Annotated in this window: 34 protein-coding genes and 1 pseudogene (2 of these 35 running past the window's edge); 19 read left to right on the top strand and 16 right to left on the bottom strand. The window is 63.9% G+C overall.

Annotated features, from left to right (window positions below):
- Positions 1-243 carry the 3' end of an acyltransferase gene (locus SLQ30_RS04865; protein WP_319448827.1) on the top strand. The gene continues 897 nt to the left of window position 1, outside the view, so the window shows 243 of its 1,140 coding nt (coding positions 898-1,140); the start codon falls outside the window, past its left edge; the stop codon is at positions 241-243.
- Between the two features lie 103 nt (positions 244-346).
- Positions 347-1,987 carry a GMC family oxidoreductase gene (locus tag SLQ30_RS04870; RefSeq protein ID WP_319448826.1) on the top strand — a complete coding sequence of 547 codons (1,641 nt, stop codon included), beginning with the start codon at positions 347-349 and terminating at the stop codon, positions 1,985-1,987.
- Positions 1,988-2,028: 41 nt separating this feature from the next.
- Here SLQ30_RS04870 and SLQ30_RS04875 read toward each other — a convergent pair whose 3' ends face one another.
- The 3 genes from SLQ30_RS04875 to SLQ30_RS04885 form a co-directional block, all read right to left on the bottom strand.
- Positions 2,029-3,219: an acyltransferase gene (locus tag SLQ30_RS04875; protein WP_319448970.1), complete on the bottom strand. Its 1,191-nt coding sequence runs from the start codon at positions 3,217-3,219 to the stop codon at positions 2,029-2,031.
- A 109-nt stretch (positions 3,220-3,328) separates the two neighbouring features.
- Positions 3,329-5,542: an acyltransferase family protein gene (locus SLQ30_RS04880; RefSeq protein ID WP_319448825.1), complete on the bottom strand. Its 2,214-nt coding sequence runs from the start codon at positions 5,540-5,542 to the stop codon at positions 3,329-3,331.
- A 273-nt stretch (positions 5,543-5,815) separates the two neighbouring features.
- A complete protein-coding gene (locus tag SLQ30_RS04885; RefSeq protein WP_319448824.1) occupies positions 5,816-6,814 on the bottom strand; it encodes a Gfo/Idh/MocA family oxidoreductase in 999 nt (332 codons plus the stop codon).
- Positions 6,815-7,277: 463 nt separating this feature from the next.
- Between SLQ30_RS04885 and SLQ30_RS04890 the strand changes: the two genes are divergently transcribed.
- A complete protein-coding gene (locus SLQ30_RS04890) occupies positions 7,278-7,610 on the top strand; it encodes a hemophore-related protein (protein ID WP_319448823.1) in 333 nt (110 codons plus the stop codon).
- 120 nt (positions 7,611-7,730) lie between these two features.
- Here the strand turns inward: SLQ30_RS04890 and SLQ30_RS04895 are convergent, their stop codons facing one another.
- Both SLQ30_RS04895 and SLQ30_RS04900 read right to left on the bottom strand, forming a co-directional pair.
- The gene (locus SLQ30_RS04895) at positions 7,731-8,504 is read right to left on the bottom strand and encodes a phthiotriol/phenolphthiotriol dimycocerosates methyltransferase (protein ID WP_319448822.1); all 774 of its coding nucleotides are present in this window, start codon (positions 8,502-8,504) and stop codon (positions 7,731-7,733) included.
- 407 nt (positions 8,505-8,911) lie between these two features.
- Positions 8,912-9,760, bottom strand: a complete 849-nt coding sequence (locus SLQ30_RS04900) for a class I SAM-dependent methyltransferase (protein ID WP_319448821.1) — start codon at positions 9,758-9,760, stop codon at positions 8,912-8,914.
- A gap of 354 nt (positions 9,761-10,114) precedes the next feature.
- Here SLQ30_RS04900 and SLQ30_RS04905 point away from each other — a divergent pair, with 354 nt between their 5' ends.
- On the top strand, positions 10,115-11,395 hold the full coding sequence (locus SLQ30_RS04905) for a glycosyltransferase (RefSeq protein WP_319448820.1): 1,281 nt from the start codon (positions 10,115-10,117) through the stop codon (positions 11,393-11,395).
- Positions 11,392-12,654 carry a glycosyltransferase gene (locus tag SLQ30_RS04910; RefSeq protein WP_319448819.1) on the top strand — a complete coding sequence of 421 codons (1,263 nt, stop codon included), beginning with the start codon at positions 11,392-11,394 and terminating at the stop codon, positions 12,652-12,654. The genes SLQ30_RS04905 and SLQ30_RS04910 overlap by 4 nt, the downstream gene beginning before the upstream one ends.
- A 22-nt stretch (positions 12,655-12,676) precedes the next feature.
- On the opposite strand, the gene SLQ30_RS04915 is transcribed toward SLQ30_RS04910, so the two are convergent.
- Entirely contained in the window at positions 12,677-13,747 is a 1,071-nt protein-coding gene (locus SLQ30_RS04915; protein WP_319448969.1) for an NAD-dependent epimerase/dehydratase family protein, read from the bottom strand.
- Positions 13,748-14,299: 552 nt separating this feature from the next.
- Between SLQ30_RS04915 and SLQ30_RS04920 the strand changes: the two genes are divergently transcribed.
- From SLQ30_RS04920 to SLQ30_RS04930, 3 genes are all read left to right on the top strand, one after another.
- Positions 14,300-14,524 carry an MbtH family protein gene (locus tag SLQ30_RS04920; protein WP_319448818.1) on the top strand — a complete coding sequence of 75 codons (225 nt, stop codon included), beginning with the start codon at positions 14,300-14,302 and terminating at the stop codon, positions 14,522-14,524.
- 72 nt (positions 14,525-14,596) lie between these two features.
- The gene (locus SLQ30_RS04925; protein ID WP_319448968.1) at positions 14,597-28,585 is read left to right on the top strand and encodes a non-ribosomal peptide synthetase; all 13,989 of its coding nucleotides are present in this window, start codon (positions 14,597-14,599) and stop codon (positions 28,583-28,585) included.
- 146 nt (positions 28,586-28,731) lie between these two features.
- A complete protein-coding gene (locus SLQ30_RS04930; protein ID WP_319448817.1) occupies positions 28,732-29,523 on the top strand; it encodes a GAP family protein in 792 nt (263 codons plus the stop codon).
- 17 nt (positions 29,524-29,540) lie between these two features.
- Here the strand turns inward: SLQ30_RS04930 and pks2 are convergent, their stop codons facing one another.
- Positions 29,541-35,882 carry a sulfolipid-1 biosynthesis phthioceranic/hydroxyphthioceranic acid synthase gene (gene pks2 / locus SLQ30_RS04935; RefSeq protein WP_319448816.1) on the bottom strand — a complete coding sequence of 2,114 codons (6,342 nt, stop codon included), beginning with the start codon at positions 35,880-35,882 and terminating at the stop codon, positions 29,541-29,543.
- Between the two features lie 405 nt (positions 35,883-36,287).
- Between pks2 and SLQ30_RS04940 the strand changes: the two genes are divergently transcribed.
- Complete coding sequence (locus SLQ30_RS04940) at positions 36,288-38,027, top strand: AMP-binding protein (RefSeq protein WP_319448815.1); 1,740 nt, start codon at positions 36,288-36,290, stop codon at positions 38,025-38,027.
- On the opposite strand, the gene SLQ30_RS04945 is transcribed toward SLQ30_RS04940, so the two are convergent.
- Entirely contained in the window at positions 38,024-39,382 is a 1,359-nt protein-coding gene (locus SLQ30_RS04945) for an MFS transporter (protein ID WP_319448814.1), read from the bottom strand. The genes SLQ30_RS04940 and SLQ30_RS04945 overlap by 4 nt on opposite strands.
- Positions 39,383-39,445: 63 nt before the next feature.
- Here SLQ30_RS04945 and SLQ30_RS04950 point away from each other — a divergent pair, with 63 nt between their 5' ends.
- From SLQ30_RS04950 to SLQ30_RS04965, 4 genes are all read left to right on the top strand, one after another.
- Positions 39,446-40,315 (top strand): LysR family transcriptional regulator, encoded by an 870-nt coding sequence (locus SLQ30_RS04950; protein WP_319448813.1) that lies wholly within the window; start codon positions 39,446-39,448, stop codon positions 40,313-40,315.
- A gap of 89 nt (positions 40,316-40,404) precedes the next feature.
- Positions 40,405-41,625 (top strand): MFS transporter, encoded by a 1,221-nt coding sequence (locus SLQ30_RS04955; protein ID WP_319448812.1) that lies wholly within the window; start codon positions 40,405-40,407, stop codon positions 41,623-41,625.
- A 265-nt stretch (positions 41,626-41,890) separates the two neighbouring features.
- On the top strand, positions 41,891-43,306 hold the full coding sequence (locus SLQ30_RS04960; protein WP_319448811.1) for a hypothetical protein: 1,416 nt from the start codon (positions 41,891-41,893) through the stop codon (positions 43,304-43,306).
- Positions 43,307-43,387: 81 nt separating this feature from the next.
- Positions 43,388-44,227 (top strand): SDR family oxidoreductase, encoded by an 840-nt coding sequence (locus SLQ30_RS04965; RefSeq protein ID WP_319448810.1) that lies wholly within the window; start codon positions 43,388-43,390, stop codon positions 44,225-44,227.
- A gap of 11 nt (positions 44,228-44,238) precedes the next feature.
- On the opposite strand, the gene SLQ30_RS04970 is transcribed toward SLQ30_RS04965, so the two are convergent.
- Positions 44,239-44,514 (bottom strand): YdeI/OmpD-associated family protein, encoded by a 276-nt coding sequence (locus tag SLQ30_RS04970; protein WP_319448809.1) that lies wholly within the window; start codon positions 44,512-44,514, stop codon positions 44,239-44,241.
- Positions 44,515-44,572: 58 nt separating this feature from the next.
- Here SLQ30_RS04970 and SLQ30_RS04975 point away from each other — a divergent pair, with 58 nt between their 5' ends.
- Entirely contained in the window at positions 44,573-45,943 is a 1,371-nt protein-coding gene (locus tag SLQ30_RS04975) for an MFS transporter (RefSeq protein ID WP_319448808.1), read from the top strand.
- Between the two features lie 300 nt (positions 45,944-46,243).
- The gene (locus tag SLQ30_RS04980) at positions 46,244-47,380 is read left to right on the top strand and encodes a cellulase family glycosylhydrolase (protein ID WP_319448807.1); all 1,137 of its coding nucleotides are present in this window, start codon (positions 46,244-46,246) and stop codon (positions 47,378-47,380) included.
- A 10-nt stretch (positions 47,381-47,390) separates the two neighbouring features.
- Here SLQ30_RS04980 and SLQ30_RS04985 read toward each other — a convergent pair whose 3' ends face one another.
- Positions 47,391-47,819: a hypothetical protein gene (locus SLQ30_RS04985; RefSeq protein ID WP_319448806.1), complete on the bottom strand. Its 429-nt coding sequence runs from the start codon at positions 47,817-47,819 to the stop codon at positions 47,391-47,393.
- Positions 47,820-47,911: 92 nt separating this feature from the next.
- A complete protein-coding gene (locus SLQ30_RS04990; protein ID WP_319448805.1) occupies positions 47,912-48,199 on the bottom strand; it encodes a YiaA/YiaB family inner membrane protein in 288 nt (95 codons plus the stop codon).
- A gap of 165 nt (positions 48,200-48,364) precedes the next feature.
- On the opposite strand from SLQ30_RS04990, the gene SLQ30_RS04995 reads away from it, so the two are divergent.
- Positions 48,365-49,195 (top strand): LLM class F420-dependent oxidoreductase, encoded by an 831-nt coding sequence (locus SLQ30_RS04995; protein ID WP_319448804.1) that lies wholly within the window; start codon positions 48,365-48,367, stop codon positions 49,193-49,195.
- On the opposite strand, the gene SLQ30_RS05000 is transcribed toward SLQ30_RS04995, so the two are convergent.
- The gene (locus tag SLQ30_RS05000) at positions 49,179-50,942 is read right to left on the bottom strand and encodes a BCCT family transporter (RefSeq protein ID WP_319448803.1); all 1,764 of its coding nucleotides are present in this window, start codon (positions 50,940-50,942) and stop codon (positions 49,179-49,181) included. The genes SLQ30_RS04995 and SLQ30_RS05000 overlap by 17 nt on opposite strands.
- A 514-nt stretch (positions 50,943-51,456) precedes the next feature.
- On the opposite strand from SLQ30_RS05000, the pseudogene SLQ30_RS05005 reads away from it, so the two are divergent.
- Both SLQ30_RS05005 and SLQ30_RS05010 read left to right on the top strand, forming a co-directional pair.
- A pseudogene (locus tag SLQ30_RS05005) lies at positions 51,457-52,209 on the top strand (L,D-transpeptidase); the annotation flags it as partial.
- A gap of 53 nt (positions 52,210-52,262) precedes the next feature.
- The gene (locus SLQ30_RS05010; protein ID WP_319448802.1) at positions 52,263-52,910 is read left to right on the top strand and encodes a TetR/AcrR family transcriptional regulator; all 648 of its coding nucleotides are present in this window, start codon (positions 52,263-52,265) and stop codon (positions 52,908-52,910) included.
- Positions 52,911-52,988: 78 nt separating this feature from the next.
- Here the strand turns inward: SLQ30_RS05010 and SLQ30_RS05015 are convergent, their stop codons facing one another.
- From SLQ30_RS05015 to SLQ30_RS05025, 3 genes are all read right to left on the bottom strand, one after another.
- Positions 52,989-53,225 carry a hypothetical protein gene (locus SLQ30_RS05015; protein ID WP_319447659.1) on the bottom strand — a complete coding sequence of 79 codons (237 nt, stop codon included), beginning with the start codon at positions 53,223-53,225 and terminating at the stop codon, positions 52,989-52,991.
- A 266-nt stretch (positions 53,226-53,491) separates the two neighbouring features.
- On the bottom strand, positions 53,492-55,354 hold the full coding sequence (locus SLQ30_RS05020; RefSeq protein WP_319447658.1) for a S9 family peptidase: 1,863 nt from the start codon (positions 55,352-55,354) through the stop codon (positions 53,492-53,494).
- Positions 55,355-55,449: 95 nt separating this feature from the next.
- The gene (locus tag SLQ30_RS05025) at positions 55,450-56,070 is read right to left on the bottom strand and encodes a TetR/AcrR family transcriptional regulator (RefSeq protein ID WP_319447685.1); all 621 of its coding nucleotides are present in this window, start codon (positions 56,068-56,070) and stop codon (positions 55,450-55,452) included.
- A 93-nt stretch (positions 56,071-56,163) separates the two neighbouring features.
- Here SLQ30_RS05025 and SLQ30_RS05030 point away from each other — a divergent pair, with 93 nt between their 5' ends.
- A complete protein-coding gene (locus tag SLQ30_RS05030) occupies positions 56,164-57,462 on the top strand; it encodes an aspartate aminotransferase family protein (protein ID WP_319447657.1) in 1,299 nt (432 codons plus the stop codon).
- A gap of 3 nt (positions 57,463-57,465) precedes the next feature.
- On the opposite strand, the gene SLQ30_RS05035 is transcribed toward SLQ30_RS05030, so the two are convergent.
- A protein-coding gene (locus SLQ30_RS05035) for an MFS transporter (RefSeq protein WP_319447656.1) crosses the window boundary here: on the bottom strand, positions 57,466-57,671 show its final stretch. The gene runs 1,051 nt beyond the window's last position; only the last 206 of its 1,257 coding nucleotides appear in the window; the start codon falls outside the window, past its right edge — the gene reads right to left on this strand; its stop codon occupies positions 57,466-57,468.

The following is a 57,671-nucleotide window of genomic DNA, read 5'->3' on the forward strand; positions in this document are numbered from 1 at the left end:
TACGGGATGTATATCTACGCTTACCCACTTCAAACGTTGCTGATCATGAGTGGGCTGCTGCATCCGCTCGGGCTTTCGGTCGTTGCTGCGCTCGTGACGCTGCCGGTGGCTGCACTCAGTTGGTTCTTCGTTGAGAAGCCCGCGATGTCGCTGAAATCCCGCTTCGGGCGGCGGAGTGAACCTCCGGAAGGTGGAAATCAGTCAGCCCACAACCGAGGCGTGGAACTGGATCCTACGAAGTGATCACGCACGATCGCCCCGCAACCTGTGAGCGGCCACGGATGATAAATACGGGACTTGCCATAATCGGTAAGTATTTGGCGTGCATTCTTTGAGGAGTTTCAATTTGGCGGAAGGCCAAGTGAGCGTGCGAGATGCGGAGCGCGTTGTCTGGGACGTTGTCGTGATCGGTACCGGTATGGGCGGCGGGATGCTGGGCTATTCGCTGGCCCGGTCGGGCCGCAAGGTGCTCTTCGTCGAGAAGGGGCGATCGACACTGCCTGGAACGCCGGGGACCATTCGTTCGTCGATGCCCGAGGTGGCCGAGGCGCGGGCGGGTCGTTCCACAGCAACGTACTACGACGCTTTGGCCCGGGCCGGGCGCTCAACCGACGAGGTCGAAGACATCAGCGGGCGCTTCTCGCGGCGATTCGTGCCGTTCCTCGGCAGCGGCACGGGAGGCTCATCGGCCATCTACGGCATGGTATGCGAGCGATTCTTCGTTCAGGATTTCACGCCCCGGCAGAACTTCCGGAATCCCGGCGATTCCACCGTGCCAGAATCTTGGCCGGTCACCTACGATCAGCTGCGGCCCTGGTATGCCGCCGCTGAGAAGCTGCTACGGGTTCGTGGCCAGCCGGATCCGCTGCGCCCGGAGGCTGTTGAAGTCGGACTGCCTGGGGCGCCGCCCTTTTCAGCAGACAACCAACCGCTGGTCGATTACCTGTCTGGCCGCGGACTCCATCCCTACCACCTGCCGATGGCGTGTGATTACACCGCTGGTTGTGCAACCTGCCAGGGCTACCTGTGCCAGGAGTCGTGCAAGAACGATGCCGCCCGCAATTGCGTGCTGCCGGCCGTTTCCGAGCACGGCGCCCACCTGCTGACCGAAACTCGAGCCGTGCGCTTGGAAGCCGACCGCACGGAGGTTCAGCGAGTGATCTGCGAAAGCCCCTCCGGCACGATGAGTTTGAAGGCCAAGGTAGTGGTGCTGGCCGCCGGCGCGTTGGCCACTCCGGCCCTGTTGCTCAATTCACGTTCTGCCGACTGGCCGCGCGGATTGGCCAACGATTCGGACTGGGTGGGCCGCAACCTGATGCGTCACCTGATCGACTTGATCGAAGTCTGGCCAGAACCTGGGTGCAAGATCACGGCAGAGAACAAGGAGATCGGCCTCAGCGACTTCTATTTCTTGGACGGCCAAAAGTACGGAACGGTACAGTCTTTCGGGTCGATGCCTCCCTTGGAGGTGCTGACCAGCAAGCCCGGCTGGGGCCCGAAGGCGCTGCACCTGATGAGCCCGGTGCTGCGCCGCGTCTACGAGCGGTACCTCAACGGCGGACTGGTGCTTGCACCGATCATGGAAGATCTGCCTTACCTGGACAACCGCGTCCTGCCGTCAGGTCGACCAGGGTTGGAGGGCCGTCAACGGGTGCGAATTCGGTACCGACTTCACCCCAACGAGGTCGAACGCCGTGCGGTCTTCCTGCGGCAGCTGAAAGAGGTCTTGAAGCCTTTTCGGAAGCTCAACCTGCGAGGCGCAGAAAACAACGAGGCCCTAGCTCACGTCTGCGGAACCTGCCGCTTCGGTACCAACCCCAAGACGAGCGTGCTTGATCCACAAAACCGGGCGCACCACGTGGACAACCTCTACGTGGTGGATGCGTCGTTCTTCCCTTCCAGCGCTGGGTTGAATCCGAGTCTGACAGTAGCGGCCAATGCCTTGAGGGTGGCTGCGCACGTGAACGAGTCGCACTTTGCGACGTGAGCGCATTGGTTTGTGAGCCCTTCTCGGCTTCGAGTGACGAGTCAATCGGCACGACGCTCGGCGGCATCGCGATGACCTTCAACGGGTAGTGGCGGGCCGACCCCGAAACCGTCAACTCTGGGTGGCGCATCTTGACCAGGGGATGCCTTGCGTTTCAGGCGTGACCTGAGCGACAACGCAGGCTTCTCGACGACGAACCAGCTCAACGCGGCTAGCGGCAGGGTAGCAATGGTTGCAATGAGCGCGAATAGAAGCGGATTGAGAATGCCAAGCCCGCAAATGATGAGCAATTGCTGCACCGGAAAGGCGTAGATGTACACGCCATAGGACAGGTCCGTCCGCAATCTCAACCGCTTGTTGTGGATGAGGGCACCGGACACGATGATGGCGTACGCGAGCGGAATGGCGCCAATTAGTCGGTAATCCGGCAGCAGCGCTGCCGCTAGGACGACACCGATGCTGACCGCCACTATCGACCACCGGGCGGGAATCACGTTGCGGAACTGATACAGCAGCGCCCCAGCAAGAAACACGACAGCGAAGCGAGCTGCGACCACGCCGACGAGCGTGAGGGCCGTGGCACCGTCGACGACATGATGCTGAGTGGCGGCGCCTGCATCTACGTCGAATGCCCTTTTCGGTGGGAGTATCGCCGCGCAGATCAGCGCCAGCATCATCACGGCGACAATGGGCCAACGGCGTTTGAGGAGCCCGAATACGCCAAGACCAAAAATCGCGATATAGCAGAGCACCTCCCACAGAAGGGTCCATAGCGAACCATCCCATCCGTGTGGCCAAGGAACCCCGTTCGGAGTTCCGGCGATATCCGGCTGGAGCCACGCCACCGCGCTGTTTTTCAGGACATACAGTATCGGCGCAGTGGAGCGCAGAAGGTTCGTGGCCGAGCCGCCCTGGATCGCGACACCAATTGGGGCGATGACAAACGCGGTGATGATAAGGCAGGACCACAATCCGGGAAGTATTCGAAGGCACCGAGCGACGAAATAGTCACGGGCGCGAGGATTGTTGAGCCAACTCGACGTAATGAGAAAGCCCGACATTGCGAAGAACCCGTCAACCCAGACGTCAGCGAGCAGCTGGTGAACGGGCAGGTATGAAACTTCGCGTCCAGTGAGTGGGAATGTGTGAGAGAAAATCACGCCAATCGCCAGCGTGATGCGCCACGCGTTCAACGCGTTGTTTCGTGAATCGAGTACCTGACCGAGATTCATGAAACCCCGTTCGCGTTCGCCCACCGTGGCAAGCAAATGCGATTAGCAATTCCAACCCGGATCGATGTAGGGAAGTATTTGGCAAGTGAGCCGCGTCTGATTGGGCCTTTCATGCAACCGCGAGCGTTCGGTTGGCTACCGCTTCCATGACCGGCCCCAGTTGACGTGAGTATTCGAATGTCAAGTGAGACCAGTCAAAGTGGACCAACGTGTTGCCTACGACGACTGGACACCGATCAGCGGTGCAGAACAGATCGGTGACGTCGACGTAGTGCCCGCCAGCGGCTTTGGTTGCGGCGGACTCGGCGGCGATGCCAGAGGCGTTCACCGCCAGGGAACGTGGTTGCGCGCAGGCCGTCGCATCGTCGAGGTGGCTGGACACGCAAATCGGCACCGATTCGTGCGGATCCGGGACGGGCCCTAGCACCAGTACGGTCGCCCCGGTCGCGCGCAGGTCGTGCACCAGACGGGTCAGGCTGTCGATCCAGGCTGGGGAGTACGAGGTGAAACCGGGCACGATCCCACCGTGCCCGGCGACGTACCCGCGCCACATGCTCACCACTATCAGCCTCGGGTGCTCAGCGCGGAGCCGGGCGACAATCTGATTCCGCCATTGCTCGCACTGTGACACCAGGCGACGAACGGCGTTGGGGTCGCGCAGATCTAACAACGGACAGGCGGTTTTGGTGAGCGTTTCCAGTCGCCAGCGCTGCTGTTCTGCAACATGCTCGAACGCGGGATTCCACATCGCCGCGTGGGAGTCTCCCACCAGCGCCACCGTCGTTGCCGAGGCGGTGTCGCCTGTCGCGCACTCTGGCTGCCCCCCTTGAGTGCCCGCGCGCATACACCCGCCGAGAAACAGCGAGGTGAGTTCGCTTGCTGCATCGGAAAGTGATGGTTCGAGGTTTGACGGTACGGGTGCAGGCAGCGTGGCTGCCGAGACTGCGGCCTGCACTTGCTCAAACGCTTGCTGAACCGCCGCGTCGTCCGCGTTGATGCTTGGTTGTGCAGGGTGGCGGATTCCACTGAGGGCCAGTGGCGCAACCGGCGCACCGCGGCCAACCGGAACAGAAGTGACTGCCAGCAACATCACGCACACACCGACAGCGACCGCCGTGACGCCGCCGCCAAGCGCCAGACTCGCCCTGGCAGACCGGCGAATTGGCGCGGCAAATCGCAGCGGGTTCTCGATCAGACGTAGCGTCAGCACTGCCAGCACGAAAGAGCCCAATACCACCGTCAGCCTGGCGACTAAGCCAAGTGGATGGCCCAAGATCAGCGGTGCGAAGAGCAGAAGCGGCCAGTGCCACAGATACCACGAGTACGACACGCGGCCGATGGCCTGCAGCGGCGGTAAGGCCAGGAGGCGACCGCCTCCCCCAGAAGGCGAGGCGCAGCCGGCGCCGATCACCAGCACCGCGCCGAGCGTTGGCAGAAGTGCGGCGGCGCCTGGGTAAAGCGTGTTCGTGCTCAGTAGCGTGCAGGCCATCGCGATGACAACCAACCCTGCCCATCCCACGATTGCGGCCGAAAGTGCGGGCAGTCGGCGCCAATGGTTGGCCGTGAGCGCTATCAAACCGCCGGCGGCCAGCTGCCACGCCCGCGTGGGCAGCGAGAAGAACGCTATGGACGGTACGACGTACGTGATCGCCAAAGAGAGGGCGAACGACACGGCCACAACCAACGTTAGGACAACCACGTAGGGGCGCACCGACGAGGTGGCCTGGGCTCTGGTGCGCCGCCGCAGGCGCCGGATCACCCAAGCAATGCCAAGAATCATCGCCGGCCAGACCAGGTAGAACTGCTCCTCGACCCCCAAAGACCAGTAGTGCTCGTATGGTGACGGCGGCATTACCGGCGCCATGTAGTCGACACCCTGCAAGAGGAACCAGTAGTTGCTGACATATAGCGCGCTGGCGATGCCATCCTCGAAGACGCTGCGGACTTGCAGCAACGATGGCAACAGCAATGCCGAGGCAATTGCGATGACGATGCCTACCGTGGCTGACGCCGGTAGCAGCCGTCGTGCCCGTGCTCCGTAGAAGCTGCGCAGACGGACGCTGCCGGTCGTATTCGCTTCGCGCCAGAGCAGCCCGGTGATGAGGAAGCCCGAGATGACGAAGAACAAGTCCACGCCGACGAACCCGCCACCCACGCCTGGTATAGCCGCATGGAATAGCACAACTGCCAATACCGCGACGGCGCGCAGCCCTTCAATGTCTGGACGAAATTCAGGCTTCGCGAAGCGCCGATCCTGCAATCCCTTGGAGGGGCTAATGCTGCCAGCCTGGTGCAAAACCACTACCTCATAACGGTGGTTCATTGTCGAATACGGGCATTGTCACATACATCGGGCCTAATGGAACGGGCGTTTAGCGAATCATGCTGCAAGCACGCCGGACGTGCTGGACCCGGACCGTGGCAACTTCCGGAACGCATCCACGGTTGGCACGAATCCGACATGTTTCCGCGAATTTTCATTCGAATAAATCGCAGTTAACGAACGTCGGTAATCCCTCATCAATGACAGTGAAGCCGTTGAAGCTGATGACCACGCTGCTACTTCAGCGAATGGGATCAAGGGTAGGCAAAGAGTTCACGTCGGCTTGCGGAGCGGCAAGCCGGCCCCACGATAGACCGCGTCGATGACAGTCATGTTTTCGACCGAGTCTTCGGGCGGCGTCTTCACGGGCTCGCCACGCAGGACCGACGCGGCGAATGCGTCGAGTTGGTACGCGTAGGAAGCGCGCCGCGGGAAGCGCAGCACGCGATGGCCGTTGGACGATCGCACTGAGAGTCGATGGAAGAGTTGAGGTGTCACCGGATTTAGCACGCGTAGCTCGCCGCGGTCGCCAATCACCTTCGCGTTCATTTGCAGTAGCTTCGAAGACCACATCGAGCAGCGGATACGGCCTGTGTGCCCGTCTGCAAACCGCAACTCGGCCGTCATCGCTCGATCTATGTCGGGACTGCGTAACTTCGCCTGTGCGGAAACGACTTCCGGGGTAGAGCCGCCGAAAGTGCGGGCCATGTGGACCACGTAGGACCCGGCATCCATTGTCGCGCCACCAGCGAGGGAGTAGTCGTAGCGGATGTCAGAGAACTTTGGCAGCGGGAAGCACAGCGACGCCTCTATCCGCTCCAGCTGGCCCAGCTCCCCTGACGCCAGAATCTCTTCAATCGCCAGAGTCAGCGGGTGGTAGCGGTAATGGAATGCCTCCATCACAACCCGGTCGGACGTTGCGGCCAGTTCGGCAATCTCGGAAGCCTCGGCAGCGTTGGCCGTGAACGGCTTTTCACACAGCACATGCTTTCCCGCTTTGAGCGCAGCTCGTATCCACTTGCCGTGCAAGCCGTTCGGCAAGGGGATGTACACCGCGTCCACGTCTGGATTCTCAATCAGCGACTGGTAATCATCGTGCACCTGGGCGACCCCGTGTTTGGCGGCGAAGGCCCGAGCACGGGTTCCATCGCGTGCCGCCACCGCAGTGAGGACCACGTCATCATTGGTTTGGGCTGGCTTGACGATTGCCAGTGGTGCAATGCGGGCCGCGCCCAAAATACCGATCCGTACTTTCGGCCAGCGTTCGGACACGACACGAACGTACCAAATTGGTCGACGGTTCTCCGACCGGATTAGCAATGTGGAAGACGAACGGACGACGAATCCTCGCGGCGGAAATTTTGCTTTCGGCAAAACCTCGCCTATTCACGGGTGACGACGGCGATCGACCACTCGTCGGGACGACCAACACGCGCCGCTTCAATTGTCGACTGCGTTGAGGTGGGAAGCGAACACATGCGACAAGTGGATCGACGGGCGGTCGGCAAATACCATCCGCCGCAATAGATTCGAGATCGCAGCGGACTATGGCGAGACTGGGCCACGACGCAGCATCCGCTTACTCAGTGCAATTTGTCGCATCACACGTCAATATTTTCAGAGCGCACCGTTGGCCGGGTTCCGCCGAATCTGAAAGCACGAGCATGGTTGACCGGAGCGTTTAGAGTGAAACCGTCGGGGAGGAGCAATCGTGCCAAGAGGGAGGGTCCAAATCATGAGCAAACGGTCTTTGATCAGACTGACTGTCGCGGTGGGGGGTTTCGGATTGTCGTTGGCCACCGGGGTCGGGATCGCGTCGGCAGACCCGATAGTGGATTCAACGTGCACCTACACGCAATTCGTGTCGGCGCTCAACGCGCAGAATCCGCTAGCCGCAGCGGCGTTCAACGCCTCGCCTGAGACGCAGTCCGGGTTGCGCCAGTTCTTGGCCGCGCCGAAAAGTCAACGTGTCGAGATGGCCCAACAGATACGGAACCAGCCAGCGAGCCAGCCGTATGTTCCCGTCATCGAGCAAGCCTTCGGCGCCTGCAACAACTACCCAGGCTAGGCAACACCGGGCCCTTCCCGTTACGACCGAAGTACCGAGCGGTCGAAGCTAGCCATCCGCGCGACGCCGGGGATGGCTAGCTTCTCGACCTAATGCTTGTCGGCCACGATCTAGAAACGTTCAGTCGTTGACGAAGCAATACATCCGGTAAGACATCTCGCCCTTACGCAACCCGTCGCAGACGCTCGCGATGAACTTGTCGGCAAAGAACGAAGGGGTGTAACGAAACCCCTGCTCCCGCAGTTGAGGCAAATCCGCCTCGAGCGCGACGGCGACCTCCTCGCTGATGACCCGTTCCGACACGATGCGCATCGGGCTGTTTCCCAACTCCTTCTCCCACTCGGCGATGTGGTCTTCCCGGCGCGCATCGGCGTAGACGAGATGGCCCCCCGGGCGCAGCACACGGGCGGCCTCTGCAAGGAACAGGTCGACCCGCGGGTAGTGAAGCGAGGCCTCGACGTTGACCAACACGTCGAAGGACTGGTCGGCGAAGGGCAGCTCTTGGGCATTGCCTTGTACGAAATCCAGCCCGGGCAGTTGATGCCTCCTCCGGCAGAATTCGACGCCGGCGGGGTTCAGGTCCAGGCCGGTGTAGGAAGCTGGGCCCAGGGTTCGCACTAGGTACGAGGCCCCCCCGCCGTGCCCGCAGCTGACTTCGAGTACCTCTTTGTCCTTGATCTCCACTTGGGTAGCTGTGCTGTGGTAGAGCTGAATGCTGTATCGGTGGGGCTCGTCGGACTCCGCCAACGGGAGCGCCATCGGCGGGTCCTCCTCGTAACCCCAATTGATGAACACCGCATCATCTGCGCTCGCGAACCGGCTGATGAATGGGTACCAATATTTCCCGACCGATGTCCAGGATGGCGCTAGCAAGAGGCGGCTCGTCAGATTCATGAAGAGAGTATGTCGGAACAACGCGTGAAGCGCGGCAAATCAACACGTTAACTTCACAAATGCCCGCGGCGACTCCTCAGCTACTTTCAAGGTACAACGACCTTCGTGTGATACTGCGTTCATCCAGCACTGTGAACGGACCAACCTGAGCGATGGCTAGTGGGCCATGGCTAGGCTCCGCAAATTACCCGCGTCGCTGGTGCCAACCTGGCGCTAAAAGGTGCGAGCCCGGTACTCGGGGCGGCCGTGCTAGTCGCGAGCTCGGGACTTCCCTGAATGAATACTGCATGGTCGGCAGCCGCGTTTGTTTCGGCCGAGCATTGGAACGCAGCTAGTTGTTGGGGCCCTTTGCTTCAGCGGTCTCAGGGACCCACAGCACATTCCTGTGCGGTCGGACCAATCTTGGATTAGTTGTGAGCCTCGTCGTACTGGAAGCCAGCGAGATCGCCCACTTCGGACGCCACCTGATCCGTGTGTGTAACGGTTTTTTGCAGGATGATCTGGTACCCGGCGCTCAACAACTTGAATTCTCCGGCGTGATACTTCATGAACGTCTTCAACGCCCACGCCGTGTTGGCCCGCGCGCGCGTGTAGAAGGGCGACAGGACATCGTCGAACATGACCACGCCGCCTTGATTCAACAGTCGCCAGGCGACGATCGCGTCCATCAGAACGTCATCGGAGAAGTGCGATCCGTCCACATAGATCACATCGAATCTTTGCTGTTCATCGAGCAATTGAGGCAGTACCTGCAGCGAGAGCCCCTTGCGTTTCGTGACCCGGTTGGCACCAGGCGCAACGTTCCCATCGAATCTGGATTCGAGGTCCTGCAGGTCAAGCGTCGCGTTGTACTCGTATTCGTCCCCGCCGGACCATGTGTCCACGGCGGTCAAGTGCCCCTTCGTGAAATAGGTCAGAAGAAACAGAGATGATCGACCTTCCCACGACCCGATCTCGAGCATCCTGACGGGATCTGAGCGATCGAAGATCGGCCGGAACGTACTACTCCACGGCACAATGTTGCCGTCGAACCATCGCTCCTTGAACTGGCCTTGCGCCGCGTATGTCTCAAATTCCTTACGAACCGCAGCCACGTGCTGTGCAGATCCCGATGGAATCCCGAACTTGATCAGGAGATAGCGCGTGCTGCCTGCGAGATAGTGCCAGAGTACAGAAGGATGCCCAATCGCCACCCAGAGCAAATAGCCGTACATTCTGGTCGCCCAACGGATCTTGGTAGATAGTCCTGGGGTCATCTGTTCCTTGACTCCGTTCGACAACGGTGGTGCGGTCCCATCTGGGCTGCCCGAACTTACGTCAATTTCGGGTAGCCCATCGGCGAGATCGCTGGCTGGTCGTCGAAGCGTAGCAAAGCGCACATGTGGTGGCGCGACGTTTTGCTGCTGAACATGTCGCAAAGCTCCCCGAATACTTTTCTTGGCAAAATTGCCGCCCCCTGCGCAGCGAACGAAGCCACTAGGCAGCAAGTAGAATCGCGTCGCCATCAATAGTCTGAGGTACGGGGTTAAGCTTCCGCGCGGGCTAAGCGTCGGTCCGCAGCTCGCTTCAGTTGCAGCACGCACGGCAAGTGGAAGGTGGGGATTTCCGCGATGAAATTCGTACTGGCAAGCTATGGAACTCGGGGTGACATCGAGCCATGCGTCGCCGTAGGTCGTGAGTTGCTACGCAGAGGGCACGACGTGCGCATGGCGGTCCCGCCTGACCTCTCCGCCTTTGCCGAGTCGGCCGGACTTCCCGCAGTCGCCTACGGGCCGGACTTGCAAGAAGTGCTGGACGTGCACCGCGAATTCTGGACACGCCTCTTCCGCAACTTCTGGAAGGTCCGGGACTTGATCAGGTTGTGGCGCGAGACCTGGGAGCCTGCCGCCAAGCACTGGGAGGAGATGAGCGCGACGCTGACGTCCCTCGCCGATGAGGCGGACTTGCTGTTCACCGGGCTCAGCTACCAGGAGGTCGCTGCGAATGTTGCTGAGCATCACGACATTCCGTTGGCGACTCTGCACTACTTCCCGATAAGGGCTAACGGCCGACTCCTCGCGAGCCTGCCAGCCCCGGTGGCCCGTCTCGTCATGACGGTGTACGAGTGGCTGGCGTGGCGCACTTCCAAGAAGCTCGATGACGCGCAACGCCGTCAGCTAGGGCTGCCGAAGGCAAAGACCACTTCACCGCGACGGATTGCCGAACGCCGATCACTGGAACTTCAGGCCTACGACGAGGTGTGCTTCCCTGGGCTGGCGGACGAGTGGGCCCAATGGAATGGCCAACGGCCCTTCGTCGGAGCCCTCACGATGGAACTGACGACCGATGCCGATGACGAGGTTGCGTCATGGATCGCCTCGGGGAAGCCGCCCATCTTCTTCGGCTTCGGCAGCATCCCTGTCGTATCTCCTGCCGAGACCGTCGCCATGATTGACGCCGCCTGTGCGGAGTTGGGTGAGCGGGCACTAATCGGCTCCGGCTCAAGTGACTTCAGTCAGGTAGCCGCCTCCGAGCACGTCAAAGTTGTTGGTGTAGTGAACTATTCGACCACCTTCCCGAGGTGTCGCGCGGTCGTGCACCACGGCGGAGCCGGCACTACGGCGGCAAGCCTGCGCGCCGGGGTTCCCACCTTGATCCTCTCCACCGACCTGGATCAAACGCTGTGGGGATCGCGGGTCAAGCGCTTGAAGGTGGGCACTGCCCGACGCTTGTCGGCCACCACGCGAGAGTCGCTTGTCGTCGATCTCCGGACCGTCCTCACTCCGCAGTACGCCAGCCGAGCCCGCGAGCTCTCCACCCATATGACCAAGTCTGTCGAGAGCATTTCAACCGCCGCTGATCTCGTAGAAGATTTCGCCCGTGCGACAAGTGAAAGGCAGGAGCGTCGATGAAATTTGTGCTCGCATTCTATGGAAGTCGTGGTGACATCGAGCCCGGCGTAGCTGTAGGTCGAGAGCTGTTGCGCAACGGACACGAAGTGCGCATGGCTGTCCCACCCGACATGGTTGGTTTCGTCGAGTCGGCTGGGCTTGAAGCGGTCGGTTATGGGTTGAGTACCCGGCCCTGGCTGGACAAGCATCGCGATTTCTATACACGCAACCCCTGGAACATTCCTGAGGCGATCAAGTTGTGGCGCGAAGTTTGGGGGCCCACCACCGAGTGCTGGGAGAAGATCAGCACGACGCTGATGTCCCTCGCGGACGACGCAGATGTGCTGATAACCGGGCTGAGTTTCGAGGAGCCCGCGGCCAACGTCGCGGAGTACTACGACCTCCCATTCGCCACGCTGCATCACTTCCCGGCGCGTGCCCATGGCCAGTTGGGACTTCCGATCCTGCCGCCACCGTGGATTCGATCCGCGATGCAGGCGTACGAATGGCTGAATTGGCGGATGGGGAAGAAGGTCGAGGACGTCCAGCGTCGGGAGTTGGGTCTGACGAAGGCAACCCGCCCCGCGCCTCGACGGATCGCAGCTCGCGGATCTTTGGAAATCCAGGGCTACGACGAGGTTTGCTTTCCTGGACTGGCCGACGAATGGGCGAAAGCCGACGGTCAACGGCCCTTCGTCGGTGCGTTGACGATGGAGATGACGACGGATGCCGACGAAGAAATCGCGTCGTGGGTCGCTGGGGGGACACCGCCGATCTACTTCGGATTCGGCAGCATTCCAGTCGAGTCTCCCGCCGAGACGGTCGCCATGATCAGCGCGGTGTGTGCCGAGTTGGGCGAGCGCGCATTGGTGTGCGCCGGCTGGAGCGATTTCACCGGGGTTTCAGATTCCGAACGCGTCAAAGTCGTTGGCGCCGTGAACTTCACGTCGATCTTTCCAAACTGTCGCGCGGTCGTACACCACGGAGGAGCGGGCACTCTCGCCGCGGGATTGCGTGCAGGAGTCCCGCAGTTGATCCTGTGGACGTGGCCCGACCAATCACTCCGAGGGGCTGCGAGCAAGCGGCTGAAAGTGGGCGCCGCCCGACGCTTTACGAACACCACCCGGGAATCGCTGGTCGCGGACCTACGCCGAATTCTTGCGCCGGACTACGCCGCCCGAGCTCGCGCGATCGCGCCGAAGACGACCAAGCCCGCCGAAAGCGCAGTAGCCGCTGCTCATCTGGTGGAAGATTTCGCCCGGCTACGACGTGCCGGCTGATTGCCCGCGCACTACCGAATAGTCACCGCTTGGCTCCATCGGCTATTCGCTGGGAGCCAATCCATTTAAGTAGTGCACGCAGTCCGTCATCGAGCGTCCACTTCGGACGCCAGTCGAGCGCGCTCTTCGCAGGTTCGATGTTGCAGCTCGCGGCGCGCACGTCACCATCCCGGAATTTCGGAACGACGGTCGGTTCAGGCGCTTCGCACAATATGGCGATCTTGCGGGCAAGCTCGCCGATGGTGGTTGCGGTGCCCGACCCGATATCGAGGCAGCGGGGCTCAGTCGCAGGCCTGTGCACCGCAGCGAACAGGGCATCGATCACGTCGTCGATGAAGACGAAATCGCGCACGATGTGGCCATCTTCGTAGATCTCCAGCGAGCGTTGCTGGAACGCCAATCGTGCGAAGAGCGCGACTATCCCGGTGTACGAATTCGTCAGCGACTGCCCCGGCCCATAGACGTTCTGCAGCCGCAAGACACTCAGATTGGAGTCATGAGCGGCCGTCCAGGCAGCCATCACGTGCTCTTGCGCAAGCTTGGTTGCGGCGTAGATATTCGTAGGCTTGGGCTCCGTCCGGCCTGCGCAACTGGGAAGCGGCGTCATCTGTTCGCCGTCGGGGCCTGCGGGATCCCAAATACCAGCGAGCAGCTGTTTGTGGCTGCGGGGTCGCGGGTAAACGGTTGCTGTGCCGCATTGCCACGCTCCCTCGCCGTATACGGCTCTCGACGACGCCACGACCAGCTGGTCGGGCTCGATTCCAGCGCGGCTCAAGGCGTCAAGAAGTTGGGTGGTGCCCACCACATTTACGGAACCGTGACGCGTCGCCTCGGACAGCGACTGCGCGGTTCCCGTTTCAGCCGCCAAGTGGACTACTTGGGAAGGCTGGAACAACCGAAGCACAGCATCCCAGTCGGGTGCGTGAGTGACATCGCCGGTAAATAATCGTGCGGACGGTGGCAGGTCGATCGGATCACGCCCGGCATGCACTTGCGGGTGCAGGACGTCCATCACGGCGACGTCGTAACCCGCCTCGACGAGACGGTGCGCGAGTGCGGACCCGATAAAACCTGCCCCACCAGTAATGAGCACGGATGTTGACAAGGGCCGATTTCCTCCGATTCGTACTTCAGGAATTACATGACGGAACAAAACATTATTTAAGTACGGTTTGCGCGAATCGAAACATAGTGTCGAGCAACCATCCTTCCTTTTGAAGCTTGCCGCAACGTCTCGCAGCTAACTGTGTACCGCGGCGTGATCGCCGCATGTGGAGCGGTCCACGACATTCAGTGCTCGGCGGTCACGCAAGATTCGCTGGTCGCCACCCCCGCACCGCCCTTTCCTGGCATTTTATCGCCCGCGCGAGCGACCTCGCCGTTAAAATGCTTCAGCTCGCCAAAAGCATTGCGGCCCGCTTTGATCTTGTAGAAACCTTCTCCCGTTTGCGGCAATCTGGCTGATAGGTAAGGATTGCGCCAGCAACTACACACTCCTGCGGGGGTTTTATCTCACGTGGCCTGGGCATTACTTAACGATAACCGGATCAACTTGAGAGTTTCATCAACGTCTCTAGCTAACTACAGTAGGGTCGGTGAGAGCTTCACACATGTCGACTAGATATCTGGGTATTTGGAGAAAGCGTTGAGTATCAATCCGTTCGATGACGCAGACGGCAATTTTGTTGTGTTGATCAACGACGAGGAGCAGCACAGCCTGTGGCCGACGTTTGCCGAGGTGCCGCCCGGTTGGCGGGTGGTTTACGGCGACGCGGATCGCGCTGCGTGTCTGGATTACATCGAACAGAACTGGCCCGACATACGGCCGAGGAGTTTGCGCGAGAGGTTGGCAGGGGGCACAGCGTCCTGACTGCGGGTCTTCCCGAAATGCTGATAGCAGGGTCGGGGTCTCAACATGAACCCGGGGATTAGGGGAATGCGTATGGAACTCGACGGCCAGTCACTTCCGGTGACGCGGGGGCAGTTGGACATATGGCTTGCGCACGAGACGGGGCACTCAAGTACGGAGTGGCAGCTGGGCCTCTTCGTGAAAATCGAAGGCGTAGTTGATCATGACGCCCTCGAGTGGGCGATGCGGCGAGTCACGCGAGAGGCCGAGCCAGGCCGGGCTGCCTTCTTCGAGGTGGATGGCCAGGTACTGCAAAGGGCGATCGATTACCCAGATGTCGAGCTTGAATTTCATGATCTGAGTGGGTCGCCAGATGCTGTGGCTGAGGCACACGAGATGGCATCATCGATTCAACGCACGCCGATGCCATTCACCGGTCCGCTGTTCAAGTTCGTGCTATTCCAGACCCGAGCCGACGAATTCTACCTGTTCGGTTGCTGCCATCACATAGTCATGGACGGGTCCGGACTGGCTCTCGTTGGCCAACGGATTGCGTCTGTTTACACCGCGGTCAATTCCGGTGCACCCGTACCTCCAGCGATCTTCGGCTCCTTGCAGGACCTGGTGGATTGCGAACTCGAATATGAAACGTCCAGCGATTATTCGCAAGACGAAGCCTATTGGAGCGGCAACCTTCCACAGCAAAGCGGGCCGCTGTATCAGTCGTCCCAGGTCGCGAGCGAGCGTGATCCGTTCTGGCTGTCTGCACCGGCTCGACTGGACCCCGCGGTCCTGCGACGAGTAGCAGAGTTGTCGCACGTTTGGAATTTGCCGCGTTCATCGATTATCACCGCCGCGTGCGCACTTCTCGTGCGGGGGTGGAGCCTTGAGGGTCCCGAGGTGGTGCTCGATTTCCCGGTCGCGAGACGAGTTCGTCCAGAGTCGAAGACGCTTCCGGGGATGCTTGCCGGCGTCGTGCCACTCGTGTTGAACGTCGTGCCTGGAGCGTCCTTTGCCGAATTCTGCCAACATGTCGACGGGCGAATTCGAGAAGCGGTCAAGCATCAGAGATTCCCAGTACAAACCCTTGAACGGCGAGCCCATCCGAACAATTCGCCAGACGACAGGGTCAGCGTCAATTTCCTGCCGCCGACATTCCCGCTGTCGTTCGGTGGCGCTACTGCGACGGCGTCATTCACCAACACGGGGCCCGTCGGAGGTTTTGGGTTCATCTTCTCCAACGCGGGCGATGACCAGCTAGACCTCAGGACCGCAGGCACCGGACGGCCATTCGCGAGTTTCGACGCCTCCGATCTGGCGAGGCGGTTGGAGCGAGTCTTGGTAACGATGACGGCCGATCCGGGGCGGCGGTTGTCGGCCGTGGATCTGCTCGATGTTGATGAGCACGTCCAGTTGGATGATGTCGGCAATCGGGCTCTGTTGGCACGGCCGTCGGCCACGCAGGTGTCGATTCCGGCGTTGTTCGCCGAGCAGGTGAAGCGATATCCGGATGCAGTGGCGGTGACCTTCGGGCGCCGCTCGTTGACCTATCGCGAGTTGGATGAGGCTGCGAATCGGTTGGCGCACTGGTTGACGGGCCAGGGTGCAGGCCCGGGCAAGCGTGTGGCGCTGCTGTTCTCCCGCTCGGCTGAGGCAATCGTGTCGATCCTGGGAGTGCTCAAGTCCGGGGCGGCGTACTTGGCGATAGATCCGGCCGCGCCGCAGGCTCGGATCGGGTTCATCCTCGACGATGCGGCACCCATCGCAGCAGTCACGACTGCCGGGCTGGCCGAGTTGTTGGAGGGGCGAGGTGAGCTGCCGGTCATCGACATCGAGGATCCGCGGATTTCCGGTAGTCCGTGCGATGCACTGCCTGCGCCTGCGCCCGACGACGTCGCCTACGTCATTTACACCTCTGGCACGACTGGTGTGCCCAAGGGGGTGGCCGTCACCCATCACAACGTGACCCAGCTGCTGGAGTCGTTGGATGCTGGGCTGCCGCGCGCGGGGGTGTGGGCGCAAACTCATACGTTGGCCTTCGACGTCTCGGTCTGGGAAATCTTCGGTGCGCTGTTACGTGGTGGACGCGTGGTCGTGGTACCCGAGTCGGTGGCGGTCGCGTCGGATGAATTCCACGACGTGCTGGTTGCCGAGCAGGTAAGTGTGCTCACGCAGACCCCGTCTGCGGTGAGGCTGCTCTCGCCAGAGGGTTTGGAGTCCACGGCGCTGGTGGTGGTCGGCGAGGCGTGCCCGTCCGAGGTGGTGGACAGGTGGGCGCCTCGGCGGGTGATGGTCAACGCCTACGGCCCGACCGAGACGACGATGTGTGTGGCGATCAGTGCGCCGTTGACACCCGGAACGGGAGTGCCGATCGGCGCGCCGGTACCTGGAGCTGCGCTGTTCGTGCTCGATGAGTGGTTGCGTGCGGTACCGGCGGGCGTGGTCGGTGAGTTGTATGTGGCCGGTGCCGGACTGGCGGTCGGATATGTGGGACGGGCGGGATTGAGTTCGTCGCGGTTCGTGGCGTGCCCCTTCGGGGGGCCGGGTGCACGGATGTATCGCACCGGGGACCTGGTGAGTTGGGGTGCTGACGGGCAGCTGCTGTATCTGGGCCGCGCCGACGAGCAGGTCAAGATCCGGGGTTACCGCATCGAGCTGGGTGAGATCCAAGCCGCACTTGCTGCGCTCGATGGTGTCGCGCAGGCGGCGGTGATCGCCCGCGAGGATCGCCCCGGGGACAAGCGGCTGGTCGGCTATGTCACCGAATCACATGCTGGGGCAACGGATCCCGCCACGATGCGAACGCAACTGGCCCAGCGGCTGCCTGCCTACATGGTGCCCGCGGCCGTGGTGGTGTTGGAAGCGCTGCCGCTGACGCCCAATAGCAAGCTCGACGTACGTGCGCTGCCTGCACCGGAATACCGCGATGTCGGTGGTTATCGGGCTCCGACCAGCCTTGCCGAGGAGATCCTGGCCGGTGTCTACGCCCAGGTGCTCGGCGTTGAGCGGGTCGGGGTGGACGACTCGTTCTTCGATCTCGGTGGAGATTCGCTGTCGGCGATGCGGGTGGTCGCCGCGATCAATGCCAGCTTGGATGCGGGCTTGTCGGTGCGCACGTTGTTCGACACCCCGTCGATTGCTCAGTTGGTACCCCGGCTCGGTGGGGCTGACGGTGGGTTCGAGCCGTTGACAGCTGTCGAGCGGCCGGAGGCGGTGCCGTTGTCGTTCGCCCAGAACCGGTTGTGGTTCTTGGACCAGTTGCACGGACCGTCACCGATTTACAACATGCCGGTGGCATTGCGACTGAGCGGCGCGCTCGACACCGACGCGCTACGGGCGGCGCTCGTAGATGTAGCGGATCGCCATGAAAGCTTGCGCACGGTTTTTCCCGTTGTCGACGGGGTACCGCGGCAATCGGTCCTGACCGCCGATCACATCGAATTCGGCTGGGACGTCGTCGATGCCACCGCATGGTCGACGCATCAACTCAGCGAGGCCATCGAATCGGTCGCACGTTACGCGTTCGACTTGGCCGTCGAAATTCCACTCCAAGCACGGCTCTTCCGCGTCGATGGCGACGACCACGTGCTAGCAGCGGTGGTGCACCACATCGCTGCTGACGGGTTGTCGGTGACGCCGTTGGTCGCAGACCTGGGTGCGGCGTACCTGGCTCGGCAACAAGGGAAAGCACCGGGATGGGCGCCGTTGCCGGTGCAATACGTCGATTACGCGCTGTGGCAGCGGGCGCAGCTGGGAGAGCTGGACGACAGCGATAGTCGTATCGCTGCACAGGTGGCCTATTGGCAGGATGCGTTGGCGGGGCTGCCGGAGCGGTTGGAGCTGCCGACGGACCGTCCGTATCCGGCGGTGGCGGATTATCGCGGCGCCCAGGTGACCGTGGAGTGGCCGGCGGCGCTGCAGCAGCAGGTGCGTGAGGTGGCGCGCGAGCATGATGCGACCAGCTTCATGGTCGTGCAAGCCGCACTGGCGGTGCTCTTGTCTCAACTGAGTGCCAGTTCCGATGTGGCGGTGGGATTCCCGATCGCCGGGCGGAGTGACGCGGCGCTCGACCAGTTGGTGGGATTCTTCGTCAACACCATGGTGCTGCGAATGGATTTGAGTGGCAACCCCACCACGTCAGACTTGCTGGGGCAGGTGCGTCAGCGGAGCCTTGCGGCGTTCGAGCATCAAGACGTGCCGTTCGAGGTGCTGGTAGATCAGCTCAATCCGACCCGATCGATGGCACACCATCCACTGGTTCAGGTATTGCTAGCGTGGCAGAACTTCGCCGGACAGGATCATGAGACCACGGGTGGACTCGCATTGGGCGATGTTCAGGTGAGCCCGCTGTCAGCCGACACCCACACCGCGCGTGTGGATCTGACGCTCTCTTTGGCGGAGCGCTGGACCGACAGCGGTGAGCCCGCGGGAATCGGCGGGACGGTGGAGTACCGAACAGATGTGTACGACGCCGAGACCGTCGAAACGTTGATCGGACGGCTGGCGCGCGTGCTGGCGGCGATGACGGCTGATCCCGGTCGGCAACTGTCGACGGTCGATGTGCTCGATGTCGGCGAGTTGGCCCGACTCGAAGGGTGGGGCAACCGGGCGACGCTGACCGAGCCGACACCCACGTCGACGTCGATTCCGGCGATGTTCTACGCCCAAGTCGCGCGCACTCCAGAGGCTACCGCGGTCACCTTCGAGGATCGCTCGTTGACCTATCGCGAACTTGACGAGTCATCTAATCGGTTGGCGCACTTGCTAGCCGAACAGGGCGCGGGTCCTGGTGAGTTCGTGGCGATTCTGCTTCCGCGTTCGGTCGACGCGGTAGCGGCCATCATGGCGGTGCTGAAGACCGGGGCGGCTTATCTTCCAATGGATCCCGCGCACCCCGACTCGCGCATCGAGTTCATGCTCGGTGACGCCGCCCCGATAGCGGCAGTCACCACCACGGCTTTGGCCGAGCGGCTCGTCGGTTCTAACGTGACGATCATCGGTGTCAGCGATGCGGAGGTTGCCGCCCGTCCCAGCACCCCACTACCCGCGCCAGCTCCGGACGACATTGCCTACGTCATCTATACGTCCGGCACCACCGGAACGCCCAAAGGCGTTGCCATCCCGCACCGCAACGTGATCCAGTTGCTCGATTCGTTGGATGACGATCTCGAGCTGGCGGGGCAGGTGTGGACGCAGTCGCACTCTCTTGCCTTCGATTTCTCGGTGTGGGAGATCTTCGGTGCGTTACTGCGAGGCGGGCGTGTAGTAGTGGTGTCCGAGTCCACGGCGCGCTCACCGGAGGACTTCCACGCCCTGATGGTCAGCGAACAGGTCGGCATACTGAGCCGGACCCCATCGGCGTTCTATGCCCTGCAAACCGCCGATGCGCTGAATCCCGACCGGGGGGAACATCTCAAGCTCCAAACGGTGGTGTTCGGCGGCGAAGCGCTTGAACCACCGCGTCTTCGTACGTGGCTGGGCAATCACCCAGGGTCGCCGCGGATGATCAATATGTATGGCATCACCGAGACGACGGTGCATGCCTCATTCCGCGAGATAGTCGACCATGACACCGACCGCGCCGTCAGCCCGATCGGTGTGCCACTGGCGCATCTCGGATTCTTCGTGTTGGACAAGTGGTTACGGCCAGTGCCGACGGGTGTGGTCGGAGAGTTGTATGTCGCAGGAGGAGGTCTCGCGGTCGGATACCTGGGGCGGCCATCGTTGTCCTCCACTCGGTTCGTGGCGTGCCCGTTCGGTGGTCTTGGTGGGCGGATGTATCGCACCGGGGATGTGGTGCGGTGGGGCGCTGATGGGCAGTTGCAGTATTTGGGGCGTGCGGACGAGCAGGTCAAGATCCGCGGCTATCGCATCGAGTTGGGTGAGATCCAGTCGGCGCTAACGGATTTGGACGGGGTTGAGCAGGCCGCGGTGATCGCGCGTGAGGATCGCCCCGGTGACAAGCGGTTGGTGGCCTATGTCACCGGATCGGTCGATCCGGCCGGGATACGTGCGGTGTTGGCGCAGCGGTTGCCGGGATACATGGTCCCTGCGGCATTTGTGGTGCTCGAGGCGCTGCCGTTGACGGTCAACGGCAAGATCGACACTCGAGCCCTACCGGCGCCGGAACATCAGGACTCCGATCGCTACCGCGCACCTGGCACTCCCACCGAGGAGATTCTGGCGGCGATCTTTGGCCAGGTGCTTGGCATGGAACGGGTCGGGGTGGATGACTCCTTCTTCGAGCTCGGTGGGGATTCGCTGTCGGCGATGCGGGTGATCGCTGCGATCAACGCAGGTTTGGATGCGGACCTCTCGGTGCGGGTGTTGTTCGACGCGCCATCGATCGCCCAGTTGGTGCCCCGGCTCGGCGGCGGTGGCGGTGGACTCGAACCATTGGTGGCCGTTGAACGGCCGGCGTCGGTGCCGTTGTCGTTCGCGCAGAGTCGGTTGTGGTTCTTGGATCAGCTGCAGGGCCCTTCGCCGATTTACAACATGTCGGTGGCCTTGCGACTGAGCGGCAGGCTCGATACCGAAGCGTTGGGTGCGGCGCTGGCCGATGTGGTGGACCGCCACGAGAGTCTGCGCACGCTGTTCGTGGCGCCGGAGGGCACGCCTCAGCAAGTGGTGGCGCCGGTTGAGCGGGCCGACTTCGGCTGGCAGGTCGTTGATGCCACGGGTTGGTCGCCAAGCCGGTTACAAGAAGCTCGTGATGCGGCTGCGCAGTACCCGTTCAAGCTTGCGACTGAGATTCCGTTGCGGGCAACGCTTTTCCGCGTTGCCGATGATGAGCACGTGTTGGTGAGTGCGGTGCATCACATCGCCGCCGACGGGTTGTCGGTGACCCCGTTGGTAGGGGACTTGGGTGTCGCCTACGCAAGTAGGTGTGCGGGCCAGGCCCCGGGTTGGGCCCCGCTCGCGGTGCAGTACGTGGACTACACGCTGTGGCAGCGTGCGCAGTTCGGTGATGTCGACGACGGCGATAGTCGGATCGCGACGCAGTTGGCGTATTGGGAGAATGCGCTGGCCGGCATGCCCGAGCGGGTGGAGTTGCCGACCGATCGGCCATATCCGCCGGTACCTGATCATCGCGCGGCCAGTGTGGCGGTTGACTGGCCGGTTGAATTGCAGCAGCGGGTGCGTGAAGTGGCCCGCGAGCACGACGCGACCAGTTTCATGGTGATGCAGGCCGCGCTGGCCGTGTTGTTGGCCAAGGTCAGCGCCAGTTCCGATGTGGCCGTGGGATTCCCGATCGCCGGGCGTCGTGATCCTGCATTGGATGAGTTGGTCGGATTCTTCGTCAACACGTTGGTGTTGCGGGTCGATGTGAGCGGAAACCCCACTACGTCGGAGTTGCTGGCACAGGTGCGTCAGCGCAGCCTGGCAGCTTACGAACACCAGGATGTGCCCTTCGAGTTTTTGGTGGATCGGCTCAACCCCACCCGCAGCCTGATTCATCACCCGTTGGTTCAGGTGTTGTTGGCGTGGCAGAACTTCGCAGGCCCCGCTGGCGGGTTGGCCCTGGGTGAGCTTGAGGTCACCACCCTTCCAGGCGATGCGCATACCGCAGGCATGGATCTGGCGTTCTCCTTGGCCGATCGTTGGACCGATGCCGGTGAGCCCGACGGGATCTCAGGATCTGTCGAGTATCGGACCGACGTGTTCGACGCGGAGACCATCGAGACACTGATCGAACAGCTCCGTCAGCTGGTGGTCGCGATGACCGCCGACCCGGCTCAGCAGTTGTCGTCGATCGACGTGCTCGATGCGCTCGAGCACACCCGGCTCGACGAGCTGGGCAACCGTGCGGTGCTCGCCGAGCCGTCGGGTTCGTCGGCGTCCATTGTCGGGCTGTTCGCCGACCACGTGGCCCGCACCCCGGATACGGTCGCGGTGTCCCTCGAGAACCAGTCGATGTCCTACCGGCAGTTGAATGACGCCGCTGAGCTTTTGGCAAATCGGCTGGCGGGCCACGGGGCGGGCCCCGGCAAGTCCGTGGCGGTGCTCCTGAACCGGTCCGTCGAGGCGGTCGTATCGATCATGGCCGTCCTCAAGACGGGAGCGGCCTATCTGCCGATCGACCCTGCGCACCCCGACACGCGTATCAGCTTCGTGCTCGAGGACTCAGCGCCTGTTGCCGCGATCACCACCGACGAGTTGCGGTCGCGTCTGGACGGGTCCCACGTCGCGGTGATCGACGTCCACGAACCTGGCGTTGAGCGCCAGCCCGGCGTCGACTTGTCGACACCGGCCGCAGATGACATTGCGTACGTTATCTACACCTCGGGCACCACTGGGGTGCCCAAGGGCGTGGCACTGAGCCACCGCAACGTGACTCAGTTGTTGGAGTCGTTGGATGCCGGGTTGCCGCGCGCCGGGGCGTGGGCGCTGTGCCATTCGCTGTCTTTCGACGTTTCGGTGTGGGAGATCCTTGCCCCGTTGCTCAGCGGTGGGCGAGTGGTAGTGGTTCCCGAGTCGGTGATGAGCTCGCCTGACGATTTCCACGAATTGTTGGTCACGCAGGGCGTCACGGTGCTGACCAACACCCCGTCTGCCATGGGCGTGCTGCCGTCAGAGGGACTGGAGTCGCTCGCGTTGGTGATGGCCGGTGAGGCTTGCCCGGCCGAGGTGGTCGATCGGTGGGCGCCGGGGCGCGTGATGATCAACGCCTACGGCCCGACGGAAACGACCATGTGCGTGGCGGTCAGTGCACCGCTGAAACCGGGTGACGGTGCGCCCCCGATCGGGTCGCCGGTTCCTGGGGCGGCATTGTTCGTGTTGGACAAGTGGTTACGGCCAGTGTCGACGGGTGTGGTCGGCGAGTTGTACGTGGGCGGCCACGGTGTGGGCGTCGGGTACGTGGGCCGGTCGGACTTGACCGGATCGAGGTTTGTGGCGTGCCCGTTCGGTGGTCTTGGTGGGCGGATGTATCGCACCGGGGATGTGGTGCGGTGGGGCGCTGATGGGCAGTTGCAGTATTTGGGGCGTGCGGACGAGCAGGTCAAGATCCGCGGGTATCGCATCGAGTTGGGTGAGATCCAGTCGGCGCTAACGGATTTGGACGGGGTTGAGCAGGCCGCGGTGATCGCGCGTGAGGATCGCCCCGGTGACAAGCGGTTGGTGGCCTATGTCACCGGATCGGTCGATCCGGCCGGCGCGCGTGCGGTCTTGGGTGACCGGTTGCCGGGATACATGGTGCCTGCGGCCGTCGTTGTGCTCGAGGCGCTGCCGCTGACCGTCAACGGCAAGCTCGACACCCGAGCCCTGCCTGCACCGGAATACCAGGACACCGCTGCTCGCTACCGCGCTCCTGGCACTCCCACCGAAGAGATTCTGGCGGCGATCTTCGGCCAGGTGCTCGGTGTGGAACGGGTCGGCGCGGACGACTCCTTCTTCGATCTCGGTGGTGACAGCATTCTGGCGATGCGGGTTGTCGCCGCTGTCAACCGATCTTTGGATTCGGGCGTGTCGGTGCGGGCGCTGTTCGAATCGCAGACGGTCGCCCGGCTGGCATCTCGCGTAGGCGAAGACTCGGCCGCGTTCGATCCGCTGGTTGCCGGCGAGCGACCGGACGTGGTGCCGTTGTCGTACGCCCAGAATCGGTTGTGGTTCTTGGATCAGTTGCACGGGCCTTCGCCGATCTACAACATGCCGGTGGCGTTGCGACTGAGTGGGCACCTCGACACCGAGGCGCTTCGGATGGCGCTGGCCGACGTGGTGGACCGTCACGAGACGCTTCGCACGATGTTCGTGGCCTCCGAGGGAGTGCCTGAGCAGCTGGTGGTGCCTGCTGATGAGATCGACTTCGGCTGGCAGGTAGTCGACGCCGCCGATTGGCCCGCCGGCAGCCTGGAAGAGGCCGTCGGCGCAGCAGTCCGTCACTCGTTTGACCTTGCAACCGAGATTCCAATGCGGGCAAAGCTTTTCCGGGTCGCCACCGATGAGCACGTGCTAGTGGCGGTGGTGCACCACATCGCTGCCGATGGAGTGTCGATCGTTCCGTTGGTGAGCAGTTTGGGGATGGCATACGAGGCGCGTGCGCTGGGCCGACCCCCGGCCTGGGCGCCCTTGCCGGTGCAGTACGTCGACTACACGCTGTGGCAGCGCGCGCAGTTGGGCGAGCTGGACGACACCGATAGTCGCATCGCCGGTCAATTGGCCTACTGGCAGGACGCGCTGGCAGGAATGCCCGAGCAACTGCAGTTGCCGACAGACCGGCCGTACCCGCCAGTCGCTGACTATCGCGGCGCAAGCGTGACGGTGGATTGGCCGGTCGAGTTGCAGCAGCAGGTGCGCGACGCGGCCCGCGCGAACGACGCGACCAGCTTCATGGTGATGCAGGCCGCCTTGTCCGTCCTGCTATCTCGGTTGAGTGCGAGTTCTGATGTGGCGGTTGGGTTCCCGATCGCCGGCCGTAGTGATCCCGCATTGGATGAGTTGGTCGGGTTCTTCGTCAACACCCTGGTGTTGCGGGTGGATCTCGACGGAGATCCGACGGTGGCTGAGGTATTGGCACAGGTGCGTCAGCGCAGCCTCGGCGCCTACGAACACCAGGATGTGCCCTTCGAGGTGTTGGTGGATCGACTCAACCCGACTCGGTCGATGGCGCACCATCCGCTTGTGCAGGTGTTGTTGGCTTGGCAGAACTTCGCAGGGCACGACAGCGGCCCTGCTGCCGGGTTGGCCTTGGGCGAGATGAAGGCCACTGCCCTCCACGCCGACACCCACACGGCCCGTGTGGATCTGACTTTTGGCTTGGCTGAACGCTGGACCGACAGTGGTGAGCCAGCCGGCATCGCCGGGACCGTGGAGTACCGCACCGACGTGTTCGACGCGAGCACCATCGAAACGCTGATCGGGCGGCTCCGCCGGGTGCTGGAGGCCATGACTGCCGATTCGGCTCAGCCGGTGTCGGCGATCGACGTGCTCGATGCGGTCGAACACGACAATCTCGACGAGTTGGCCAACCGCGCGGTGTTGACGGCTCCGTCGACCACGCCGGTGTCGGTTCCGGCGCTGTTCGCAGAGCAGGCGGTCAGGACACCGGATGCGATGGCATTGACCTTCCGGGGCCGCTCGTTGACCTATCGGGAATTGGACGAGGCCGCCGAGCGATTGGCGCACGTACTCGTCAGCCACGGGGCGGGTCCGGGAGAGCGTGTGGCGCTGCTGTTGCCACGGTCCGCCAACGCGATCGTGTCGATCCTGGCGGTGCTCAAGTCCGGCGCAGCCTATGTGCCGCTCGACCCGGCCCATCCCGACGCGAGAATTGGGTTCGTCCTCGACGACGCCGCGCCGATCGCCGCGATCACCACTGCAGCCCTGCGCACGCGGTTTGACGGGTCGGATGTAGCGGTGATCGACGTCGATGATCAGGTCCCGGCGGTTGGATCCGGCACCATGTTGCGAGGGCCCGCACCCGACGACGTCGCATATCTGATTTACACGTCGGGCACCACAGGTGTGCCGAAAGGCGTTGCGATAACTCACGACAACATGACACAGGTCCTGCAGTCGCTGTGTCCGGATCTGCCCGCAGGTCCCAGCGAAGTGTGGTCACACTGGCATTCCTTGGTCTTCGACGTCTCGGTGTGGGAGACCTGGGGAGCGCTGTTGCACGGCAGCAGGTTGGTCATCGTGCCCGAGGAGATGGTGGGCTCTCCGACCGACCTTCACGATCTGCTGGTCGCCGAACAGGTGAGCGTCCTGTATCAGACACCGTCGGCGGCAGGAATGCTGTCACCGGAGGGGCTGGAGTCGACCACCCTGGTGGTCGCCGGGGAGGCTTGCTCGCCGGAACTGGTCGATCGGTGGGCGCCGGGCAGGGTGATGATCAACGCTTACGGCCCCACCGAGGCAACGATTTACGCGGCGACGAGTGCGCCATTGACGGGTGGATCGAGCCTGGTCCCCATCGGATCGCCGGTGCCCCGCGGCGCGGTATTCGTTCTGGACAAGTCGCTTAGGCCGGTGCCGGAGGGCGTCGTCGGAGAGTTGTACTTGGCCGGTGCCGGTGTGGGCGTCGGGTATTGGCGCCGAGCCGGATTGACCGGAACGCGTTTCGTCGCATGCCCGTTCGGCGCCCCAGGCGCGCGGATGTACCGCACCGGGGATCTGGTGAGTTGGGGTGTTGACGGCCAGTTGCTGTATCTGGGCCGCGCTGATGAGCAGGTCAAGATCCGTGGGTATCGGATCGAGTTGGGTGAGATCCAAGCCGCGCTCAGTGAGTTGGATGGTGTCGAGCAGGCGGCGGTGATCGCTCGCGAGGACCGTCCGGGTGACAAGCGGTTGGTTGGCTATTTCACCGAATCGCACCCCGGTGCAGTGGATCCCACGGAGCTACGGACGCAACTGGGCCAGCGGCTGCCCACCTACATGGTGCCCGCGGCGGTAGTGGCGATCGAGGCGCTGCCGCTCACGGTCAACGGGAAACTCGACAGACGTGCGCTGCCTGCACCCGAGTACCGGGACGTAGAGCTTTACTGCCCCCCGGCCACCCCGGTCGAAGAGAACCTGGCAGGCATCTATGCCGAGGTGCTCGGCAGCGGAGTGCGTGTCGGGGTTGAAGACTCGTTCTTCACCCTCGGTGGGGACTCGCTGTTGGCGATCAGGCTGATCACCAAGATCAATGTCACGTTCGATCTTCAACTCTCGGTTCGCGTTCTGTTCGACGCGCCGACCGTCAGAAGCCTGAGCATGACACTGGGCAGACTCGAGGCCGAGGGTGGCGCTGAGGCCAACGGGCCCAGCTATGCGTCCGTACACGGCAGAGGCACCAGTGAGGTGCACGCCCGTGATCTCACGCTGGACAAGTTCATCGACGAGTCGACGTTGGCCGGCGCCCCGGCACTGCCTGGCCCAAGCGCGGAAGTGCGGACGGTGCTGTTGACGGGGGCGACCGGCTTCCTCGGGCGCTATCTGGCGCTGGACTGGCTCGAGCGGATGGAGGCAGTCGACGGCAAGCTCATCTGCCTGGTGCGGGGCGAGTCCAACGAGGATGCTCGCCGCCGCCTCGACGAGACCTTCGACAGTGGTGACCCAAAACTGCTGCGGCACTTCCACGAACTAGCCGCGAACCACCTGGAGGTTGTCGCTGGCGACAAGAGCGAAGCCAACCTCGGGTTGGACGAGCACACTTGGCAGCGGCTGGCCGAGTCTGTCGATCTCGTCGTCGATTCCGCTGCCTTCGTCAATGGCGTCCTGCCTTACAGCGAGCTGTTCGGCCCCAATGTGGTGGGTACCGCCGAGTTGATCCGGTTCGCACTGACCACGAAGCTGAAGCCCTACACCTATGTGTCGACTGCCAACGTCGGCGACCAGGTCGAACCGTCGGCGTTCACCGAGGACGCCGATATTCGTGTCATCAGTCCTAGCCGCACGCTGGACGAGAGCTACTCCAATGGGTATGGCAACAGCAAGTGGGCAGGCGAGGTGCTGCTACGCGAGGCGCACGATCTGTGTGGCCTTCCGGTGGCGGTGTTCCGCAGCGGCATGATCCTTGCCGACACCACGTATACGGGGCAGCTCAACGTGACGGACCTGTTTACCAGGACGGTGCTGAGTGTGGTGGCCACGGGTATCGCACCCGGTTCGTTCTACCAACTCGGAGCCGACGGTAATCGCCAACGCTCGCACTTCGACGGCTTGTCAGTGGATTTCGTCGCCGAGGCGATCGACACGCTCGGAGCCCAAGTGCTCGTCGGGTTCGAGACCTACCACGTGATGAACCCGCACGACGACGGCATCGGAATGGATGAATTCGTCGACTGGCTGATCGACGCCGGCCACCCGATCGAGCGCATCGAAGATTTCGGCGAGTGGTTGCAGCGGTTCGAAGCAGGACTGAAAGCACTGCCAGATCGACAGCGTCAGCACTCGGTACTGGAGGTGTTGACATTGCTGTTGCAGGGTTCACATGAATTGAAGCCCGCCGACCCGGTGCTTGGATCGGTCACGCGGACCGACCGATTCCGTGCTGCGGTTCGCGATGCCAAAGTCGGCCCCGACAATGACATCCCGCACGTTGGCGCGGCGACCATCGCTCAATACACGGCGGATTTGAAGAAGCTCGGCCTGCTCTGACAGAAGGACCCGTGACGGCGCATGAGAGTTCGCCAAAATGCTTATGAGGCAGGTGTTTTCAGAACAGATCGGAAGTGGCTCAACAATCGAGGCAGTAGCTTCGACGTGAGCGAATAGACCAAGGATAACGGGGTAATCTTCCTACCGTGTGGAGCACAATGCTGGTCGTGGCGCTTCTGTCGGGGTTCAATCCCGTGCGTCTCGGCATAACGCTTCTGGTGATCTCCAGGCCACGGCCCATGCAGAATTTATTCGTCTACTGGATCGGCTGCTTGATCGCGAGCGTGCTCCTTCTACTCCTTCCGCTGTTCTTATTGCACGCCACACCGCTTTTGGGCTCTTTTGCGAACGACTTGGCTACCCCGAACACGGGCGCGAGCTCAACCACCCGGCACGTTCAGATCGGCTTGGGTGTGCTCATTCTGTTGAGCGCCACGGTGATAGCGCTGCGCTCCTTGACGACGCGCCGCCGGTCGAAGCAGGCGAAACCTGACGACACATCGGCCATGGCGGTGGACTCGGACTCGCCGACTGGTGCGTCCCTGCAGGTGGAGGACAAGCCGGCGGCGGACGGATCTGCCATCCGGCGGCTGCTAAGACGCGGCCGCAACGCGTGGGAGAACGGAGCACTGTGGGTTTCGTTCGTGATCGGGCTCTACACGGGCCCGGGTATCGACGGGGCCATTTACGTACTCGCCATCATCGTGCCCTCAGGAGCCGCGGTTGCCGCGCAATTCGGTGCCGCGATCATGTTCGTCTTCGTGATGCTTGCGATCGTCGAGATCACACTCATCAGCCGTCTCGTGACGCCAGCGAAGACTTACAAGGTCATTCAGGTGCTACACGACTGGACCCTGGCTCACGGTCGCAAGCTCCTGGTGGCCATGTTGGCGGTAGTCGGCGTCGCGATGCTGAGCCAGGGCCTCGGCGTCGCCTGAGGACTCCGACGAATCCGTCAGGCGGCCTCCACCGGCGTGAGCTCCTCGACCAGCATTCCCGCCAGGTCACGAACCGTCGTCGTCATGTCCTTAGGGCTGATGCGTATTCCCGTCTCGCTCTCGATCCGGGTACGCAACTCCAAGGCGCCCAACGAGTCCATGCCGTATTCGGCGAGCGGACGGTCGGGATCGACACTGCGACGCAGAATCAGACCGACCTGGTCCGAGATCAGCCGCCGTAGCCGGACGGGCCACTCTTCCTGCGGCAGTTCGTCGAGCTCCGCACGGAATTTGCTTGTCCCCGATGCGTTTTGCGCCGAAGCGCGGAACCCCTCGGCGAACGGGCTGTGCTGAGCGAACGCGGTCATCCATGGTGCGCCAGTGATTGGCGCATACCCCGTGTAGGCGCGGTCGTAGCGCAACAACGTCTCGAACGCATAGGCGCCCTCGTCGGGCAGGATGGCCACACCGGCGCCCTCTGCCAAGGCGGTTCCCCGCCCGATCTCCCCCCAGGCGCCGAACGCGATCGCGGTGGCTGGGAGGCCCTTCGTGCGCCGCCACAGTGTGAACGCGTCCAGCCAGCTGTTGGCCGCGGCGTAAGCACCCTGTCCGGGCGAGCCCACCAGAGCGGCCGCCGAGGAGAACGAGCAGAACCAGTCCAACGGTTGCTCGGCGGTCGCCGAGTGCAAGTTCCACGCACCGTAAACCTTTGGCGCCCAGTCCCGCTCAACGAGTTCGTCGGTGATGCTGGTAAGTGTGGCGTCTTCGATGACCGCCGCAAGATGCAGCACGCCACGCAACGGAAGCCCGGTAGCGGTCGCGCTGGCCACCAACTTCTGCGCGGTGCTGCGCTCGGTGATGTCACCGAGCTCCACCACCACGTCGGCACCGGCCGCGCGCATGCGCACGATCGCCTCCAGCGCCTCCGGCGACGGCTCCGAGCGTGATGACAACACGATCCGCCCGCAGCCCGCCTCGGCCAGCTTCTGCCCGAGGAACAATCCCAGTCCACCCAGGCCGCCGGTGACGAGGTAGGCACCGTCGGACGAGAAGGCGGGAACCAGTGCCGGGGGCACCACCACGCGACTGGCCCCGGTGTGGGGTATCTCCAGTACGAGTTTGCCGGTGTGCTGGGCCCCGCTCATCACCCGGATCGCGGTCGCAGCGTCTGCAAGCGGGTAGCGCGTGCATTCCGGCATCGGCAGCGAGCCACTCGCGGTCAGCTGGTAGACCGTCTTCAACAAATCCCGGATGCGCTCTGGATGGCTGACCGACATCAACGCCAGGTCGACCGCATAGAACGAAAGGTTGCGCCGGAACGGGTACAGCCCCAGCCGGGTGTCGCCGTAGATGTCACGCTTGCCGATTTCGACGAAGCGTCCGCCGAATGCCAGCAATTCCAGGCCGGCGCGTTGCGCCGCCCCGGTCACGGAATTCAGCACGACGTCTACGCCGTAACCATCGGTGTCATTGCGAATCTGCTCGGCGAAGTCGGTGCTGCGGGAGTCGTAAACATGCTGGATTCCCATGTCGCGCAGTATCTGTCGACGCTGCTCGCTTCCGGCGGTGGCGAAGATCTCTGCGCCTGCGGCGTGTGCGATGGCGATCGCCGCCTGGCCGACACCGCCGGTGCCGGAGTGGATCAGCACCTTGTCATTGGCCATGATGCGAGCCATGTCGTTGAGCCCGTACCAGGCGGTTGCGGTCGCGATGGTCAGCGCGGCCGCCTGTACGTCGCCGAGCCCGACCGGCAAGGTGACCGCCAGGTTGGCGTCACACGTGATGAACGTGCCCCAGCAGCCGTCAGCGGACAGGCCGCCGACGTGGTCGCCGACCTTGAGGTGGGACACCTCCGGTCCGACCGCGGTGACCACCCCGGCGAAGTCGATGCCCAGCTGCGGCAGCTTCCCATCGAAGGCGGGATAGCGACCGAACGCGACCAGCACGTCTGCGAAGTTGATGCTGGAGGCATTGACTGCGACCTCGATCTGTCCCGGTCCTGGCGGAACACGGTCGCACGCAACGAGTTCCGCCGACTGAAGATCACCAGGTGTCCGGATGTTGAGGCGTACACTCGCGTCCTCGAGATTGGCGGTGGCGGTCCGACGCTCCTCGGGAAGCAATGGAGCAGGGGACAACCGTGCGACGTGCAACTGGCCGTTCCGCCAAGCGGTTTCGTCCTCTTCGGAACCGCTGAGCAGCTGCTGCGCCAAGTGCTCGCCGTTATCCGCTTCATCCACGTCGATTTGGGTGGCGCGAATATGCGGGTGTTCGGTGCCGATCACCCGCACCAGCCCACGTAGGCCACCCTGCTCCAAGTTGAGCTGGTCGCCGGTCACCACCGACTGTGCACCGCGGGTGACGACATAGAGCCGGGGCGGCTCGCCGGGAGCGTCCGGCAATGCGCGGGCGATCCGCACCAGATGCTGTACGTTTTCGCAGCCCAGTGACGGCTCCAGGTCCTCGGTGCGGCCGCTCTTCGGACCGGTGACGATCACCACTCCGTTCAAGCCGCCGGTGCGCAGGTGATTAGCCAGCTCGTCTGAGGCGGCGCTGGAGTCGGCCTCCTGAGGCCAGTTAATCGTGGTGCATTGTGCGCCACGGTTTTTGAGCGCTTCGGCCAACGTGCTGGTGACAGCGTCAGCGGTAGGAGCGGTGGTGATCAACAGCCAGGAACCGCCATCGGCGTACTCCACGTCGGGCAATTCACGCTGACGCCATTCAACGGTCAGCAACCGCGCCGCGAGCACCCGATCTTGCTGGCCCTCCTCGGAGACCCCGGCACCCATTCGCAGGCCGCGTACTGCGAGCAAGACCGACCCATGCTCATCGAGCACGTCGATGTCTGCCTCGACTCCCGACAGGTCGGCCTTCGTCACTCGCGCGTAGCAGTACTGGGCGTTGCGGACCGCACCGTACGAGGTGAGTCGACCGATACCCAAGGGCAAACCGAGGGCACCTTCACCCAGACCCCGGACCGTCGGATGAGCTTCGATGGACTGGAAGCACGCATCCAACAGCGCCGGATGCACTCCGTAAGCATCTTGTTGCGAACGGATCTGGCGAGGAAGCGCGACCTCGGCCAGCACGGTGTCCGTCGTCTCGTCGCCGGTGTGCACGACGCCGAGACCGGAGAATGCCGGACCGTACTGCATGCCACGCTCGTCCATGCGCTTGCGCACGTCGTCGCCGTCTTCCTGACCGGAATGCGCGGCGAGCAACTCGGGCATGTCGAAGGCAGGAGGCGGCTCGCTGTCCGCGGCATACAGAACCGCGGAAGCCTGTCGCGTCTGCTCACCCTCCAGCGTCGTCTCCACCGTGAAGTCCACGATGCCCGGCGCTGACAAAGACGCCGAGGCGGCGATCGTGGTCTGCTCGTCCAGGAGCAGCGCACTTTCGAACAGGATGTCGCGGACCGCAGCGCCCTCACCGAGCACAGTGTGTGCGGCCGCCAGCGCCATCTCGCAGTAGGCAGCCCCAGGAAGCACGGCCACGTTGCGGACCTGATGATCGTCCAGCCACGGTTGATCGGCGGTGCCGACTTCGCCTTGCCACACGTGACGCTCCGGTTCCTCCTGCAGGTGCACGTGTGAACCCAGCAGCGGATGTACCGAGACGATGCGCGCGCCGTGCGTTGCGGAGTCCTGATTCCCGCCGCCGCTGAGCCAGTGCTGGCGATGGGTCCAGGACGGCAGCGGGGCATCGACCAGTCGGCCATCGGGATAGAGCACGGAGAAGTCGACGACAGCACCGGCACTGTGAACGTCGGCCACGAAGCCGCGCAGTCCATGGGGGAGCTCTTGTTCGCGGCGCATACCGGCCAGCGCAGCCAACGGCACATCGACGCTCTCGGCGGTCTGCTTGAGCGCGCGGACTACGAGCGGGTGTGGTGACAGTTCGGCGAAGACTCGGTAGCCGTCTTCCAGAGCGGCTTGTACCGCCGTGGCGAACCGCACCATGCGTCGGCAGTTGTCGGCCCAGTAGCGGCCATTGAATGTGGGTTCCTCGCGAGGGTCGAAGAGCGTCGCCGAGTAGAAGGGAATCTCCGGCGTCAACGGCTTGATGTCCTTGAGCAGGTCCTTCAGCTCGGGCAGGATCGGATCGACTTGCGGCGAATGGAAGGCCACGTCGGTGGGGACCTCGCGGGCCATCACGTCACGCTCTTCCCACGCCAGCACCAGTTCGCGAACGGTTTCGGCGGAACCGGCGACGACGGTGGATTGCGGGGAGGCCACCACGGCCACCACGACGTCCTTGATGCCGCGCGCAGTGAGTTCCGAAAGCACCTGCTGGGCAGGCAATTCCACCGATGCAGTAGCACCATTACCGGCCACCTTGGACATCAGCCGGGAGCGACGGCAGATGACACGCAGCCCGTCTTCCAACGAGAGCCCGCCCGCGACGACAGCTGCCGCGGCCTCGCCGAGTGAGTGCCCGATCACCGCCCCTGGCACGACGCCGTGTGCCTTCAAGGTGGCGGCCATGGCGACCTGCATGGTGAACAGCGTCGGCTGCACCTGATCCTGACCGGTGACGGTCTGTTGCGCCGTCATCGCCTCGGTCACCGAAAAGCCTGACTCCTCAGCGACAATGGGCTCGGCTTGCGCGACGATTGCGGCGAACACAGGTTCGGTCGCCAGCAGGTCTGCACCCATCCTTGCCCACTGCGAACCCTGGCCGGAGAAAACCCACACCGGGCCGCGATCGTCGCGCCCGGCCGCGGGTTCGTAAGGGGCGTCACCGTCGGCGACCGCGCGCAAACCCTCGACGAGGTCTGAGGCGTTGTTCGCAATGACGGCGGTACGGACTGGTCGGTGCGCTCGTCGGCGGGCCAGGGTGTAGGCCAGGTCCGACAACGCCACGTCCTCGTGGGTCGTCAGCCAGTCAGCCATCCGACCCGCAGTGTTGCGCAGCTCGTCAGCCGATGTGGACGACAGCGGAAACAGTAAAGGCGTCGACGACGGGTCGGCCTCGGCGCGGTGCGCGCCGCCTTCGGTGCTCTCGGGAGCTTGCTCCAAGATGGCGTGCACATTGGTCCCCGACACCCCGTATGACGATACGGCCGCCCTCCTGGGTGCGGGGCCGTCGATCGGCCACGGCGTATTGTCTTGTGGCACAAAGAGTTGGGTATCGATCTCGGCCATCGCATCGGGCAATCGCGCGAAGTGAAGGTTCTGTGGAACGACGCCGCCCTGCAGCGAAAGCACCGCCTTCACCAGCCCCAGCGCACCGGAGGCCGACTGCGTGTGTCCGAAGTTGGTCTTCGACGATGCCAGCGCGCAGGGTCCGTCAAGGCCGTAAACCTCTGCCAGACTGGCATATTCGATCGGGTCGCCGGTCGGGGTGCCGGTGCCGTGGGCCTCGACCATGCCCACGCTCTTCCCGTCGACGCCCGCCGCAACCAACGCCGCCCGATAAGCCGCGACCTGCGCTGGCTGCGACGGTGTCGCAATGTTCACGGTCCGGCCGTCTTGGTTTGCGGCCGTGCCACGAATGACCGCCAAGATCCGGTCACCGTCTCGCTGCGCATCCGACAGTCGTTTGAGCAACACCACGGCACAGCCCTCGCCTGCCACGAACCCGTCCGCGTCGGCGTCGAAGGCGTGGCAGCGTCCGGTGGGAGAGAGCATGCCCTCGGCTGACCCTGCGGCCCACTTGCGTGGGTCCAATGCGACGGCGGCGCCTCCGGCCATGGCAACGTCGCTTTCGCCCTCGTGCAGACTCCGGCACGCCAGGTGCACGGCCATCAGGCCAGAGGAGCACGCGGTGTCCACCGTGAGCGCGGGACCGTGAAGACCGAGGGCGTAGGCAATCCGCCCTGACGCCAAGCTGAAGCTGTTGGCGATGAAGCCGTACGGCTTCTCCACGGCGCCCGCATCCGCGGCCAGCAGCTGGTAATCGTTGTGCGTGAGCCCGACGAACACGCCAGTCAGCGTGTCGGCCAGCCGATCTCGGCTGAGGCCGGCGTGTTCCATCGCCTCCCAGGAGGTCTCGAGTAACAGTCTGTGCTGCGGGTCGCTCAAGGTGGCTTCGCGCTCGCCCATCCCGAAGAACTCGGAATCGAAGCCCGCAACGTCGTCGAGGAACGCACCCCACTTCGACACCGACCGACCGGGCACCCCTGGCTCGGGGTCGTAGTAGTCGTCGGCGTCCCAGCGGTCGGACGGAATTTCGGTGACCAAGTCGTCGCCACGCAGCAACGCGTCCCATAGCAGTTCAGGAGAGTCGATTCCACCAGGAAGTCGGCAAGACATTCCGATCACGGCGATTGGAGTGACGACATCGGTGCCGTTCGTGTGTGTAGCAACGGCGGACTCCGGCCCGGGCAGGAATTTTTCGCCGGTCTCGTTTGAAGCCATTTCTGCCCCTTGTCAACGTTGTTGCGGCCGAGCCGCAGTGAGTAGTAGAGGTCAATCCCCCGTGCTTGTAACGGTGACCAGAAGACCGACGTCGATGTCGGGCCAATCGATTTTGGCTGTTCTGGCGCCCGCCAGCAAGCAGTTGCGATCAGCAACGTTAATTGCGCGCAGGCCGAGTTGTCTCGGGATCCGCACAATCCATCGGCGTGGCGACACCAAGTCGATGGGTTTGCTGGGAGTTACTGCAACGTGGGAGCCATGGCCGGATCGCCTGGCGGACGCTGGCATTCGCGGGCGTAGTGCGCGGGCTGGTCCTGCCATCGAATAGACCCTACCCGCATCGCGGCGGCTCACAAGGCGAGTTTTCCGCAGTGCAGCGGCGACTGTAGCGGTACCGTGATCCACGTGACTGAGACCTCCGTTTCCACCGTGCTGCGCGAGCGCGCCAGTTTGCAGCCCAATGACACGGCATTCACGTTCGTTGACTATGACAAGGACTGGAACGGCGTTGCCGAAAGCCTGACTTGGTCGCAGCTGTATCGGCGAACGCGCAACCTTGCACGAGAGCTCGAGCAACGCGGGGCGACCGGTGACAGGGCGCTGATATCGGCCCCACAGGGGCTGGACTACATCGTGGCGTTTTTCGGGGCGTTGCAGGCAGGACACATCGCGGTTCCGCTTGCGGTCCCACAAGGTGGCGTCAGCGATGAGCGTGTCAGTTCGGTGCTGAAGGACGCATCGCCTTCGGTCATTCTCACAACGTCCGCTGTCGCAGGCACGGTCGCTGAGTACGTTCAATCGGAGGCGGGTGGAGCTGCTCCGTCGATCGTTGAAGTTGATTTGCTGGATCTTGACGCACCGACGCGATCCGGTGCTGGGGGCGAGGACGACGCCAGCATCGCGTATTTGCAGTACACGTCCGGGTCGACCCGCGAGCCGGCGGGCGTCGTGATGTCGCACGAAAACATCATCACCAATTTCGAACAATGGGCGTCCGACTTCTTTGCGCCGTGGGGAAAAGTTCCCCCACCAGGCAGCACTATTGTGTCGTGGCTGCCGTTTTATCACGACATGGGTTTGTACCTGGGAATTTGCGCGCCCGTACTATTGGGAATTCCGGCTGTGCTCACGAGCCCGATGGCATTCTTGCAGCGGCCGGCCCGTTGGATGCAATTGACAGCAAGCAATAGCAAGTCGTACACGGCAGGACCGAACTTTGCCTTCGAATTAGCGGTGAAAAAGACATCGGACGACGACATGGCCGGGCTTGATCTCGCGGATGTGATCGTCATCGCCACCGGCAGTGAACGCGTGAATCCGGCGACGCTGCGGCGCTTCACTCAGCGGTTCGCTGCCTTCAACCTGCGCGAAGAGGTCATCCGGCCGTCGTATGGACTTGCCGAAGCAACGATTTACGTGTCGACCCGTGCAGCGGTTAGCCCTCCGGTCATCGTGCGGTTCGACGCCGAGAAACTGGCCGCTGGTAAGGCAGAGCGCTCTGAAAGCGGACCTGGCACACCACTGGTCAGCTACGGAATGCCGGAGTCGCCGACAGTCCGCATCGTTGATCCCGAGACACAAATCGAATGCCCGGCGGGGACCGTCGGAGAGATCTGGGTGCACGGGAACAACGTCGCGATGGGCTATTGGCAGAAGCCTGATGAGTCCGAAAAGACGTTTGGTGCAAAGATCGTCGGTCCGGCGACTGGTACACCCGAGGGGCCTTGGCTGCGTACCGGTGACTCGGGATTCACCTTCGATGGCGAGTTGTTCATCATCGGGCGCATCAAGGATCTCTTGATCGTGTACGGGCGCAACCATTCTCCGGACGACATCGAGGCGACCGTCCAGGAGGTCACCCTGGGCCGGTGCGCCGCGATCGCGGTTCCGGACAGTCAGACCGAAAAGCTCGTGGTGATCATCGAAGTCAGGAAACGGGGCGCCTCCGACGAGGAGGCAGCGGACAAACTCACCCTCGTCAAGCGTGAAGTGACCTCGGCGATCTCCAACTCGCACGGGCTCAGTGTCGCGGATCTGGTTCTGGTGCCGCCTGGTTCGATCCCGGTCACCACGAGCGGCAAGGTCAGGCGATCAGCGTGTGTCGAGCAGTACCGCCACGGTCAGTTCGCCCGGGTGGACGCTTAGGCAATCCGCTGCACCTGCTCCAACTTGAGGCCCGTGCTACGGGGGCCGAGTAGGGCGACGTCGAGGCACAACAGGACGATAAGCACCGCTGACCCGGAGAACACCGCCACGGGACCCAGTGCTGCCAGCGCAGGCACGGCGATGAAGGGCATCACGGTCGAGGTCGCGCGAGACAGCGAATAGGCGATTCCACTTGCGGTGGTGCGGATCGCGGTCGGGAAGATCTCGGCCTGGTAGATGTGGAACGCATTGGAGAACACGTTCGAGATCGCGGTGAGCAGGAAGCCGGAGACGACGATCACCGCGACCTGCTCGGCCGCAGCGAAAAGGATGCCGAACACAGCGATGCCGAGCGCCGAGGCGATGATCAGGTACTTGCGCTCGAACCGTTCGACCAGCGGAACCGACACCAGGGAACCTAGCGGGTAGCCCGCGAAGCTCAGGGCCGCATAGCCCAGCGACTCCGTGACGGTGAATCCCTTGCCAACCAGCACCAGTGGGGCGAGCACCGCGAAGCCGTAGTAGGCCACGGTCTGCAGCACCTGAAAGATCACCAGCATGACGCTGCGTGACCGGTAGTCCCGGAACGCAATTCGCAACACCTCACCGACGCTGGGGGCGTCGTCGTCGGACGCACTGGCGCCCGCAGGCACGACTGTTTCCGGGGCAACTTTGCCCACGATGACCTCGACGACCGCGCGCGCCTCGGCCTCACGGCCGCGGCTCTCCAGCCATCGCGGCGACTCGGGCAGTTGGGTGCGCAGCGCCAACACCAGCACCGCACCGAGTGCGCCGAACACCAGGAGCCACCGCCAGCCTTCGATGCCGAACAATTCCTGACGCGCGACCAGCCTTCCGCCGAGCAGCGCCGCCAGCGGCACCCCGAGGAAGCCGATCGTGTAGGCCCACGCCGTCATCCGTCCGCGCACGCGGCTCGGCATGAATTCGGCGAGGTAGGTGTCGACGAGGACCAATTCCGCGCCGAGTCCCATGCCTGCCAGGAACCGCAGCACGAGAAACGTCTCGATGTTCGGGGAGAAGGCCGCCGCCAGCGAGAAGAACGAGTACAACAGCAGATTCAGGATGAAGACCCGCCGCCGACCGAGCCGGTCCGCCGTGATCGACAGCACGTTGGCCCCGACGAACATTCCTGCGAATCCGGCTGCGATGACCAAAGCCTTGCCCGTCGACCCCAGCCCGAACTCCTTGCCGAGCACCGGCGCGAGCACGCCACCGAGGAAGACCTCGTAGAGATCGAAGAACGTGCCGAGTCCGACGAGCACGACGAGTCGCCAGTGCCACCTGTTGACCGGGAGCCGCTCGAGCACCGAGGAAGCCGCCGCCGATTCCGTCACGCCATCTCCCACCACATCCGTTTCCAGGCAGTGCCAACCTAGCGGCTTGGCTATCGTCAGTGGGTGCACCTCGAGGAACTGCAGTGGTTCGTCGTGCTGGCTCAGACCGAGCACGTCACCGATGCGGCGGCCGAACTCGGAATCACGCAGCCGACGTTGTCTCGCGCGTTGGCTCGGCTCGAGGAGCAGGCCGGGACACAGCTGTTCGACAGGGTGAATCGACGTCTGCGGCTCAATGCGTACGGGCAGATCATGTTGGAGCATGCGCAGCGCAGCATCGCCGAGCTCCAGTCCGCAGAAGAGCGCATCGCCGCGCTGCGCGATCCTGACACCGGGCGGGTTCGGCTGGCCTTCCTCCATTCACTGGCGAATTGGTATGTACCGGAGCAGCTTCGACGCTTCCGCGAAACGGCGCCAGGCATCGGATTCGACTTGTTCCAAGGCCCGGCCCACGAGCTCACCGACCGCGTAAGCCGTGGCCAGTCGGACATCGCGATCACCTCGCCGCGACCGAAGGGGTCGGGCTTCGGCTGGCACCGCCTGCACGTCGAACGGCTGTGCCTGGCCGTGCCGCACGGACACCGGCTGGCGACGCGAACCAGGGTGCGGATGTCCGCGGCGGCAGGCGAACCGTTCATCGCACTCGGCGAACAGTTCGGGCTGCGGCAGTTGACCGCCGAACTCTGGGCAGAGGACGACCTCGATCCCGAGATCGTCTTCGAAGCTACCGAGATTCCCACCATGGAGGGCCTGGTGGCCGCAGGGTTCGGGATCGCCGTCGTCCCGGTGCAGTCGGACGGCGGTGAGACGAAGACCGTGCACATTGCACTTTCCAACGCGGGCGCCAAGCGCGAGGTGGGGCTGGTGTGGGATCGCACTCGGGTGTTGTCCCCGGCCGCAGATCGCTTGGTGCACTTCCTTAGCGACTCGTAACGGCCCGTACTGCAATGATGTGTCACACGCATGACTAAACCCAGATTCATGTATTGGACACATGAAGACTCGCGTCCTAGCGTCGGGCTGTGTCGATCGAACAGGCAGTGCCAGCGCTGTGGGCTGGCCACGCGCGGGGCTCGGCTGCCTACGTGCGACTGCTCGCAGCACTGTTCTGCGCGGGCATCGCAACGTTCGCTCAGCTGTACTCGCCGCAGGCGGTGCTGCCGCTCATCTCGGCCGAGCTGCATGTAGGCGCGGCCAAGGCGGCACTGACCATCTCGGCTTCGACCGTCGGCCTTGCGATCGGCGTGATCCCGTGGTCGGTGCTGGCTGACCGCATCGGCCGGGTGAAGGCCATATCCGTATCCGTCACGGCCGCCACCGCCGTCGGACTGCTAGTACCTTTCGCCCCGACGTTTCAGCTTCTGCTCGCCGGGCGCCTCGTCGAAGGACTGTTGATCGGTGGCGTGCCCGCGATCGCCGTCGCCTACCTCACCGAGGAGGTCGAGCCTGCCCACGCGACAAGGGCGGCAGGCACGTTCGTCGCAGGGACCACCATCGGCGGTCTGATGGGAAGACTGGTCTCGAGCCCGATCGCCGAGTTCGCCGGTTGGCGCGTCGGTGTGTTCGCGGTGGCGGCGCTGTGCGGCGTCGCGGCGCTGAGCTTCGTCAAACTCGCCCCGCAGCCTCGCGGGTTCACCCCGGCCCGTCGCCGGGGGGCCAACCCAGAAGGCAGTCTGTTGCACCGGCTATCGGTGAACCTGCACTCGAGGCGGCAGCTGACCTTGTACGCCCAGGGCTTCCTCTTGATGGGCGGGTTCGTGGCGATGTACAACTTCCTCGGGTTCCGCCTGACCGGAGCGCCCTTCCACCTGAGCGCATCGCTGGTCAGCTTGGTGTTCCTGGCCTACCTCGCCGGAACCTGGGCATCGGCTCGCGCCGGCGCCGAAGCCACCCGGTTCGGCCGTAAACCCGTGTTGCTGAGCTCGATCGGCGTAATGATGGCGGGCGTCGCGATCACCTTGAGCGACAACATCATTGCGGTACTCATCGGTCTAGTGATAGCTACCGTCGGATTCTTCGGCGCGCACTCCATCGCGTCGGGTTGGACGGGCCAGTCCGCGCCGGCAGGCAGGGCTCAAGCCTCGTCGCTGTACAACCTCTTCTACTACGGCGGCTCGAGCGTGATCGGCTGGTTCGGAGGGGTTGCCTTCGACGCGCGGGGCTGGCCCGCGGTGGCGGGCACGATTCTGATGCTCGCCGCGATCGCCGCGGCCGCAGCTGGGGCGTTCCTGCGCGAGCAGTAGGTCGTCCACGTGCCGACGCCCGTCGCGAATAAATATCGGTGGTGGCAATTTCCTCAAGTCGGCGTCTGCTGGGTCTGTGCAACGGCAAGTACCTGCGGTAATACCGCTGTGAGTTGGCCTTCTTGCTCGAGATTACGTAAGCGCAGCTAACCAAGCTACTTAGGTATACCTTAATGAGGTAAGGCATACCTATTGCATCTCAGAATTCTCTCAGCTAGGTTCTGCTCGCCAGAGTTTGCTGGCAGACCACTTCAAAGGAGAATCCGTGCAACTCGCCCTAGCTTCCGACCCGTCAGGAGCCGACTTCAGCCCCGGCCCGTCTCCCGCGGCCCGCCGAATGAGCAAGTTCCTGCTCGCCGGCGCAGCCGTGGTCGGGGTCGGCGCCATCGCGTCGCAGCCCGTCACGCAGAACATCCCCGCGATCCAGGAGTTGCAGGCCCGCGCGGTCCAGCTCGTGGCAAATGTGACCGACGATCCGTCGACCGTCTACGCGGGCCTGTTCAACAACACGTTGAACAACCTCGAGGCACTCGGCACGGCGTACAGCGCGACTCCATTCCCGTTGCTGAGCCAGATCGTGGAAAACCAGGAGGGCTACGCAGCCAAGTTCGGCACCGCATTCGAGTCCGCAGGCACCGCGTTCCAGACGTGGTGGGAGACCGGGACCCGGGAATCGGCTCCGGGGCAGACGTTGCTGGCGAACGTCCAGGCCGCGCTCGAGGCCGGGGATTTCAACACCGCCTACGACAACTTCAACAAGCTCGTCCTGTTTGGCATCCAGAACACCGTGCTGCCGATTCTCACCGGATCGATCTTCAGCTCGGCCACGACGGCGGGAATCCCGCAGCAGATCGCGCAGAACTTCGCCGACGCGCTCGGCGTCACACTCACCACGGGCACCGTGGGGTTCGGCGCCTTCCAGTCCATCTTCGCGCCGACCAGCGGCGCGGCGTTCGAGGCGTCGCGGGCGATCGGGGCGGTCACGACGGCCCTTCAGGCCGGTGACGTGGAGACCGCACTGACCGGGCTGGTGAACACCCCCGGCGTCGTCGCCGACGCATTCCTCAACGGATTCGACTACGACGACGGCGATACGCGCGAAGCATGGTCGGGCTTGTTCTCGCCCACGGGCACGGGCACCCGGCCCGCCAGCGGCGGTCCGCTCCAGCAGTTCCTGATCACGATCCCCAAGAAGATCGCCGCCGCCATCGACAACACACCGGAGGCCGTGACGCCGAGCGGCATCACACTCGGTGCGTCGACCGACCTTGCGTCGACGGACATCGCCAAGACCGACATCGCCAAGACCGACATCGCCAAGACGGACATCGCCAAGACCGACATCGCCTCGACGGGCCGGACGCTGACGCTGGCGCTGACCCCGAAGGTGCCGACGGCCAAGGTCGCCAAGACCCCAGCGGCTGACAAGCTGACTGCCGGCGAGGCCACCGGCGACACCGTCGTCGCGACCAAGCCGATCAAGAAGCCGCGCAGCCTGACCAAGGCCACCAACGGCACGAACGCCGTCAAGGCCGCCAGTGACGGCGTCTCGGCAGCGGTCAAGAACGTCAGCGACGGGCTCAAGAAGGCAGCTGCCGGCGGACGTCACGCGAGCAACAAGCCGGCATCGACGGCATCGGATTCGAAGCCGAAGCACGCCAAGGCATCTGACTCCGAGTAATCCTCAACGCAGCCGGACCCTCAGCTACCGCTGGGGGTCCGGCTCGCGTAGGGCGACACCGTCCCGTATACGGTCCAAGGCATGAGTCCAGTAACGGTGATCACCGGCGGCGCGGGCGGCATGGGGGTGGCCACGGCCAGGATCGTTGGCAGAGCCCACGCCGTCGTACTCGCGGACGTCAGGCAGGACCGGCTCGACGATGCGGCCGTCACGTTGAAGGAGCTCGGCATCACGCCGACGATCGTCAACTGCGACGTCACGGACCGGCAGGCCGTCGTCCGGCTCTTCGAGACCGCCGCAGGACTCGGCACGGTCGCCGCGGTGATCCACACCGCCGGGGTGAGCCCCAGCATGGGCGACGCCGACTACGTCATGAGGACCAACGCGCTTGGCACGCTTCACGTCAACGAGGTCTTCTACTCGTCCGTCGGCGAGGGCGCCGCGATCGTCAACGTGGCCTCAATGGCGGCCCACCTGCTGCCCGAGGAACTGATTCCGACAGCCCAATTCCCGCAGGCCCTGCAGGACGAGACAGCCTTCGTGGCCGACATGACCGCGGCCTGCAGCATCGTGCCCGAGGAGGCGCGGTCCGGGTTCGCCTACGCAGTGAGCAAGAGTTTCGTCAGGTGGTACAGCTCGTCGCAGGCTGAGCGGTTCAACGGTCGGGGACTACGCATCATCTCGGTCTCGCCGGGGTCCGTCGACACCGAGATGGGCTTGCTGGAAGCGGAGGCCGGGGCCGGGGCGATGGTCGCCGACTTCGCGGTCCCGCGGTGGGGCAAGGCGGAGGAGATGGCCGAGCTGTTCGCGTTCTGCGCGAGTGACAAGGCCGCGTACCTCACCGGCACCGACATCCTCAACGACGGCGGCGTCGTCGCCTCGATGAAGGAACGCACCAGGGTTGCTGCCGAAAAGGGTTGAGCCGCACGGCTTCACCCAGATTTGGCGCCTGTGCGTTCACGGTGTTTGCAGCCCGGCCAGCAGCAGGGTCGGCGTTTCCCTTCCTCCAACTCCTCCTGCGTGCGGCGAATGCGCCGCTTCCGGGTGGCCTCCTGTTTGGCGTCGGTGACCCAGCAGATGAACTCGTTGCGCGCCAAGGGCGTGATGTCGTTCCAGGCCGCCAACGCGGTCGCGTTGGAGCCCAACGCCTCGCGGAGGTCCGGGGGCAGTTCGTGGACGACACCGCCGGGCACGCGCGCGCTGCTCATGCGAACAGGGTATTCCAAGCGGCCACGCACACAGGAAATGTTCAGTTATCGTCGCTGAATGAGTGACACGGACACGCCGTCCAGCCAGCCCGGTCCGACGCTCGCCCCGACGAGCACCAGGCGCGCGGTACTCAACACGATGAAGGGCTCGGCGGGAAATCTCGTCGAGTGGTACGACGTCTACGTCTACACGGTGTTCGCCGTCTACTTCGAAGCGCAGTTCTTCGACAAGTCCGACACCAATTCGACCTTGTACATCTACGCGATCTTCGCGGTCACCTTCCTCATGCGGCCGGTGGGGTCCTGGTTCTTCGGCCGGTTCGCCGACCGTCGCGGGCGCCGCTCCGCCCTGATGGTCAGCATCACGGTCATGTCGACCTGCTCATTCGTGGTGGCAGTCATGCCGACTCGCGAGCTCATCGGCAACTGGGCGGCGGTGATCCTGATCATCGCGCGGCTGGTGCAGGGCTTCGCCACGGGCGGGGAGTACGGGACGTCTGCGACGTACATGTCCGAAGCGGCGACCCCGCATCGACGTGGCTTCCTGTCGTCCTTCCAATACGTCACGCTCGTCGGTGGTCACGTGCTCGCGCAGTTCACGTTGCTCATCCTGCTGAGCGTGCTTGATGTCGAGACGGTGACCGCGTGGGGATGGCGGGTCGGCTTCTTCATCGGTGGTGTCGCCGCGCTGGTGGTGCTGTGGCTGCGACGTTCGATGGACGAGTCGCTCAGCGAGTCGTACCTCGAAGCGATTCGGGAGGGCAAGGACCGGGCTGCGGGCTCGCTGAAGGCGTTGTTCACCACGCACTGGCGGCCACTGCTGCTGGTCTTCCTCATCACTGCGGGCGGCACGGTTGCGTTCTACACGTACACCATCAACGCGCCCGCAATCGTCAAGTCCGCCTTCGGCTCCGAACGGGCGTTGACTGCGACGTGGATCAACCTGCTCGGCCTGATCTTCCTCATGCTGCTGCAGCCTGTTGGCGGGCTCATCAGTGACCGGGTCGGTCGCAAGGTGCTGCTGGTGTTCTTCGGAGTCGGTGGCGTGCTCTACACCTATGTCTTGCTGACCTACCTGCCCCAGGCCACTTCACCGCTGGTCGCGTTTGCGCTGACGGCCGTCGGCTACGTCATTCTCACCGGGTACACCTCGGTCAACGCGATCGTGAAGGCGGAGCTGTTCCCTGCCGAAATCCGGGCGCTCGGTGTGGGTTTGGGCTATGCGCTGGCCAACTCGGTGTTCGGCGGTACCGCACCGCTGTTGTTCCAGGCCGCCAAGTCCGGCCATCACGTGGGCTGGTTCATCTTCTACGTCACGGTGATAATCGGCGTCAGCTTGCTGGTCTACGTCTTCGGGCTGAAGAACAAGAGCATCACGGCACTCGATCGCGAGCAGGGTAATGCATGGGCGGTGCCGGCCACCCGCTGAGCGGCGAATGGCTTGATGGCACGGGACTTTCGGCGACGTCAATATGACGGGGTGCAAGCACCCCGGCTTAACCAGGCAAAGGTGTCTCGCCGTCGAGTTGCGCGTACCGTGGCCCGAAGCTCCTGCGCACGGCGTCGCTGGCTCGACCAGCCAGTACCGAAAGACGTTGTGCGGCAGGAGGTTCCGTCGTGATTCCTTCGTGACCGAGGTTCCTGGCGGTGGGTAACGATTCTCACACCGAAGGATTCCAATTTGATACGCGGCCCCGAGGTCACCGGCGAGGAAAACTACGGTTGCTCAGTGCGCCGTCGAACCGCCCTCCAACTTCCGCTTCTGCTGGCCGCGGGCGCGGCGCTGTCCACGTTGCCAAGCGCGGCCGCCGCGGATACGGGCAGGTGGACGGCCGAGCGTGCCAATGCCTGGTACCAGGCGCACGGTTGGCTTGTCGGTGCGAACTACATCCCCGCGAGTGCCGTCAATCAACTCGAGATGTTTCAGCAGGGCACATATGACCCGCGGAGGATCGATGACGAATTGCGCGTCGCCCGGTTGATCGGCTTCAACACCGTGCGGGTCTTCCTGCACGACCTGCTGTGGGTTCAGGATCGGGCCGGCTTCCAGCAGCGGCTGGCGCAGTTCGTCGCCATCGCGGCGAGTCGCGGCATCAAACCACTGTTCGTCTTCTTCGACTCCTGCTGGGACCCCTACCCGCGACTAGGTCCGCAACGTGCGCCAGTTCCGGGTGTGCACAGCTCGGGTTGGGTGCAGAGCCCCGGCGCCGAGCGTCTGGGTGACCCGAACTACGTCGGCGTCATGCAGAACTACGTCGCCGGAGTGATGACTCAGTTCCGTAACGATGACCGCGTGCTGGGTTGGGATCTGTGGAATGAACCCGACAACCCGGCACCGCAGTACCGCAAGGTGGAGCGGAAGGACAAGCTAGACCTGGTGGCGGCGCTGCTTCCGCAGGTGTTCCAGTGGGCGCGGTCAGTGAACGCGATTCAACCGTTGACGAGCGGTGTCTGGCAGGGGAGCTGGGATCCCGCGCAGCGCAGCAAGATCGCCGGAATCCAACTCGACAACTCGGACGTCATCACCTTCCACAACTACGGGAAACCCGATGAGTTCGAAGACCGGATCGCCGAACTCGAGCCGCTGGGCCGACCGATTCTCTGCACCGAGTACCTGGCACGCACCTTGGGCAGCACCATCGAGGGCTGCCTTCCCATCGCCAAGCGCCACAACGTCGGCGCCTACAACTGGGGCTTCGTCGCCGGAAAGACGCAGACGTACTTCCCGTGGGACTCATGGGAGCACCCCTACAAGGCACCTCCGAAGCCGTGGTTCCACGATCTGCTTCAGCCCGACGGTCAGGCCTACCGGGACGTTGAGATCCAGACGATCCACTCGCTGACCAGCGGGCAGGGCCAGACCTAAAGCGCCGCGACTACGGGGTTCCAACGCAGACGCCACCCGCGCATGCGCCCGCACCACCGGGTCCGGCGCCTGCGCCAGCGCCCGGTACGCCCACGGTAGCTCCGCCGGGTCCGGCACCGGCTCCGCCACCGGGCACACTCGCGGTGGCCCCACCGGGTCCGGCGCCAGCGCCCGTACCGCCTGGCACTTCTGCGGTAGCTCCGCCGGGTCCGGCACCCGCCCCTGGCGCAACCGTCGACGGTTCGCCGGGAGCCGGGGATTCGACGGGCGCAGGCGTGGTGGTGCTGGTGGTCGAAACCGACGTCGACGTCGAGGTGGACGTCGAAGTCGAGGTGCCGCTATCGCTTCCGCCGCAGGCCACGGTCAACGAACTCATGGCAATCGCCGCGGTCATTGCCGCAGCGAACGAGAAACGTCGGGGGATCCGGAGGTCGGTCATATTCGGTACTCACCTTCCTGATGCAGGACGCCTTCGTTGGCTGTCCTCATGCGTTCTACCCATTCAGTCCCAAGGTCAAGCATCCGTGGGCGTCAGGCGGTGGTGAACGGGTCGTGTTCGGCAAACAGCTTTTCCATCCGTGCCTCATCGAGGCGGACTCGGATGGTGGTTGTCTCTTGTTGGTCGCGAATGACCTTGGCCAGCGTGAACGAGCTCGCGACGAGGAAGAGCACCGTCATACCGAGGAACAGCCGCTGCCACGGGTCGAGCGGGAGGAAGTAGATGCCTCCGAGCGCGCCGAGGAAGCTCACACCGAAAGATATGCCGGCCTGAACGAAGAATGCTGCGGTGTTTCTGCGGATTTCGTTGAATGCGTTCATGAGATGCACTCTGCCGCCACATCGGCCACGTATAACTACTCAAATTCCAAAGCCGTTGTCACAGCGCCTATGTGCCCGTTCGATACCGTCCGTGCCTGGGGGCGGAGGAATAGCCTGGTGCAACGGGGCGTTCTTGGCCGCGGACGTCAACAGATAGGCATGCGCATGAAATTCGGGATCTCCACGTTCGTTACCGACGACGGCATCGACCCGGTGTCGTTGGCGCGAGCCATCGAGGAGCGGGACTTCGCCTCGTTGGTGATTGCCGAGCACACGCACATTCCGGCGAGCCGGAAGTCGGCCTACCCGATGGGTGGCGAGTTGCCGGACATCTACTACAAGACGCTCGACCCGTTCGTCACGCTCGCCGCGGCGGCCGCGGTGACGTCGAAGATCGAATTGTTCACAGGAATTGCGCTGCTGATCCAGCGCGATCCGATCACCACCGCGAAGGAGGCCGCGAGCATCGACCTGATCTCGGGCGGCCGATTCGTGTTCGGCGTCGGTGCGGGTTGGAACATCGAGGAGTTGGAAGACCACGGCACGGATCCGAAGACGCGTGGCGCACTGCTGGACGAGCGCATCGAGGCGATCAAGGCACTGTGGACCACCGACCCCGCCGAATACCACGGCAAGTTCGTCGACTTCGAACCGTCGTACAGCCGTCCCAAGCCGGTCCAGAAGCCGCACCCGCCCGTCTTCATCGGCGGCAACTCCGACGCCACCGTCAAGCGCGTGATTCGCCATGATGCGGGCTGGATCGCCAACCCGTTTCCGGCGGACCAACTGAGCAAGCGCATCGATCAGATGCGCGACGGCCTTGGCCACGACGTGCCGCTGGCGACATTTGGTACCCCGCAGGACCCCGACTACTGGCGTGCGCTCGAAGAGCTGGGCTTCGGCCAGGCGGCACTCCTGTTGCCCACCAAGCCGCGCGAGGAAACGTTGCGCCTGCTCGACGAATACGCCGCGCTAGTCGCTAAGTATCGCGGCTGACCTCGGTCCGGGCCTCGGTCACCAGGTCGAAGTCGTCACCGTACTGACCTGCGCCGGCGACGACGGCGCGCTCGACCAGTTCGGTGCTGCGGCGGTCGACGGCCACAACGCGATCGGTGCGCAGGTCCTTGTAGAGCGCCACGCATAGCAGCGCCATGACCACGACAAACGGCACGGCCGCGACGATCGTGAGGTTCTGCAGTCCGGTGAGCGCTTGGTCGCCGCCGCCGCCGATGATCAGCATGATGGCGCCCACGGCTCCGGTCAGCGCGCCCCAGAAGACGACGGTGCTGCGGCGCGGGTCGTGTGATCCGCGCTCGGAGAGCGAGCCCATGACGATCGACGCGGCGTCAGCACCCGACACGAAGAAGATTGCCACCAACACCATGACGAGCACCGTGGTGATGCCTGTGAGCGGCATCGTGTCGAGCAGCTTGAAGAGTGCTCCGGTGCTGTCGACGCTGCCGTCGGGACTGACCATGTCGCCAACGGTGCGCTGACGGTCAATCGCCGAGCCGCCGAAGATCGTGAACCACACGAGACTCACCAGGGTTGGAACGAGCAGAACTCCGGTGACGAACTGACGGATGGTCCGTCCGCGGCTGATGCGTGCGATGAACATCCCGACGAACGGCGTCCAAGAGACCCACCACGCCCAGTAGAAGATCGTCCAACCCGACAGCCAGGCCGCCAGTTCAGCGTCACCGTTGGCGTTGGTGCGCGTACTCATCGCCACGAAGTCCCGCACGTAGTCGCCCAGTGCGCTCGGAATCAGGTTGAGAATCAACAGTGTTGGGCCAGCGACGAACACGAACACCGCGAGTATCAGTGCGAGCACCATGTTGATGTTGGACAGCCACTGGATTCCGCGGGCGATGCCCGACACCGCGGACAGAATGAAGGCGACCGTGAGGATCGCGATGATCGCGACCAGAATCGGCGTCCCGGCAGTGCCGACCCAGCCGTTGAACTCCATGCCGTCGCCGATCTGCAGCGCGCCGAGGCCGAGTGACGCGGCCGAGCCGAACAGTGTCGCGAAGATCGCGAGGATGTCGATCACCTTGCCCGCCGGGCCATTTGCGCGGTCGCCGAAGAGCGAAGTGAAGGCGGCGGACAGCAACCCCGAACGACCCTTGCGATACATGCCGTAACCGATGGCGAGCCCGACCACGGCGTAGATCGCCCACGGATGCAGTCCCCAATGGAACATCGTGGTGGCCATCGCGGTCTGGAACGCCTCGTCGGACTGCGCCGCGCTGGTGCCCGGTGGTGGCGTCACGAAGTGGTTGAGTGGCTCGGCGACGCCCCAGAACATCAGGCCGATGCCCATTCCGGCGCTGAACATCATCGCGATCCACGACGTCGTGCGGAACTCGGGTTGTTCGTCGTCGGCACCGAGCGGGATGCGCCCGTACTTGCTGGCGGCCAGCCAGAGCACATAGATCACGAAGAAGCTCGCGGCGAGCACGAAGAACCAACCCAGCCCCTGGATGAGCGAGTCCTTGGTGTTGGCCGAAACGGTCGCGAGGCTGGGGGTGTCGATCAACCCCCACACCACGAAGGCGATCGACAGCGCGCCGGTGACTCCGAACACCACCCAGTCTCGACGAGGCTGGGCTTCGGCCGGTTCGACCCTGTTCACGATCGGTGCCAGCGGGTGGGGGTCAGTGGTTCCGGACTCGGCCGCCGCTGGAGTCGAATCCGGCGTGGCTGCGCGTTCGGGCGTATTGCTGGTGTCAAGCGACATGTCGATATCCCTCATGTGATGTGCCGGCTGTCCGGTTCATCGCCGGCGTTGCGTACTGCGCATCCGTTGCGTATTAGACAACATGATCTTGCTCAGTGCGTCATGAACGTGGAAACCCTGAGGTCGCCTCGCATGCGACCCGGGAGTACCCACGGTGAGGGCAAGCAAACAAGATTTCACACGGGCGACCAGGTCATGTGGCAGAAATGACCGCCTATCACGATCCAATTGGCATGGGGCTCTGACATTTTCGACGGTCCGACCCAACCCCTTCTCAAACGGGGCGTGCCGTGCGCTCAAGCTCCGCAGGGAGCCTGGCGCAAGCACACAGCGGACTTGGCTACGATCCAGACGCAACTGACATGTTTCGTAGCGCCGAGCTTTGAAGGGGAGTCCCGGAATGGCCGGTGTATGCCGCAGCCTGATGGTCCTATGCTCGGCGACGGCCGTGCTGTTTGCGACGGTGGTCGGCGCTGGGGCGGTCGCTCACGCCGACGACGTTGGCCTGCCCGGAGTTTCGCTGAGCACGACCTCAGGTGCGGCACTCCAGAACGGTGGCACCTACGGCATCGGCGCGGTCGTCATCGCGCACTTCGACGGACCCGTCGGTGACCGGCGCGCGGCCGAGCAGGCGCTCGGAGTGTCCACCTCGCCCCCAGTGGATGGGGCATGGCACTGGGTCAACGACCAGACGGCGCATTGGCGGCCCGCGCAGTACTACGAGCCCGGCACGGTGGTCACTCTCGAGAATCCGCCGACGACGTTCACCATCGGGGCTTCGCACGTGTCGATCGCCGACGACGCCACCAAACAGGTCAGCGTGTACGACGGCGGTGCGCTCGTGCGCACGATGCCCACGTCGATGGGCCGTGGCGGCACCGAGAAGGTGGGAAACACCACGCTCAGCTTTTGGACTCAGCCGGGGGTGTACACCGTGATGGACAAGAGCAACCCGGTCATCATGGATTCCTCGACCTACGGGCTGCCCATCAACTCTCACTTGGGCTACAAGGAGTCGATCCCCTACGCGGTGCGCATCAGCACCGACGGTGTGTACATGCACGAGCTCGACTCCACGGTGCCCCAGCAGGGCCACACCGATACGAGCCACGGCTGCCTGAACCTCAACCGCGACAACGCCTCTTGGTTCTACAACTTCTCGGTCCCCGGCGACGTCGTCGAAGTGCGCAACACCGGAGGCAAACCATTGCAGCTGTGGCAGAACGGCGACTGGAGCGTCCCGTGGGACCAGTGGGCGAACGGGTAGCACCAACGACGCGGTTGGACTCCACAGTCCAACCGACGCGTTACAGTTGATCCGTGCCGTCGCATTCCAGCGGCCCTTCGCGGCCCAAGCTGACGTCGCGCGGCGCCGCCACGCGCAGCCGGATCGTGGTTGCCGCCGCCGAGTTGATGCACGTCCGTGGGGTGGCCGCCACGACCATCGACGAGGTGCTGGCCGCCAGCGCCACGAGCAAGTCGCAGTTCTACCAACACTTCGACGACAAGTCCGACCTGGTGTACGAGGTCATCACGTTGCGCGCCGACGAGATCCTGTCGTGGCAGCGGCTGCGCCTGGAAAAGGTGGATTCATTTCGCGGGCTGTACCAGTGGCGTGACGCGATGGTGCAGCGGTGCACGCTGCGTCGGGGGCTGTGGGGTTGCGAGCTCGGGTCGTTGGCGGCGGAACTTTCCGACAGCGACGACAAAGCCCGGGTGTCGCTGGCCGAGCACTTCGCCGAATGGCGAGCGATCCTGGCGGCGGCGCTGGAACGGATGCGCGATGCCGGAGTCTTGAAGTCCGACATCGACGGACCTGCGCTGGCCACCGGACTGCTTGCGGCAGTCGAAGGCGGCTACCTGCTGTCGCAGACGGCCCACGATCCGCGGCTCATGCAGACCGCATTGAATTCTGCGATCGGACATATCATGTCATTTCGACCCGATGGCGCGACCTCGGCGGACTAACCGGTCAAACGGACTAACCGGTCAAGACGGACGGGGCGGGCCAGTCGAATGACTGGCTCGCCCCGTCCGTTTCGTGAATCAGTGGTTCGTGCCGGGGATGGCGGTAGGTGCCGGCGGGGCCTTCACCGGCGGGGTGAAGAGGTTGCCACCGGTGGGGTTGATGCTCTTCTCCGTCGGAGAAACGCTGGTGCTGGTCGGGGTGGTGGACGACGGGCCTCCGGTTTCGCCACCGCCGCAGGCGGTCAGGACGCCCATCGAGAGAGCGGCAGCGATGCCGACGCTGGCGGCGACGCGGCGGGTGAGCCGACGATTCATGTTGCAGTCCTATCTGTTCTGCTGGGGGAACTCGAGGTCAAACTAACTGAACTATATCGTCCAATAATGTGAAAGGTCAAGACAAATTCACTGCGACGAGGTACTCGATACACGCTGGAAACATGGCGCTCAGCAGCGGCTATCGCTCCCGCCTCGCTGGGCTCCCGGACCCGCGAGCTCCCGAAGCGGTTCACAAATAGGACGTGATGGTCCATCTCATCGCGGCGTCGCGGCCGGTGCAGGTCGACCCGGCCTGACCGGTTGCCTCAGCTGCCCAGGTGCGCGGCGAGGAAGCGTTCGACGACCCGGTACATGTCAATGAGGTTGTCGGGGTTGACGAATCCGTGCCCCTCGTCGTTCTTGACCATGTACTCGACCTCGACGCCACGCGCCCGCAGCGCCTCGACGAGATTGTCGGACTCGGCCTGAACGACGCGAGAGTCGTTGGCCCCCTGGATGACCAACAGTGGCGTGCGGATCTCGTCGACCTTCGTGATCGGCGACCGGGCCAACATGTCGGCCTCCTGTTCCGGGTCGGCGGGGTCGCCGACGAAGAGGTGCCAATTGTTGGCCAGGTGCGGCCTTGCGATCGCAGGGAGCGTGCGCATGAAGTTGGCAAGGCTCGAGATACCGACGTAGTCGATGGCGGCGGCGAAGAGGTCGGGTGTGAAGGTGACGCCGACCAGCGCCGCGTAGCCGCCGTACGAGCCGCCGAAGATCGCCACCCGGTCGGGGTCCGCGTAGCCCTGGGCGACGGCCCAGCCCACGGCGTCGACGAGGTCGTCGTGCATCTTGCCCGCGAACTCGCCGATGGCCGCCTTCACGAAGGCCTTGCCGTATCCGGTCGATCCGCGGAAGTTGACCTGCAGCACCGCATATCCGCGATTGGCGAGCAGCTGTACGTCGGGCTGAAAGCCCCATCTGTCCCGTGCCCACGGGCCACCGTGCACGAGTAGCACCAACGGCAGCCCTGCCGGCTCGACTCCGACCGGCAACGTCAGGTACGAGTGCAGTTCGAGCCCGTCGCGCGCGGCGATCGTGACCGGCTGCATCGGCGCGAGCGCTTCGGGGTCGAGGTGCGGGTAGGGGCGGAAGAGCAGTCGGCTCTCACCGGTGGAGTGGTCGTAGTAGTAGGTGAATCCGGGTTCGCGATCGTGGGTGAAGCTGGCGACCCAGCGCTGTTGACTGTCGTCAGAGGACAGCCCGGCGAGATCGCCGTCGGACAGCGTCGTCAGGTGCTCGAGCACCGCGGCGAAGTTCGCGTCGAGTGCCTGGATCACCTGTCGCTCAGCGTGATAGCGCACGCCGAGCAGATCTCCGGTGCGGGTGCTGAGGATGAGCGGGGACGGCAGTCCGAGCTGCCCGCCGAGTTCGAACGTGGGGTGGCTGTCGACCACGGTCTCGACGCCGGTGGCCACGTCGAGCCGGACCAGGCGAGTCCGGTCGGTCCCACGGTTGGAGCCGAGCCACAGGCCTGTGCCGTCGGGGGTGACCACGATCGGATGGATGCCCAACGGGTAGTCGATGCCGTCGTAGGTGGCGATCGGACGCAACGTGCGCGTCGCCGCGTCCCATCTCGACAGTTCCACGTCGCCGTCGCCTGTCAGCGACATCGCGAAGAGCTCGCCCCCGCGGCCGGACAGCCAGCTGACCACCTGACCGGGGTTCTCGGCGAGCAGGCTGAGTTCGCCTGTCTCGATATCGAGTTCGTACACGTCCATCTGGTCGGGCCGCCGCGTGTTGAGCTGGACGATGGCCTTGCCGGGCCGGCCGGGGGCCAGCTCGAAGAACGCCTTCGCCCCGGGGAACGGGGTGAGGTCGACGGCAGCTGCGTCGGGGGCGTCGGGATCGACTCGGTAGATGTGCCAGTTCTCGTCGCCGTTTCCGTCCTGCAGGTACAGGAGCCACCGGGAATCGTCGGTCCACTGGTAGATGTACACGCTGCGGTTGTCGTCGGCGGTGACGCACCGCGGTTCGGCGTCCGAGTCAACCCCTTGCACCCAGATGTTGAGCCGGTCCTTCCACGGGGCCAGATATGCGAGCCGGGTGCCGTCGGGGGAGATCGTCGCGCCTGCCCGGACGGGCGAGTCGAACAGGTCTTCCACGGTGATCGAGTCGGGTCGTGGCATGAGGTTCCTATCGGGGTCGATGGGACGAGTTCGTCCCCCGCCCGAGGCAGAGCCTGGGCGTAAACGGTTGGCGGTATTGACTTTTGGTCTTCGGGTTAGGGAGTGACGGCCCCCCCGAGTCGACCGTTGGTGGCGTCTCGGATCGCCCGGTCGATGAGTGCCAGTGCCTCGTCAGGGGTGACGTCGCGGTGGTCCACGACGATCGCCCGGCTGACGTCCTCGTCGACGACGCGAAACGCGCCGGTGACGGCGGCAGCGGAGAGTCGGACCACCAGGTCGTCCTCGGTCAGCCGTAGCCGCTTGGCGACGACCGGAATCAGCCCCCGTTCCAACTCGTCGTGAACCATCAGGTACGCCGTGCGGAGCGCGGGCTCCGAGGTGGTCATCGTCGCGATCCGCATCGCCGCCACCTCGTCGTCGATGTCCTGTTGCGTCAGGGGATGTGCGACGACGTCGACGGCGAGGTGCTCGGCGAGGGCAAGCTCGTCCGGCCAGCGGTCCACGATGGCGAGGAATCGGTGCACCGACTGGGTGAGCACCGGTTCCACGCAGCTCTCCTTGGTCCGGAAGTACCGCCAGATCGTGCGCGTGGAAAGCCCTGCGGCAGCGGCGATGTCGTCACCGCTGGTGCCGGACACCCCGTGCGCCCAGAAGAGCTCGCAGGCGAGTCTGGACACCGCCAGCCGTTGCGCGTCGATGAATGGCCACCCTTCGATCCCTGTCACTTAGTGACAGTCGCGCCTCCACTATGTCACTAAGTGACAAGGTGCGTCAAGCGGGCCGGGCCGCCCGGATGGTAGGAACACCTCGTGGACACTGATCAGTTCTGGCGGGACGCGGACCGGCACGTGGTGCGGTACGGGTCATCCTTCGTACCCCGAATCATCAAGCGGGCCAGGGGAAGTTACGTGTACGACGAGGACGGTGTGGCGATCCTGGACTTCACGTCCGGACAGATGAGCTCCGTACTCGGGCATTCGCATCCCGACGTCGTTTCCACGGTCTCGACGGCGGTGGCGACTCTCGACCACCTCTACAGCGGGATGCTCAGCGCACCCGTTGTCGAGCTTGCGAGGGTGCTGTCGGCGACCTTGCCACCGGAACTGAGCAAGGTGCTGCTGCTCACCACCGGCGCGGAGTCGAACGAGGCCGCAATCAAGATGGCCAAGTTGTACACGGGCAAGTACGAGGTCGTGTCGTTCGATCGGTCGTGGCACGGGATGACCTCGGGTGCGTCGTCGGCGACCTTCAGCGCCGGACGGCGGGGTTACGGGCCACCGATGCCGGGGAACCTGGCGTTGCCGACTCCGAATGCCTACCGGTCGCCGTTCCGTAACTCCGACGGAACCTACGACTGGGCATCCGAATTGGACTACGGGTTCGCGATGGTGGACGCGCAATCCAGCGGGAGCCTGGCAGCGTGTCTCGTCGAGCCGATCCTGTCGTCGGGCGGCATCATCGAACCCCCTCCTGGGTACATGCGCCGGCTGGCGGACCTCTGCGCCGAGCGGGAGATGCTGCTGATCGCCGACGAGGCGCAGACCGGAGTCGGTCGCACCGGAACCATGTACGCCTTCGAGCGGGACGGGATCGTGCCGGATCTGCTCACGCTGTCGAAGACGCTTGGCGCGGGGCTCCCGGTCGCCGCCGTCGTCACCAGCGAGGAAATCGAAAGCGTCTGCTACGAACGAGGATTCCTGTTCTTCACCACCCACGTGTCGGATCCGCTAGCGGCCGCCGTCGCGCTGACGGTGCTCGCGGTCGTCGACCGCGAGCACCTCGTCGCAAGGGCCGAGCAGCTCGGTCGACGACTCACGGAGCGGCTGAACGACTTTCGGGATCGGTACGAACAGGTCGGCGACGTCCGCGGGCGTGGCCTGCTGCAGGGCCTCGAGTTGGTGCTCGACAAGACCACCAAGGAGCCTGCGGACAAGCTGGGCGCCAGCGTCACAGCGGCCTGCCTCGAGCGCGGTCTGCACATGAACATCGTCCAGCTGCCCGGGATGGGAGGCATCTTCCGCATCGCGCCTCCATTGACCGTCAGCGACGCCGAACTGGCTGCCGGGCTCGACATCCTCGACGATGCGCTCGCTGCCGAGCTCCGGTGAAGTTCAACGGGCCACGCTGTACGCGCTCTCGTCGGTGCCGAACCGCAACCCGGTGGCGTCCCTGCCGACCAGCGTGAGCACTGCGACGGCGATGAGCACGGGCACGACGGTGGCCACCAGCGCGAACGGATACGAGTGGGTGGCCGCCAGGTGCTCCTGGATCGGGAGGTTGAAGGCGGCCAGCAGGTTGCCCAACTGGTAGGTCACGC

It is taken from the genome of Mycobacterium sp. RTGN4 (assembly GCF_033804635.1).
Classification (GTDB): Bacteria; Actinomycetota; Actinomycetes; order Mycobacteriales; family Mycobacteriaceae; genus Mycobacterium.

Excerpts from the sequence above, each read along its gene's own strand:
- SLQ30_RS04875 (WP_319448970.1), bottom strand. The coding sequence starts at position 3,219 with ATGAATCTCGGTCAGGTACTCGATTCACGAAACAACGCGTTGAACGCG.
- SLQ30_RS04880 (WP_319448825.1), bottom strand. The coding sequence starts at position 5,542 with ATGAACCACCGTTATGAGGTAGTGGTTTTGCACCAGGCTGGCAGCATT.
- SLQ30_RS04890 (WP_319448823.1), top strand. The coding sequence starts at position 7,278 with ATGAGCAAACGGTCTTTGATCAGACTGACTGTCGCGGTGGGGGGTTTC.
- SLQ30_RS04895 (WP_319448822.1), bottom strand. The coding sequence starts at position 8,504 with ATGAATCTGACGAGCCGCCTCTTGCTAGCGCCATCCTGGACATCGGTC.
- SLQ30_RS04900 (WP_319448821.1), bottom strand. The coding sequence starts at position 9,760 with ATGACCCCAGGACTATCTACCAAGATCCGTTGGGCGACCAGAATGTAC.
- SLQ30_RS04905 (WP_319448820.1), top strand. The coding sequence starts at position 10,115 with ATGAAATTCGTACTGGCAAGCTATGGAACTCGGGGTGACATCGAGCCA.
- SLQ30_RS04910 (WP_319448819.1), top strand. The coding sequence starts at position 11,392 with ATGAAATTTGTGCTCGCATTCTATGGAAGTCGTGGTGACATCGAGCCC.
- SLQ30_RS04925 (WP_319448968.1), top strand. The coding sequence starts at position 14,597 with ATGGAACTCGACGGCCAGTCACTTCCGGTGACGCGGGGGCAGTTGGAC.
- pks2 (WP_319448816.1), bottom strand. The coding sequence starts at position 35,882 with ATGGCTTCAAACGAGACCGGCGAAAAATTCCTGCCCGGGCCGGAGTCC.
- SLQ30_RS04965 (WP_319448810.1), top strand. The coding sequence starts at position 43,388 with ATGAGTCCAGTAACGGTGATCACCGGCGGCGCGGGCGGCATGGGGGTG.
- SLQ30_RS04970 (WP_319448809.1), bottom strand. The coding sequence starts at position 44,514 with ATGAGCAGCGCGCGCGTGCCCGGCGGTGTCGTCCACGAACTGCCCCCG.
- SLQ30_RS04975 (WP_319448808.1), top strand. The coding sequence starts at position 44,573 with ATGAGTGACACGGACACGCCGTCCAGCCAGCCCGGTCCGACGCTCGCC.
- SLQ30_RS04985 (WP_319448806.1), bottom strand. The coding sequence starts at position 47,819 with ATGACCGACCTCCGGATCCCCCGACGTTTCTCGTTCGCTGCGGCAATG.
- SLQ30_RS04990 (WP_319448805.1), bottom strand. The coding sequence starts at position 48,199 with ATGAACGCATTCAACGAAATCCGCAGAAACACCGCAGCATTCTTCGTT.
- SLQ30_RS04995 (WP_319448804.1), top strand. The coding sequence starts at position 48,365 with ATGAAATTCGGGATCTCCACGTTCGTTACCGACGACGGCATCGACCCG.
- SLQ30_RS05000 (WP_319448803.1), bottom strand. The coding sequence starts at position 50,942 with ATGTCGCTTGACACCAGCAATACGCCCGAACGCGCAGCCACGCCGGAT.
- SLQ30_RS05015 (WP_319447659.1), bottom strand. The coding sequence starts at position 53,225 with ATGAATCGTCGGCTCACCCGCCGCGTCGCCGCCAGCGTCGGCATCGCT.
- SLQ30_RS05020 (WP_319447658.1), bottom strand. The coding sequence starts at position 55,354 with ATGCCACGACCCGACTCGATCACCGTGGAAGACCTGTTCGACTCGCCC.